Here is a 51,576-nt window from a genome sequence, read left to right as displayed (position 1 = left end):
CTTTTGTTTTCTTTTAAGCTTTGACAACTTTAATAACACAGCGGAAAGAAAGTTGTCAAAGCTGAAAACAAAAGATTGAGGCAGTAAGCCTGTCCAACATTGGTAAGTCTTTTTTATGAAATTTGCTGGGCGCTAAATAAATAGTGGCATAGAATATTGTTAGCTAAGCGGGATTGAAGCGCAAATACTTTTGTTTTCTTTTAAGCTTTGACAACTTTAATAACACAGCGGAAAGAAAGTTGTCAAAGCTGAAAACAAAAGATTGGAGCAAAAAGCCCGACTAACATTAATTGAAAAACTGTTTTTGCCTTTCTAAAAGCAAAACCAAAACCTATCAAAGCATTACGATGCCCAGTCAAGCTGAGCATGACGAAACTACCTACATCAATTTATCCAAAACTTCTTGCCAATTGTTTACGCGTTCGTAATCGGTAAGCAATAAATTATGTGGCGAGGTAAAAAGTAAGGTTCTGCCTTTAAAATCGATAAAGTTTTTAGCTCTATCATCTATCATGATATCGGTATTAACAATTTTTTCTCCGCAAAACATGATATTTTTCCAACTGATAAATGGAAAATGCTCAGCCAACCAATGGTACTTATCTTCTAAAGAATTAGGGAACTCCATGGCGGCAGAAACAATATACACTTCATATTTTTCTTGCAGTTTTTTAACCGCTTCAACGCTTCCTTCAATTAATTCTAAATCTCTAAAAAAGCCTTTCTCGTTAATGTAATCGAACCATTTATTGTTAATGTGTTCGGGAATGTGTTGGTAAATTTCGTTCCCCGGATCAATTTGCAAATCCAGAGGCACATCGTAATCGCGGTTATAAAGTTGTATAAATTTTTTTATAGGATCGGCTAGGACTTCGTCCATATCTATTGCTATCTTCATAATTGTAAATATCCTTAATTAAGATTAAAGTTGTGTTGTTTGAATATAAAATAATGTAGTTTGTTAGTTATTAGTATTTTACTTACTTTTGCATCCCCGCAAGCACGAAGCTCCGGGAACTATGTTGAATACATAAACTTAAAAGAAAATGGCAACTAAAATCAGATTGCAAAGATTCGGTAAAAAAGGGAAACCTTTTTTCCACGTGGTAGTAGCAGATTCTCGCTCACCAAGAGATGGTAAATTTATTGAGCGTTTAGGTTCTTATAACCCAAACACCAATCCTGCAACTATCGAAATTAACTTCGAAAAAACTTTAGACTGGGTAAACAAAGGCGCACAACCAACTGATACGGCTCGTGCTATTCTTTCTTACAAAGGTGTATTGTACAAAAAACACTTACAAGGTGGTGTTAAAAAGGGCGCTTTAACTGAAGAACAAGCAGATGCTAAATTTGCACAGTGGTTAGAAGCTAAAGGTGGCCAAATTGAAGGTAAAAAAGAAAGCTTAAACTCTACAAAAGAAACAGCTAGAAAAGCTGCTTTAGCTGCAGAAGCTAAGAAAAACAGTGACCGTGCTGCTGCAATTGCTGCAAAAAATGCACCGGTAGCTGAAGAAGTTGTTGAAGAAGAAGTAGTAGCTGAAGAGGCTCCTGCAACTGAAGAAGTAGCTGCTGAAACTCCAGCTGCTGAAGCAACTGAAGAAGAGAAAAAAGAAGAAGCATAATCATAGATTTGTTTTAACTTGTAATAGCGTTCCGATTTTCGGGACGCTATTTTTTTAACCCCACCCCAAACCCCTAAAGGGGCTTTTGTTATGATTAAGGAAGAAGCGTTTTATATTGGCTATTTTACAAAAACTAAAGGTTTAAAAGGCGAAATACAATTGTATTTTGAGTTTGATGCTTACGAAGATTTAGAATTGGATATTGTTTTTGCTGATTTAAATGGCAAAATGGTTCCATTTTTCGTGTCGAGTTTTAAGCTTTATCCTAACAATACTGGTTTGTTTTATTTTGATGATTTAGATCATATTGATAAAGCCCAAGCTTTGGTTAAAAAGAAGGTTTACATGCCTTTAGATAAAATGCCCGAACGCGATGAAGATGATTTTACTTACGATGATTTAAAAGGCTTTACCGTAACTGATGAAACCCAAGGCGAGTTAGGTGAAATTATTGAGGTGAATGAATATCCACAGCATTTTGTGGCCACTGTTTTATATAAGAATAAAGAAATTTTATTTCCTCTAAATGAAGATATGATTGTGGAGATTGATGAGGATGAAAAAACTTTATTGGTAGATTTACCAGAGGGATTGCTTGACCTTTACCTAAATTCGTAAAAATGAAACAATCGTTTTGTTATTTCGTTGAGTATAAATGAAGCGCTTAATTTTATTTTCATTTTTGATTGTTTTTATTGCCAGCTGTACCAGCGATAAAAAGGCCGATAAGACTGTAGACACAACTGTAACCACAACAGATACCGTTAAAACAGAGTTGCCAAAAGATGATGGGGATGGTTTATCTCAACAAGATTCTATAAAAGCCACTGCAAGACAAGTATTAACTTTTTTAAAACAGAATAACTACGCAGAACTGATTAAATATTTTTCTGCCGACGGTGTTAGGTTCGTTCCTTACGGATTTATAGATACCGCAAATTCAAAAAGACTTACTCCAGAAGATTTTTTAGAGTCTGTTAATAAAAAATGGACTTTAACTTGGGGTAACTATGATGGTACTGGAGATCCTATTAAACTTACTGTACCAGCTTATCTTAAAAAGTTTGCCTACAATGCTGATTATATAGCGGCCGAAGCGGTTGGTTATGATCAAATTATTAAACAAGGCAATTCGCTGAATAATCTGAAAAAGATTTATCCAAATCATCATTTTATCGAATATCATTTTAGTGGTTTCGACCAAAAGATGGATGGAATGGATTGGACAAGCCTGCGTTTAGTGTTTGAAAAAGTTGATGGGCAATATTTTTTGGTAGCCGTAATCCACGATCAGTGGACGGTTTAAGCATCTTTGTCATTCCGAGGGACAGCTTGTCCCGATTTTCGTGAAGCAATCTCTAGGATAAATCATTGTATTAATTTTTATGATTTTTTTGCGTTTCGGGAATACTTAGTGACAAAGTTCCTATAATTTGGTATGGGCGAAATTATGCGTAAAGTTTTTAATTTCTAAAAATTAACCGCCTCGGTTCGTGTCTTCACGAACCGAGGCGAAAAAATGGCCAAAGTATTTAACATTGCTGTTGAAGTAATTTTTGAATTAGAAGGAGACGATTAGTGAATCGCGGTTTAAATTCAGCGAACAGAAACTTATCGCCCTGCGCCAAACGCTAAACTATTCTTACCTTTGCACCATGCGTTTCGATATCATATCCGTTTTACCAGATTTATTAACCAGTCCTTTTGCTCACTCTATTTTACAGCGAGCGCAAAAAAAAGGAGTTGCAGAAATTGTAGTTCATAATTTAAGAGATTATGCAACAAATAAGCAAAAAAGTGTTGATGACTATCCTTATGGTGGCGGTAGCGGAATGATCATGTCTATAGAGCCATTTGCCCTTTGTATAGAAAAATTAAAAAGCGAACGTGATTATGATGAGGTAATTTTTATGAGCCCAGATGGCGAAACGTTAAATCAAACCATCGCAAATCAATTGTCTACTTTAAAAAATGTTATCATTTTATGTGGGCATTACAAAGGCATAGACCAACGCATACGCGATATTTTTGTAACACGTGAGATTTCTATTGGCGATTATGTGTTAAGCGGTGGAGAGTTGCCCGCTGCGGTTGTGGTTGATGCTGTGGTTCGATTGATACCGGGCGTATTAAATGATGAGACTTCTGCTTTGTCTGATAGTTTTCAAGGAGAACTGTTAGATGCGCCGAACTATACTCGGCCAGCAGATTGGCGTGGGCACAAAGTGCCAGATATTTTATTGAGTGGCCACCAAGCCAAAATTAATGAGTGGCGCCATGATGAGGCATTGAAACGTACGCAAGAGCGCAGACCAGATTTGCTTGAATAAATGGTGATTTGGTAAGTTGGGGATTTGGGAAGGTGTGCCGAACAACTTCCCAGCTTTAACATCTTACCAACTCACCACATCAAATACTCAACAACTTACCAACTCAACCCCTTCTTCGTTGTGGAAAAAACGCGATTTGTTAAAAAATAAAATAATTTTAAAATCTACTTTTTTTTGTAAAATAAAATCCCTAATATTGCAGTCCGATTTTAAACATAAAAAAATCGGCTTAATAGCTTAAAATCATGGATTTAGTAAAATTTGTAGAAGAGCAGGTAATCGCGAAAAATGAGTTTCCTTCTTTCAAATCAGGAGATACAATTAGTGTACACTATAAAATTCGCGAAGGTAATAAAGAACGTATTCAAATTTACCAAGGTGTAGTTATTCAACGTAATAGCGCAGGTGCAAACGAAACGTTTACTGTTCGTAAGATGAGTAATGGTGTTGGTGTAGAGCGTATCTTCCCAATCAATTCTCCAAATATCGATAAAGTAGAAGTTAACAGTCACGGTAAAGTGCGTAGAGCTAAATTGTTCTATTTACGTGAATTAACTGGTAAAGCTGCTCGTATCAAATCTTTAAGAAAATAGTATTCTTAATAAAGATATATAACCTTCACGATTAGTTTCGTGGGGGTTTTTTTGTTTCTATCTTTGCCCCACCAAATATTACTTGTTAAGAGATTACCCAAATATGCATTGTTAGGGTCTTTCTTGCTTTATAAAACTGAACATAATGAAAGATTTATTAAAAAAGTACGAAGAGAAGCAACCAGAGATTGTTTTTGAATGGAAAGACAAAGAATCTGAAGCTGAAGGTTGGGTTGTAATTAACTCATTACGTGGCGGTGCAGCTGGTGGCGGTACACGTATGCGTAAAGGATTAGACAAGCGTGAAGTAGAATCACTTGCTAAAACGATGGAGGTTAAATTCACAGTTTCGGGCCCACCAATTGGTGGCGCAAAATCTGGCATAAACTTCGATCCGGCAGATCCACGTAAAAAGGAAGTGTTAGAACGTTGGTATAAAGCAGTAATGCCTTTGTTAAAGAGTTATTACGGTACCGGTGGGGATTTAAATATTGACGAAATACATGAAGTTATCCCAATTACAGAAAGCTATGGCTTATGGCACCCGCAAGAAGGTGTAATTAGCGGACACTATCAAGCAAGAGAAAACGAGCGTATCCATCAAATTGGACAATTGCGTTATGGTGTTTCTAAAGTGTTAGAAGATTTGGACTATACGCCGGATATTAAAAGAAAATACAAAGTTGCCGATATGATTACCGGTTATGGAGTATCAGAATCTATAAGGCATTTTTATAATATTTGGGGTGGCGAACTTGCTGGTAAAAAGGCAATTATACAAGGTTGGGGCAATGTTGCAGCAGCAGCCGGATATTATTTAGCACAACATGGTGTAAAAATTGTTGGTATAATTGATCGTGTTGGTGGTTTGATTAATCCTGATGGATTTACCGAAAAAGAAATTAAAACACTTTTTAATAATAGAATAAATAATACGCTGGTAGCAGATAACTTAATCCCTTTTGCTGAGGCTAGCGAAAAAATTTGGAATGTTGGTGCTGAAATTTTTGTGCCTGCAGCGTCATCAAGGCTGGTACAACAAACAGAGGTAGATCAAATGATAAACGGAGGCTTAGAGGTTATCGCTTGCGGCGCAAACGTTCCTTTTGCAGATAAGGAAATATTTTTTGGCAGCATTATGGAGCATGCAGATAACCATGTTGCAGTAATTCCAGATTTTATTGCAAACTGCGGAATGGCAAGAGTTTTTGCTTATCTGATGCAGCGTAATGTTGAAATGAGCGATGACGCCATTTTTAGTGATGCTTCATCTGTAATTAAAGTTGCCCTGCAGTCCGTGTATCAAACATCAAACAAAAAGACAAATTTATCAAGCACAGCTTTTGAAATTGCATTAAAACAATTAGTATAAGCAATGAATAACGAATTTTTTGAACAGGTAATTTGGGGTAATTCGATAAGGCAATATATTATAATTGCTAGCATTCTTCTTATCGGACTACTTTTTAAAAGAATTATATCTCGAGGTTTAAGCAAGCTATTTTTTAGAGTTTTTAAAAAATTTGCAGACCAAGTTAATCCTGAAACTTTTATTTCGTTATTGATAAAACCCGTTGAATTTTTTCTCAGCGTATTTACGCTTTACATAGCTATAAAGCAATTAAGACACCCTTTAAACGTATCATTTTTTACTTATAAAAAAACAGTTGGTACAGCCAAGGTAAACGAAATCTTTACCATAGGTGAACTGGTAGATAAAGTTTTTCTATTCCTTATTTTACTCTCTATTTTTTGGATTGTATTAAGAATAATTGATTTTATAGCGCATGTTTTGCTGGTGCGTGCAGCTAGAACAAAAAACAGAGCCGATGATCAGTTAGTGCCTTTTATAAAAGAGTTATTAAAGTTTTTGATTTCTTTTATTGGCTTTTTTGTGTTGTTAGGTTATGTTTTTGAGGTAAATGCAGTGAGTTTAATTACCGGTTTAGGTATAGGTGGTATTGCCATTGCGATGGCAGCTAAAGAGAGTTTAGAAAACTTATTAGGTTCATTTTTAATATTTTTAGATAAGCCATTTACCGTAGGTGATGTTGTAAAGGTTGATGGTGTTGAAGGCACCATAGAGCGTGTAGGCTTTAGAAGTACCGTTTTAAGAAGTCCGGATAGAACTACCTACGTAATACCAAATAGAGCCATGATAGATGGTGTGCTTGAGAATTTAACACTAAGAAATGCTCGTAGGATTAAGTTTGATATTGGAATAACATATGAAACAAGCTCGGATGTGGTTAAACAGATTATCACAGAATTGGACACTTACCTTAAAAAGCACACGGGTACAACAGATAGTACCGTAGCTTTAGATTCGTTTGGTGATTTTGCCTTAAACATTCAGATTATTTATATGGTACCAATGCAAAATGATTTGTTAAAAATTAAGGAAGAGATCAACTTTAAAGCAATAGAAATTGTTCAGCAATATGGCTCTGAATTTGCTTACCCTACGCAAAGAACTGTTGGAGAAAGTGTAACTCATAAAGAAGAAAAATAATAGAATTTAAGATTTTAGCAAATCAAATACCTAAGCCCGATTAAATGTTAGTCGGGCTTTTTTGCTTTATCCCCGATGAAAAATCGGGGGATGCCGCAACAATCCCGTTTAGTCCACGTATTTTTATGCTGCTATGAGGGGTTGCAAACTGCCAAGAGCCACCAACTTTGTAATATAAACCCGATTGTAGTGTATGCCGATTCTTCATCGGCAGTAACAAAAAGCGGGACTTAAATTGCGAAGGAATGCTTGCGTTGTTTTTCGCAAAATAACAATATGAAATTTAGGTGTTGATATACAATCCTAATTTATAAAGCGTTATAAATCCGACTTAGGAGGAATAACTCAATAGCATATTCGAGATTCTTCGCTGCGCTCTGAATGATAAATCTTCTTATATGTTGCCGATTTGTGCTTACTTGATGTTTTTGCTAAACTAACTTAACTCTGCTAAAACAGTAATGCCGCCTTTTACAACTTGATCTAGTTGTAGGTTTACTTTTGTGCCAACAGGCAAGAAAATATCAACTCTCGAACCAAATTTAATAAAGCCGAATTGCTCTGCTTGTACAACTTGATCACCTTCTTTAACATACCAAACAATTCTGCGAGCTAAAGCTCCAGCAATTTGTCTGAATAAAACAGGAGTGCCACTTGCGTGCTCTACAACAGTAGTTGTACGCTCGTTTTCTGTGCTAGATTTTGGGTTCCAAGCAGCTAAATATTTGCCTGGGTGATATTTAAAAAACTTAACCACACCAGAAATTGGGTTACGATTTATGTGCACATTTACTGGCGACATAAATATAGAAACCTGTAGGCGTCTGTCTTTAAAATATTCGCCTTCTTCGGTTTCTTCAATTACAACAACTTTACCATCTGCTGGGCAAATTACCAAGTTATCGCCATTTGTAAATGTTCTTTTAGGGTTTCTAAAAAACTGTAAAACAATAAGGAATAAAGCTAATGATAGCACATAAACACTCCAACGTAACCAAGCTAAATCGGCAAATTTATAATCTATAAATGCGTTTAGTACCAGTATAAATAGTATGGTAAGTGCGATTGTGGTATATCCTTCTTTATGTATTGTCATTGTTTTTAGTTTTACTGCCGCAAAAATCGTAAAAATAAATTAGAATTCGATTAGTCATCGGATGATTATATGGATTAAGCTAATAATCATTTGATGACTATATTATTATACAGCTCGGTAAATATCTTTTAGATTTCTCCCTAAGCCATAGTAATCTAAGCCGTAACCAACAACAAATTCGTTGGGTATTTCAAAACCAACATAAGTTAATTCTTCTATTGGCTGTAAAAGCGCAGCAGGTTTAAAAAGCAGGCTACAAACCCTAACTGAAGCGGGTTTTTGTACGTTTACTTTTTCTAAAATATATTTAAGAGTTAGACCAGTATCAACTATATCTTCTACAATAATTACATCTCTTCCTTCTAAATCTTCTGGCAAACCGAAGGCTTCTTTGATTTGTCCGCTGCTCTCGGTGCCATGGTAAGAGGCTACTTTAATAAAACCAACTTCGCAGGCAATATCAATTTCTTTTAGCAAATCTGCCATAAACAAAAAGCTGCCGTTAAGCACGCCAATAAAAATAGGGCACTTTTCTTCGTAATCAACATTAAGCTGAATGCCAATTAATCGGGTTCTTTTGCTAATGGTTTCGTTCTCTAAAAATATCTCGAAACCTTTATTGTGTATTTCTATATTGTTCATTTAAGGAGTTTTAATCGCCACCACCTTCTCGCTCTCTTCTTCGCTCTTCTCTTCTTTCTTGTCTTAATTCTTTTTTTGTTTTGGCGCTATCGGGTTTTACGGGAGTTTTTATTACGGTGTCTTTTTTTGCTCCACCAAATAAACGATCAAACAAGCCTTTAGATTGATCTTGCATTCCGCCAGGAGGCATGGTTTCGTCATCATCCATATCTAAACTGTTGGTATCGATAACAACAGAATCTGGTAATAAATATTGGCGTAAACCTTCTCTTAATCTAACATTGTAATAGCCATAACCACTAGAATCTGATGGTGTTAAACCTCTACGTGCCATGGTATTGCCAATGTACCTAAACCATGGCAAAAGATAAGGCTTTAAACTACCATCACTCATAAATTTGAACATGGCAACTTTTGGTTTAGGAACAATGTTGGCTAAGAATAAACCTTCGCCAAGTGTTAAATCTGCTGGCATTTTGCCAAAATAATGACGGGCAGCCTCTCCAATGCCATAAACATTTGGGCCCATCTCTATAATGTTAAAATAAACCTCCAGCATACGCTGTTTGCTAATTAACTTGTTATTTTCGATAAGCCAAACAATTAAAATTTCTTCCGCTTTTCGTGCTAATGTTTTCTGGCGACTTAAGAACACGTTTTTTACCAATTGCATAGAAATGGTACTTCCTCCGCGTTTAAACTTTTTCTCTTTAAAATTAACGGCAATAGATTTTCTGATAGATTCTTCAACAAAACCATTGTGTCTAAAAAAAGAAGGATCTTCGGATGTTAGAAGTGCATTTTTGAAATTTGGAGAAATATTTTCTAGTCGCGTGAAGTTTGGGTTGGAAGGACCAATGGTGATATTTCTCATCGGCTTGCCGTACTCATAAGGCGTGTAAACAAAATCCGAATTTATTTTTTGCAAATCTGTTTTGCCCCATTTTACAATTTTAAAATCAGTTGGTGTAAGAGTAGATTCAAATTTAACGCTATCAGGTACGGAGGTATCTAAATGAAAATTTAAATTATATTTCAGTTTCCCCTGCACTTTTATGCCCTCTAAAGATTCGAAAAGCCCAACCGGAAAGGAATCGAAAATTGCTTGTGCATCCTGCTCCTCAGCATTAATTTTCATTTCGTAAATTTTGTTAGGAGATAAAGTATATTTTAAATATGGATGCACAGTAGCTTTATTTAAAAACACTGTTGAAGCACTATCTAACGCAATAAAATTCTCGCCAATTAACATAACAGCATCTACTTTTGCATCAGGTACAATAACATCGGCATTAGAAATTCTCTTTTGGTTTACCACCAAATTTTTGATAGACCAAGAGCCAGAAATTTTAAAATCATCACCGCTATAATCAGCATCTTCCATTTTAGTTCTAACCGTATCAAAACTAACTTTTGTGCTCAATTTGCGTTCTAAATACGGCAATTCTACTTTTTTGTTATTATCGGCATACAACATTACATCAAAGTTTTTACCTCCCGGATTTACCTCGCCATTAATATGCCAAGTTGCAGCGGTATCATTAACTATTATGGTTGATTTTAGATCGCCGCCATCTATTGTAGCGGTTTGGGTATAAAACTTTAGCGAGGCAGTATCATTATCGTTTAATTTTATTACAAAATCCTTAATCTGCATGTCATCAGGTACTTTGTAAAGCATTTCATTTAACAAATCATGTGCTAAATCGGCTAAGTTTACCTTACCTTTTGTAGTTGCGCTATCTTTCTTTTTTCTTTTAAGGATGAAATCTAAATTGGTAAGAGTGTCTTTTAAAACCACATTGAATGAGCCTTTATCGAGATTAATTTCTGATAGTTTTACATTGCCAAAAAGTAATGGGAAAAGCTTAACACCTACAGTAATATCATCAATTGTAGATAGCGTGTCTCTATCTTTAGGAACAACAGAAACATTTTGCATGTTTACGGAGCTTAAACCATTAAAGCCGAATGAACCTATTTTTACTTTTAATCCGTAATCTTTATCTGCCTTTGAGATGGCTTTAGCTACCATTTTTTTCAATAAAGCATCTCGTTTACTGTAAGCGTAAGTGCCAACAGACAGCAAAAGCACTAAAAAAACACCTAAAACCCAAGCGCCAATCTTTACATATTTTTTAGGGATTTTTATTTTCGGTAGCTGCATAAATCAAGTTAGAAATTATTGTTTAACAAACGCTTAGCGTAAATGTTTATTTCGTGTGAAAGTAGTAATTGTTTTTCATCTGTCACACGGAGTTCGATGAGGAATAAAAATAATGATAGGCCTCATCTCAGTTCGTGTGAAAGTAGTAATTGTTTTTCATCTGTCACAGTTTGTCTCGTTCGCGTTAAAATTACAACAAAAATAGGGATAGCAAATTTTTTGTGGCTATGTTTTGTTAATTTTGAAACATATGATTACTACAGAACAAGTTTTATCCGCTTTGCGTAATGTTGAAGACCCCGATTTGAAAAAAGATTTGGTAACACTTAACATGATAAAAGATGTTAAAATTGAAGATAATAATGTTGCCTTTACTTTAGAATTAACAACACCAGCATGCCCAATGAAGGAAATGCTTAAGAATGCTTGTACAAATGCGGTTAAACATTTTGTTGCTGCAGATGCTGAGGTAAACATCAATATCACTTCGAGAGTAACAAAGCCACTTGATACAACGCAATTAAAAGCCATTAAAAATATCATATTGGTTTCTTCGGGTAAAGGTGGCGTAGGTAAATCTACAGTGGCTAGTAATTTAGCAGTAACACTTGCTGCACAAGGGGCAAAAGTTGGCTTAATAGACGCTGATATTTACGGACCATCGGTGCCAATTATGTTTGGCTTAGTTGGTGCAAAACCTAGTGCAAGAGAAACTGAGGAAGGAAAAACTTTAATTTTGCCTATTGAAAAGTATGGCATTAAGTTATTGTCATTAGGCTTTTTTGCAGATCCAGATCAACCTGTGCCTTGGCGTGGGCCAATGGCTTCAAATGCCATCAAACAGTTATTTAATGATGCGGATTGGGGCGAGCTAGATTATCTTTTTGTAGATCTTCCTCCTGGAACTGGCGATATTCATATTACCATTACACAAAGTTTTCCAATTGCAGGGGCAGTAATTGTTACTACGCCACAACAAGTTGCTTTGGCTGATACAAGAAAAGGTTTGGCGATGTTTCAAATGTCAAGCATCAATATTCCGGTGTTAGGTGTAGTAGAAAACATGAGCTACTTTACCCCGGCAGAGCTGCCTGAAAATAAATATTATATTTTTGGAAAGGATGGCGGGAAGGAGTTGGCAGCCAAATATAATGTACCGTTTTTGGGAGAAATACCTTTGGTACAAAGCATTACAACTGCAGGAGATAGTGGAGAGCCAATCTCATTAGATAAAACAAGTGTGCTGGTTGAAGCGTTTAAGGATATAGCAGGTAAAATGGCACAACAAATTTCCATAAATAACGTACAGACAGCTAATTGCTAAAAAATTACTATTTTTATACTTTAAAAAATATAAGATGAGTTTAACGGAACAAGTGGAGCAGGCATTAGAAACAATTAGGCCTTATTTAATTGCTGACGGTGGAAATGTTGCGATAGAAGAAATAACACCAGATTATGTTGTAAAATTAAGGTTATTGGGTAACTGCAGCAGTTGTAAAATGAGTTTTATGACAATGAAAGCAGGCATTGAACAAGCCATAATGAAAGCTGTGCCCGAAGTTAAAGGCGTAGTTGCAGTAGATTTAGCGGAGCAAGTTTAAGTCTTTTAACACATTTTAACTAGCCACAATATCTATTAAAAGTATTTTTGTGTGATGAAATATTGTTTAACCATATTATTAATCTTTTTTGTTACAGGTGTTTTTGCGCAAAGCGAAGGCAAAAGCAACAAATTGGTGCAGCTTTCGGGTATAATTACCGATGCGGATAGTAATATTGTTGTGCCTTATGTAACCATCACTAATTTGAGTAATAAGAACCAAAAATACGCAGCAAACTATCAGGGGTATTATTCGTTTATAGCTAACCCTGGTGATACCATTGTTTACTCTGCTGTTGGCTTTACCAGTAAAACGTTGGTTTTACCTACAGAAATAGCTGAGCATAAATATACCGCAATGGTTAGGCTAAAATCAGAAATTGTGTATTTACAAACAGTGCGTGTGTACCCTTGGGCAACTGTTGAAGAATTTACTAAAGATTTTTTAACAATGAAAGTGGCCGATGATGACATGGCAATTGCCAAGAAAAACTTATCACCAAAAGCACTTAGAGGGGCAATGCTAACTGTACCAAGAGATGGGCAAGAAATTAGCAATAGCAATTACCGCTATAATTTTGATAGAATGATGAATGTAAACATGCGTCAAACTAATCCATTCTTAAACCCTTTTGCTTGGGGTAAATTAATACAAATGATTTCTAACGGCGATAAAAGCCGTGCTGAGGAAAGATAGGCACATTACGATCAATCGTAAATCGTATGTCTAAAACCTTAAATTATTTTATCTTTTCTTGCTTTGTCTAGGAAAACGCATTTTATAATCCGTTCTAACATTCCCTTTAGAAATGTTCTCTAATTTGCTTTTCAACAACTGTCTGCGTAATAAACTTAACTTGTCAGTAAATAGTTTGCCCTCTATGTGATCGTATTCGTGCTGAATTACACGTGCAGGAAAACCATCAACTTTTTCTTCATGTTTTACCCAATTTTCATCGTAATAGCTAATTAGAATGTTTGGTTTACGCATTACATCTTCACGCACCTCCGGTATACTCAAGCAACCTTCGTTAAAGGCCCAAGGCTCGCCTGTTTCTTCTAAAATTTGAGCGTTAATAAAAACCTTAACGTAAGCTTCTTCGTCCTCATCGCCCTTAGTATCAACAATAAATAAACGAATAGGCAAACCAACTTGCGGAGCAGCTAAACCCACACCACTGGCATGGTACATGGTATCAAACATGTTTTTGATCAGCTCTTGTAAATCAGGATAGCTTTCATCAATATCAACACAAACCTTCTTTAAAACTGGATCTCCGTAAGCTACTATTGGTAATTTCATCAGAATTTATTTCTTTTCAATTAGCAAAAGTACGAATTATTGGCTTAAAAGGAAACTAGAATTGGGTTAACAACATGCAAACGACAGCTTTTGTGATTAGTTTTGCTTATTTTGGTGAAAAACAGTGTAGGTAATTATTGGCTAAAACAGCCCTTCTTTTCGTTTCTCCCGAAGAAAAATCGGGATCCGCTTCAATAAGGTTTATATTACAAAGCCAGTGGTGCTTAGGCGTGAGCGCATATAAAATTTACCTGTAATTGTGGATGGTGGGCTTTTTAATCTCCAGTAGGATAAAAAGTTAATGAACTCAATTTGTCTTCATCTAAAATCTCATTGGCAATATTCGCCATATCACTTACCGTAACTGCTCTAATTTTATTAAAAACAGTTTCTAAATCATCAATTTTATTGTAATCTATTAAGCTTTTGGCCATCGAAATAATTAGGCCCATTCTATTTTCTTCGCCCAAAGCAATTTGCCCAATAAACTTATTTTTAGCTTTTTGAAGCTGAATTTCTGTTAATGGATTTGCCTTTATCTTTTTAAACTCTTTACTGATTAAACTAAATGCCTTATCCAATTTTTCTTGATCAGTGCCAAAATACAAAGCAAAAATACCCGTATCACTCAGCGGGCTATAATTTGATTCAATGGTATAAGCAATACCGTATTTTTCTCTAATTTGTAGATTTAAGATGGAACTCATTCCTGTGCCACCTAACATATTATTAAGTAATAATAAACCGGCTTTGTACGGATGGTGTAGCGAATAAGCTTGTGTGCCCATCATTACATGCGCTTGCGAAATTTGCTTATCAACAACCACGTTTTGGGCAATATTGGGCTTTGGCGCAATCCGTAGTTTGGGCGATAAATTAGCAGTTACGGGCTCAAAATGTTTGGCGCCAATATTTACAAATTTGTTTAAACTGTAGTTTCCAATTACGGCAACAACAATTTCATCGGTTTTGTAATTAGCGGCAATAAAATCTAAAATATCAGTTCTGGTTAAAGCATTTACCGTTTTTGGCGTGCCTAAAATATTTCTCCCAAAGGGATGTCCTGCAAACAGTTGATCTTCAAAATCATCGTTTATCGCTTCTTCGGGTTGATCTAAATAAGAGGTAATTTCATCCAAAATCACACTTTTCTCTTTCTCCATTTCATCTTCCGGGAAAACCGAATGGAAAACTATATCATTAAAAAGTTCTAATGTTCTATCTAAATAAGGGTTTAAAAAAGAAGCGTGAATGCAAGTGTATTCTTTGGTTGTATAAGCATTTAAATCGGCTCCAACACTTTCTAGCCTATTTAAAATCTGATTGGTATTTCGCTTTTCTGTGCGTTTAAAAATCAAGTGTTCAATAAAATGAGCCAAACCCATTTGCTGCTCTCCTTCATCGCGGCTACCGCTATTAATAATAATGCAAGCATGTGAAATAGGCGATGAAAAAGGCACATGTAAAAGTCTAATGCCATTGCTTAGGGTATGAACGTTATATTCCATTAGTTGGCAAAGGTAAGGATTTGTTTAAACTTTCGGCATACTCAGCTTCCTGAAGAAGTCGGGACTAGTCGAATGGGCATCGTTGCTTTAGTAGATTTGTAAAGATTAATTTTTATCGTATTAAGATCCCGTTTTCAAGGGAATGAGGTAACTACAAATAATCCCATCGACCCTGTCATTTTGACTTATAAAATCTTTTGGAACAAGCATTGATAACCTAAAGTATAATCAAAAAATTATACATTAATTATGACAACAGAAAAAGGAAGTATTTCCATACACACTGAAAACATTTTCCCAATCATCAAGAAATTCCTGTATTCGGATAATGAAATCTTTTTAAGGGAATTAGTTTCTAACGCAGTTGATGCGGTTCAAAAAATAAAACGTTTAGCAGCACTTGGTCAGTACAATGGTGAGCTTGGAGAACCATTGGTTGAGGTAAGTTTAGACACAGCAGCGAAAACCATTACCATTAGCGATAATGGATTAGGTATGACTGCCGAAGAAATTAAAAAATACATCAATCAGGTTGCTTTCTCTGGCGCTAGCGAGTTTGTAGAGAAGTTTAAAGATGCTAAAGATGCCAACGAAATCATCGGTAAATTTGGTTTAGGTTTCTACTCGGCTTTTATGGTTGCAGATTTAGTAGAAATTCAAACTTTATCTTATCAGGATGGCGCTGAGCCAGCAAAATGGACTTGTGATGGTTCTACGTCTTTCGAAATTAGCGAAGGTAGCAGAACTACTCGTGGTACAAGTATTATTTTACATGTTAACGCAGAATCTGAAGAGTTTTTAAGTGAAGGTAAACTGCAAGAAATTTTAGATAAATACGCTAAGTTTTTACCTGTTCCAATTAAATTTGGTACTAAAACTACCCAAGAAGAAGATGGTGTAGATGAGGAAGAAAAACCAAAATATAAATCAGTTGAGGTTGATAATATCGTTAACACAACTAATCCGATTTGGACCAAAGCGCCTGCAGATTTGTCAGATGCTGATTATTTAGATTTCTACAAACAACTGTATCCTTTCTCAGAAGATCCTTTGTTTTGGATTCACCTAAACGTTGATTATCCTTTTAACTTAACAGGAGTTTTATACTTCCCTAAAGTGAAAGATGATTTTGATATGCAACGCAACAAAATCAAATTGTTTAGTCGCCAAGTATTTATTACTGATGAAGTAAAAGACATCGTTCCAGAATTTTTGATGTTGTTACATGGTGTAATTGATTCACCAGATATTCCATTAAACGTATCTAGAAGTTTCTTGCAGGCTGATAGCAATGTTAAAAAAATCAATAGCTATATCACTAAAAAAGTAGCAGATAAATTAGCAGAGTTATTTAACAAAGACCGTAAAGCTTACGAAGAAAAATGGAGCAACATTGGCTTATTCGTTAAATATGGAATGATTAGCGAAGAGAAATTCTACGATAAAGGAAAAGATTTCGCATTACTAACCAATACCAAAGGTGAGAACTTCACTTTCGAAGAATATAAAGAAAAAGTAACTCCAGCACAAACCGATAAAAACGGGAACGTAGTTTATTTATATACCACAGATCCTGATAAGCAGGATGGTTTTATCCAATCTGCAGAGAAAAAAGGATATGATGTATTGGTAATGAATACACCAATTGACAATCACTTTGTGAGCAGCTTAGAGCAAAAATTAGAGAAAACACAATTAAAACGTGTTGATGCTAGTGTAACTAACCAATTGATTGAAAAAGATGAGGTTTTAGAATCTGTTTTAAGCGAAGATCAATCTACAAAAGTGAAAGAGATTTTCGAAAAAGCAATTACTAAACCAGGTTACACTGTAGAAGTTGTAGGCTTAAGTCCGGATGATGCTCCAGTAACTATTACCATGGATGAATTTATGCGACGCATGAAAGACATGGCTAAAATGGGTGGTGGTATGAGTTTTTATGGCAGCATGCCAGATAGTTACAAAGTGGCTATCAATGGCAATCACAAATTGGTGAGCAAAATTTTAGCTTCAGAAAGCGACGAAGATCAAAGCAAATTTGCAAAGCAAGCAGTTGATTTAGCTTTACTATCTCAAGGCATGTTAACAGGAGCAGAGTTAACTGCTTTTGTAAGCAGAAGTGTAGAATTGATATAGATCCCCTAAATCCTCCGATATAAAATCGGAGTAGGCTCCAAAAAGGGCTTGAGGAGGATATTTCTAACCACATAGATACATAGGAGATATAGTTTTTACAACAAGGGCTATATTTCTATGTGCCTATGTGGTTAATTATTTTTAAGACGAAATGAGAAGATTACCACTATTACCTATCGCCATTTTTTGCCTATTCTTTTTTTTAATGAATTGGTATATTTTGAGTGGCTTACAAGTAATTGCACCGCAAAATTATGTTGCAGCAATATTTTGGTTTATCAATGTCACTGGTGCATTTTCAGTTTTATATGCTTTGCAAGGCATACAGAGCAGAGGCATGGGCAATTTTTTTAAAATAGCTACCCATGCGTTTTTAACCTTGTTTGTTAGTGAATTAATTTTTGCCATCAACTTATTGCTGGCAGATGTTTTTAGGCTAATAGCTGGGTTTGTCAATCTCATCTTTAAAGGCAGTTTCGCGGTTTCTGGCCGACATGCTTTTTTAATAGAACTTGGTGTAGTCTTGTTTTTCGTTTCTATATTTTTATTTATTTATGGCATTTTAAAAGGAAAGTATGCTTACAGGGTAATTAAACATACTTTAGCGTTTAAAGATTTGCCAAAAGCGTTTGATGGTTTCACCATTACCCAAATTTCTGATGTACATGCAGGTAGTTTTACCAACCCAAAAGCAGTGCAAAAAGGTATAGATTTAATCAATAAACAAGAGTCTGATTTGTTCGTTTTTACTGGCGATTTGGTGAATAACAAAGCAGAAGAAATTAAACCTTATATCGGTCATTTCTCTCAAATCAAAGCGAAATATGGTCAGTTTTCTATTTTAGGAAATCATGATTATGGCGATTATGTAAAGTGGGAAAATGATTTGGTGAAAAGGGGAAACCTACAACAGCTTAAAAAATATCATGCAGAGTTAGGCTTTAAGTTATTGCTCGATGAACATGTTGAACTCCACAAAAATGGCGAAAAAATTATTTTGGCTGGAGTAGAAAACTGGGGTGTAGGCTTTGGTGAAAGAGGCGATTTGCAAAAGGCATTACTCGGCACCCAAATTAACGATTTCAAAATCCTGCTATCTCATGACCCTTCACATTGGGAGGCTCAGGTAAAAAATAATTCTTCGCATATTCATTTAACATTGGCCGGCCACACTCATGGTATGCAGTTCGGTATAGAGCTTTTTGGTATTAAATGGAGCCCTGTTAAACTACGTTATAAACATTGGGCAGGAATTAAACGGATCAATGAAAAAGTATTAAACGTAAATCGAGGTTTCGGTTTTATTGGCTTTTCTGGCAGGATAGGGATTTGGCCAGAAATTACAGTTATAGAGTTGAGGAGAGGATAGTTTTTTGGGCTTTGAACTACTTTTGCCTCATTGCCAGCTTGACTGGCAATCGTAATGCTGTTGTAGGTTGAAGAGATTTTTCAGTAAAACAATGTTAGCAATTCTTGGCTAATTAAGCCCTGCTTTTCGCTCCTGCCGATGAAAAATCGGCATCCACTTCAATCAGGTTTATATTACAAAGTTGCTGGTTCTTTGGGCAGTTTACAACCCCTCATAGCAGCATAAAACTGCATTTATTAAACCTGTCCGGCAGGCAGGCGGGATAGAAATGAAAATACTTTTGTCAATGCTGAGCTTGTCGAAGTAAAAAAGATTGCCTGCCTGCGTTAGTTAAGTAACGTATAGCCCGACGAACAATAATCATCCTTTTGATATTTGCTTTTCAAGAAAATTCATAATCTATATGGAAAATCCTTCAATATCCAATCATACTTAAAGTTTTAGTTAAATTTTGTAAAAAACATAAATAGCTGAAAACTAAAAATTAAGTTTGTAAAAGATAATCCCTATATCTTGAAAAATCGCTACTCATATTTGCTTGTCTTTTTGTTTTTGTGCAACTCATTTACTGTGCTCGCCCAAGGCAATAAAAGGGTAGTCGGCAAAGTAACCGATACCAGTAATGTTGCAATTAGCGATGTAAATATTAAACTTATTGCTGGCAAAGATACCTTACAGGCTAGTACAAATGCTGATGGCGAATTCAGCTTTACGAAAATCAAAGTAGAACAGTTCTTGTTAAAAGTAAGTATAACAGGATACATAGAATTTAGCAAAACATACACATTTGATAAAGAAAAGCAGCTAAACATAAATGATATTAGGCTAAGGTTTGCCGCTAATATGCTTAAAGAAGTGGTGATAAAAACCAAACCCAACCCCATACGGATCATGCAAGATACGGTTGAGTATAATGCAGCTGCTTACCAAGTTTTAGAAGGCGATAATGTGGCCGATTTAATGAAACAGTTTCCAGGTTTGGAAATTGACGATGAGTATAATGTTAAAACCATGGGCAAGGAAATGGTGAAGTTGCGTATAAACGGACAAGATTTTTTTACCAATAATGTAAAAGATTTTATTGGCAGGTTGCCAGCAGGTATTGTATCTAAAATACAAATTATTGATGATTTTGGCGATGAAGCAAATTTTACGGGAATAAAAGTTGGTGAGCCTGCTAAAATGCTAAACATTGTAACCAAACCGGGCATGAACAAAGGAAAGTTTGGCAACGCTGGTTTAAGCGGTGGTACAAATGATCAAGTTGGGAGCAACGCCAATATCAATTTTTGGAATGACAGCAAACAAAGCAGCGGAAATGTAAACTATGGCACATCAAATAATGGCGCAGGTAAAGCACAAAATGCGGCGGTAATGGTAAGTCATTCTCAAAAAATAGGTAAGGATTTAAGAATTGGCGGAAATTATGGATATATGGTTAATAATAATGCTTTTAGTAGTGAGCAAGCTATTGAAACTTTAAACCCTTTAGGTACTTTTTATAATAACATGTTGAGCAATGGTAATAGTAAAAGTAATAACCATAGCTTAAGTAGCAACATCAATTTTAACAACAAAAAGGTTTTTTTAAGCGGAAATATTAGTGCCGGTTATAGTGATAGAGGAAATATTAACTCCTCTTTTAGCAATCAAACGGGTATTATTAGGCAAGATTTAAGAAATATAAACGATACCAAAAGTACGGCACCAAGAGTAAACGCCAACTTTAACCTATCCAAGGTTCTAAAAAACAAAAGAAATAGTTTTTCTGCAAATTTTGGCTTTTCTTCATCTGCAAATAACGCCAACCAAAACATTATTACCAATACACTTTATTACAACAAAGCCACACAAGTAGTAGAGAAAGATTCGCTGCTTAACAGAAACTTACAAACCGAAAACAGTAATTATAATGTTAATGCTGGCTTTAATTACAGTTTGGGGCTTAAAAAACTTAAAGATACTTTAGCTCACCAAAGTTTTAACGTAAACTACAATATATCGGTTGGGCAAAGTGAAAGTAGAGTAGCAACCACCGTTTTTGATAATTTAAACAACACCCCTAGTTTTGTTGATTCTTTAAGTACACATTACTTGAGTACAACAATAAATCAATCGGCCGGTGTAAATTATAATTTTAGCAACAAAAAAATGAGATACAATTTGGGGTTAAATTTAAGGCCAACCTTGCTGCGCAATAATTACATCAATTTAAATCAAGTTATAGACAACAATACTTTTAACTACTCGCCAAATATTAATTTTAGCAGAACAATAAGTAAAGGAAAAACGATTGCTGTTAATTATAGCGGCAGTAATATTAATCCGTCGTTGTACCAACTTCAGCCAATTAGAAATGCACAAAATTTGCAAAATATTATTGTAGGTAACCCAAATTTAAAACCTGCATTTGCTCATAATATATCATCAAGCTATAATTATGTGAATACCAAAACTGGTATTTCTGTTCAATCTGGCTTAAGTTTTAGTGCTACCCAAAATGAAATTATCAATAACGTAATTTTGATACCGGATACTTTAAATAGTTTAAAGCAGGAAACCAGATTTGAGAATACGAATGGTAATTATAATTTAAGAAGTAATTACACCTTAAATATCCCTATTAAGAAGAATAAATATTCTATTTCTTATTCGGGATCTTTTGGCTTTTCTAACCGAGCTGTATTCATCAACAATGTTAAAGATTTTAATGAAGGAATAAATTTTACTCAGCAGATTAACACAACAATTGTGTTTAAAAAAATCACCATCAATAGCACAACCGCTTACACTTATAGCTCAAATAGCAATGCCTTTAACCAAAATTTAATTAGTGATGCTCAAATGCTCGGCTTAGGACAAATTACTGGAGTTAATTTCTTTAGTACCCATAATTACCGTGCTGATGTTAATGCTTCGATTAGGTTAAAAAACCTTAATGTTTCTAGTAATATCAATTACAATTATACAGCAAATAATGGCGATTTAGGCAATAATAATTTTGGTGATGTAGAAAGTGTAAATCTATCACTTTCTGCTCGTGCTACCGTCAAAAAAAGTTACCGAATTGGTGTAAACACATCTAAAAGGATAAATAATGGCTATGCTTTACAAAACACCGATCCATTTATAATTAATGCTAACCTGAGTAAAGGTTTCTTCAAAAATCAAGCTTTAAGTATTACGGTAAATGCAAATGATCTGCTTAATCAAGGTAATAATTTATCGCGTTATGTATCCGGTAACTCAATCATAGATAGTAGAATGAACCAAGTTACACGGGTTTTTACTTTTGGGTTAAGCTATAATTTATCAAAATTTGGCGGTAAAAACTTTTATGTAGATGCTGATTAATGAATTTTAAATCAAGCATTTAAAAATAAAGTTAAATTTTTGTAGCGTTTGCTAATGCTTTATCGTTCTCTATTAAACAAGTTAATGGCCGTTAACATTTTTTAATTTAAAATTTAATCATGAAAATTTCTTTAAAAACTAAAACTCTATTAACCGCTCTCGCAATTACCTTAGGTTTATCGTCTTGTATGAAAGATGATGTTGTAAATACTCCAATATCAATTTCTGGTTTAAGTTTGGTACAAGCATCACCAACAACTGAGAAACTTGATGTTTATATAGACAATACCAGAGCAAGTATAGATGATTTTGTTTTTGGCAACAAGATGGATTACTTAAGAGCATATTCTGGTGATAGAACAATTACAGTAACTAAAAAAGGTTTAACTACCAGATTAACTTCTGATGTTGTGAAATTAGTGCCAGATTCTGGCTATACAGTTTTTGTGGTTGATAAGTTTGATGCAATTGATCTTTTAACACTTAGAGATGATTTGGCAACACCAGCAGCAGGGAAAGCAAAAATTCGTTTTGTAAATTTAAGTCCGGATGGTGGGGCATTAAACCTAGCTGTTAATGGCGTTGCTACTGATTTGGTAGACAATAAAGCATTTAAAGAATTTAGCGTTTTTTTACCTGTTGATGCTGCAGAAGGCGTAACATTTAACATCAAAAACAAAGCAACAGGAGCTGTAGAAGCAACAATTTCTGGTGTTAAAATTGAAAATGGAAAAATCTATACAATTTATGCTAAAGGATTAAAGGCAAATGCTGATGAATTGAAATTTGGCGCAGCTATTTTTACACACAAATAGTAAAGCCGTAGCCATCGGCATAAGGTTGATGGCTATTTTTTAAAAATCTAAATTTTATAAATGATAAATGTTTATAGTCCTTAACGGTAGGAGATCAAATGCTCAAGTTTGAGGATGTAATTAGTGGATGCGCTAAAAATGACAATAAGAGTAAGGAAATGGTGTACAAATCATTTTACGGATACCTTATTGCCGTTATTTTACGATACACTAAAAACAAAACTGAGGCCGAAGAACTCGTTAATGATACGTTTATTAAAATCTTTAAATCCATTCATCAATTTATTCCGCCAAAAGAAATCACTACGATTGAGAGATCGTTTAAAGCTTGGAGCGCTAAAATAGCATCTCGAACTGCAATAGATTTTTTAAGAACCCGACGTAGTTTTTTATCAATTGATGATGTTGATGAACAAAATAAACCCATTACACACATCAACGTAATTACCGATTTAAATGTTAAAGACATTTTAAAATTATTAGATGGTTTGCCCGAACTACACCGGCTCATCTTTAACCTTTATGAAATTGAAGGTTTTTCTCATCAAGAAATTAGCAAACTCATACAAATACCAGAAAGCTCAAGTAGGGTTTATTTGGTAAGAGCCAAACAAAAACTAAGAGAATTGTATGCTAAAACACTAATTAGTAATTATGAAACCAACTGAACATAAAACGCCACTCGAAAAAGAGCTCATCGCTCATATTAGAGAAAGCCTTGTTGAGCATGAGGAATCATATCAATTAGGAGCTTGGGAGAGATTTAATGCGCCAGTAAAAAAGCGCAGACCATTTTTGCTGCCTTTTTTACAAGGTGCTGCCGCAATTTTAATTATTGGGCTAATCACATTTTTTACCGTTAACAAAAAACCTAAGGCATTAGATACAGCAAAAACAAACATAAAAACTGAGCAACCAAAGGCCGAGCAAAATCCTCAAGAAAATATAATAAAGATTGAGCAGAAACCATTTGTTGGCAATAAAGCTAATGAATACGAAGGCGAGGTAATTGCAGATGAATCTTTAGATGGTGAAGATTTGAATGTTTCATCCAAAAGCACATCAATAACAAATACACAAAACCAAACTATTTTAAGTGTTAATGAAACGGCTGTGGCTACTAATTTGCCCTTACAAAATCCAACTACCATAACAAACAAAACTGAGATTGTTGAGGTACAAAATCCTGTTGAAAAAAAGGCGGAAAATGTAATCTCTAAACCAAGCGAAGAGACGATAGTTGTTGCTAAAGTTGAAGATCCCAAACCAAACATAATTGATTTTTTAGCTAACGAAACTAAAAATGGTAACACGAAAAAAGCGGATGAAAAAGAGAATAAAAATAAGGATCGTTTTACCGTTGGTTTAGTTGTAGCTCCATCTTTTGGCAATGTTAAACGCTTAAATATGGGTTATGGCGTAAGTTTTGATTATAAACTATCTGATAAATTTGCCTTAAATTCTGGCTTTGCTTACAATCAAATGGCTGCATCAAAAGGTGTAGTAAATATTACACAATCTAATGTGGCAAGCGTTTCGGCTATCGCTAAAAGTAGCAGTACAAAAAGTTTAGAATCTGTAGAGGAAAGAGTAACGGGAATTGATATCCCATTGGAAATTAAGTACAACTTGAGCAAAAGTTTATATGCGAACTTTGGTGTATCAGCGTTTGCTGTAATTAATCAAAAACGCGACAATACTTTTTTAGAAGCAAAAATTGTGCAACCACAATCTGCAGGATTATCTAGTGCCAATTCGTTTAGTAGCGTATTGGTAACACAACGAGTAACAGAAAATCAAGAGGTAACCGAAGCTCAAAATTATTCCTATCTAGGATTTTATAACCTTTCTTTCGGTTATAGAAAGAAAATCTCTAAAAAGAACTCTTTTGCCGTTGAGCCATTTTTAAAACTACCAATGCGGGAAGTGAAAACTGAAAATTTAAGACTTATAGGTACTGGCGTAAAGTTAAAGTTTGACTTTTAAACTAAATTTCTGATGTTCGATTGGTTATCTTTGTAAAAGGAGATTAATTTGGATGAAAAGAGATTGGAAAAAACATATTGGAACTTTCGTATTTGCGGCTTTTTTGTTGGTTATTTTATTTGTGCCGGCAGCAAAAGCAAAGCTGATTGAAGGTTTAATGGAGATTGGTCTATTTAAGCCTAATGTAAGCGAAAAAAATAAGCCAGTTAACTCAGATTTATCAGCCATTAAATTTAAAGATGCTAAAGGTAATGTGCTAAGCCTTGCAGATTTAAAAGGTAAAATTATTTTCCTAAATTTTTGGGCAACCTGGTGTCCGCCGTGCCTAGCAGAAATGCCATCTATAAATAAGTTTTATGAGCAATATAAAAACGATGCAGAAGTTGTTTTTTTAATGATTGATGCTGATAGTGATTTTCAAAAAGCTCAAAACTATTTAAATCGAAAAAATTATAAGTTTAAGGTATATACTTTTGCGAGCGATGTTCCAAAAGATATATTTTCTGGTTCATTGCCTACAACAGTTGTTTTCGATAAAAAAGGCAGAATTGCAATGAACGGTGTGGGTGCAGCAAATTATGCAAGCAAAGAATTTTTAACATTTATACAAAAACTCAAAAATTTAAAAGAGTAATAAATAGAACTATGCAACTACCATTTGATATAGAAATTGGAGCTATAAATTATGCTATTTTTCCGGAAGGAAATGATACTTATGTTGTTTTTAAAGAAGGAAAAGAATATGCTCACATACAAAAAGACAACGCCGAACAATGGTTAAAATTAGATAGCGTAACTGGTATTCTGAAGTTTGATTTTGATGAAGAAATTAACCAAATTGGAAAATTAATTACCGAATACCATGAAAATCCTCCAATAGATGAGGATGATGAAGAATAGTTTTTGTTAAAACCACTTATTCTCAATTTAATGCGTAAACTTTTACAGAAATTATTAAGTGGTTTTGTAATTAGAATGGCGAATAAGTACTCATCTCACCCCAAAAAGAAAAGGGTACATGATGCTTTATCAAAACTATTTAATCAAATTCAAAAAAATCCAGGTAAGCGGGGATTGATGATTGATTTTAACGTTGCAGATCGTTTCATCATCTTTTCTGACCAACACAAAGGAGCAAGAAATTTTGCAGATGATTTTGGTTATGCGGCAAATAATTACCAAGCTGCATTAAGCTATTATAACCAAGAGCAATTCATTTTTATTAGCTTAGGTGATAGTGAAGAGCTGTGGGAAAATACTTTAGACGAAGTAAAAAAGCATAATGCAGGTTCCTTTCTTCTTGAAACCGAATTTTTGAAACGAAAAGCATTTGTTAAAATTTTTGGTAACCATGATTTGTATTGGGATAATGATCCGTTAGCAGCTTATCATTTAGAAAAAATTTATGGGGAGAAGCTAAAAGTTTTTGAGGGATTAATATTAAATACCACAATTGCCAGTCAGCCTTTGTCTATTTTTCTAACTCATGGTCACCAAGGGGATTTTGCCAGCGATGGAAATTGGTTTAGCAAATGGTTTGTATCTCGTGTATGGGCGCCATTGCAAGCTTATTTACGCATCAATCCCAACACACCAGCATTTAGCCACCAACTTAAGTCTGTACACAACCAATTGATGTATGAGTGGGCTGCAACACAGCAATCGGTTTTAATCACAGGGCATACACATCAACCTGTCTTTAATTCGTTAACCCATTTAGAGAGAATTTACATCAAACTTGATGCTGCCCAAAAAGCAAATGATACAGTTGAAGAAGAAAAGTTGTTAGCGCAATTAAAAAAGGAAAAAATAATGGGCGCTGAAATACCAGTTTTTACTGCCACTAAGCCAAATTATTTTAATACGGGCTGTTGTTGTTTTAACGATGGTGATATTACTGGAATAGAGATTAGCGCTGGTAAAATAAGATTGATTAAATGGGGCTATCGCGAAGATAAATCTTCTGAAAGAATTGTATTAGAAGAAACAGATTTAGCTAACTTACAACACAAAGTTTAATTATGGATGAATCGTTTTTTATAAAAGTAAATGGTATTGTTTACGAGATTATACCCGAAGAGGAAGGCACTTTTACCATCTTTAAATTTGATGCAGAATACATGCAAATTTTACGCAACCGCAACAAAAAATGGATGCGCATTGATTACAAAACTGATGAACCAATTTTAGAAGAAAATAAAGAAGTTGAAGATGTGGGTAGGTTGATAGATCGTTATTTGGAGAAGGAATAAGTATGTGCGCTAAAAAAATCTCAGATTATGATATATCATATGCAGAGGTAATGCTCTTGGCCCTTTCAAATAAAATTGACATTAGATTAAATAATTCAGATTTTAATTATTTGTTAGACAAGAATTATTTTTTGGATTATCTAGTTTATCCCAACGAAGAAACTATGAGTGATTTAATCTCAATGTTAAAGGAGATCACTCAAGATAAAGATAAAATATTCGCTTTTACCTTACCAAGATATTCTACAGAAATACGAATACTTGACAAAGATGAACAAGTGAATGAAATTCTCTCAGATTTAAATGTTGATGTCGCCATCGAACTTATCCAATCATCAAAAGATTTGTTGAATAATATAACAGATGTCCCAGACGCGGACTTTCCATACCTGTTTGAAAATGTCGAGGTTTTAGGTGATTTTCTCACTTCTGAAAATGACGATTTAGACTTAATACTCATAAGTACCGCTTTTTTTTCGACTCGATTTGACTGGATATTTATCTTTGACTATGAACTTGAGGCTATACATTTTATGTGTAAGGAAGATTTGAGAAAGATTTTGATAAGGAATGAATTTTTCCAGAAGAACAAATATACGTCTATCGAAGTTCGTGATATGATACAGCAAATAAAAAATGAAAATCTTCAGTAGTTTGATAATGTCACAGGCTCTCAACAGCATAAGATTAGTGTCTGTTTTTGGTACGAGTTAGAAACTCTTGGCTGGTGCTAGCCTGCAGCTCGTACCTTTTATACTATTTTCAATCGCTATATAACTCACAAGCTTGTGTCAACATTATTGAAAGTTTAGGTACGAGTTAGAAACTCGCACCAGCAAATTTTAACTAACGTTGCTATTCGAGATGTTAAGCGAAGCGCATCTCGAATGACAGATAATAGGGATTTGCAATCCCAAAAATAAATCTTCTTTCTACTATTTTTCCCTTCAAAAAATCACAAGTAAAAGAAACAATAAATCAAATCCCGTATTCCATAATCAAATCCAGTTTTCCTTTTCTAATGCCATAGTAATATCCACAACTGCTATATAAATATTCTTCTTCTTTTTCAACTATGCCTGCTTTAACCGGATTTTGATGCATGTAATTTAATTTTGTTTCAAAAAATTCTAAAGTAAATATTTCTTCTCCATGATAACCTTCTTGCCAGAAATTAATCTCATTATCGCCAATTTTTTCGACTTTCGGTAGCGTTATTAGCTATTGCATCTACGATTTTTGTAGCCGTGTATTTTTTAAAATCTCTAATGATATCGGTCAATTTATTCTTATTGCTGCTAATTATCATGTGGATGTGGTTAGTCATTAGTACCCAGCCATACACTTGAAGCCCTTTGTTTACTTGGCAATGCCTGATGCTGTCCAATAAAATTTCTTTATATACTTCTTTAGTAAAAACATCAATCCATTGATGCACTGTGCAGGTAATAAAATATTGTCCTTCTTGGTTTTTTATGGTATATGTTAATCCCATTGTTTTTGTGTTTTGGGATTACAAATCCCTGTTTATCGTGATGTTCGAGATGCGCTGCGCTTAACATCTCGAACAGCAAAAAAAGATTATAAAGTATAAACCTTCTCTGTAGTAAAACTTGTATTTTCTGCTCATAATAAAAAATATTTAATTACGAGCTACAAGCTCGCACCAGCATAAAGCAAATAGCTCTCACTACCATACACCATCAAAAGCCCACTTACCCTCCCCAGCTTTCTCTATCTAAACTTCTGTAATGTATCGCCTCAGCTAAATGTTCTGGTTTAATATTCTCGCTTTCAGCTAAATCTGCAATTGTTCTTGCAACTTTTAAAATGCGATCATAAGCTCTGGCAGATAAGCCCAATTTCTCCATTGCTCGCTTAATTAAAGTTTGTCCAGTTTCGTCTATTACACAAATTTGGCGAACCATATTAGGGCTCATTTGCGCATTAAAGTGCAAAATATCATTGTTTTCAAATCGTTTATCTTGCACAACTCTTGCTTTCATAACACGTTCTCTAATCAAGCTGCTTTTTTCCGCTTCGCGGGATGAGGCCAATTCTGTAAAATTTACTGGCGTAACTTCTACGTGTAAGTCAATTCGATCTAGCAATGGTCCCGAAATTTTGCTCAAATATTTTTGTACAATCCCTGGTCCGCAAAGGCATTCTTTTTCTGGGTGATTAAAAAAGCCACAAGGGCATGGGTTCATCGAAGCAATTAACATAAAACTCGATGGATATTCTACCGAAAAACGAGCTCTCGAAATGCTTACTTTTCTATCTTCCAAGGGCTGTCGCATTACCTCTAAAACGGTACGTTTAAATTCCGGCAGTTCATCCAAAAATAACACACCATTGTGTGCTAAAGAGATTTCTCCGGGCTGCGGATTTATGCCCCCACCTACCAAAGCAACATCAGAAATGGTATGGTGAGGAGATCGAAAAGGTCGCTCTGTCATCAATGCATTTGCCGTTGGCAATTTTCCTGCAACAGAATATATTTTGGTGCTTTCTAAAGCTTCGTGTAAGTTTAAAGGGGGTAAAATAGTTGGTAATCGTTTGGCCAGCATGGTTTTGCCAGCTCCCGGCGGACCAATCATTATCACATTGTGACCACCAGCTGCAGCAATCTCTAAAGCCCTTTTAATATTCTCCTGACCTTTAACATCCGAGAAGTCTTGTTCATAACTGTTTATTTGGTTAGAAAATTCGGCTCTTGTATCAACAACAACTGGCTCAGGCTTATTTTTGCCATTAAAAAAGTCGATCACTTCTTTTAAATTTTCCATGCCATAAACCAAAACATTGTTTACAATGCCCGCTTCACGAGAATTTACTTTTGGTAAAATAAAACCTTTAAAATGATCATTTCTGGCCTGTATAGAGGTTGGTAAAGCACCTTTAATACTCTGCAAACCCCCATCCATAGAAAGTTCTCCCATGAGAAAGTATTGATCTAATTCATCTACTTCAATTTGCCCAGAAGCGGCCAAAATACCAATGGCAATAGGCAAGTCGTAAGCCGAACCCTCTTTTCTAATATCAGCTGGGGCAAGGTTAACCACTATACGCTGCCTTGGCATACGATAACCAGATGTGGTAATGGCACTTTCTACCCGAAACATACTTTCTTTAACCGCATTATCAGGCAAGCCCACTACATAATATTTGGTGCCACTAACAATACTTACTTCAATGGTGATGGTTAAAGCATCAACACCATATACTGCACTTCCATAGGTTTTTACTAGCATAATCTTAAATGTATGCAAAGCAAAATGCATTTAAAGCATTGATTTTAAAATACAAACCAGCAGATAAATTCTTTAATTTTTAGGGAATTTTATTTCCATTTTGGAAACATATTTTGTGTTTACACCCTCCAATAAATCTAAGGTCATCTTATTCTTAAAAAAATAAACTACATTCCTAGGTCATCTCAGGTTCCTTAGTTGGTTAAAAAACGCTACCACCTAACAAACCTAAGGTCACTTAAGTGGTAGAAATACGAGCAATATACCTTAGGTTTTCTTAGGTGCCTTAGGTGGTTAAAAAATTCACCACCTAAGAAACCTAAGGTCACTTTAGACTTTAACGATGAGTTGTTACATGCTGAAAGTTTTTTCAAGTTCCTTAGTTGGTTAAAAAACGCTACCACCTAAGAAACCTAAGTTCACTTAAGTGGTAGAAATACGAGCAATATACCTTAGGTTTTCTTAGGTGCTTTAGGTGGTTAAAAATTGTTGTTTAAAAAAATCCCGAAGCATTTTGCAACGGGATTTATTATTCTTAAAAGCCTTTAATCTATAAGATTTAAATAAAAACTTACATTCTGCCTTGTGGCATTTTTGGCATATTTTTCATAATTTTAGCTGCTGCCGCAGGATTTGAGAATTGTTTCATCACCTTGCGCATATCCTCAAATTGTTTAATCAACTTAGTTACTTCTTCAACTTTGTTGCCAGAGCCTTTTGCAATTCTTAAACGGCGACTTTGCTGTATGCTATCAGGGTTTTCTTTTTCAAAAGGAGTCATCGATTGAATAATCGCTTCCACATTTTTAAAAGCATCATCATCAATATCAACGTTTTTCATCATCTTACCAACTCCAGGTATCATGCCCATCAAATCTTTCATGTTACCCATTTTTTTGATTTGCTGTATCTGATTGTAGAAATCGTTAAAATCAAATTTATTCTTGCGGATTTTCTTCTGTAATTCGGCTGCTTCCTTCTCATCAAACTGTTGTTGCGCTCTTTCTACTAACGAAACAACATCACCCATACCCAAAATACGCGAAGCCATTCTGTCTGGATAGAAAACATCCAAAGCTTCCATTTTCTCGCCAGTACCAATAAATTTAATCGGTTTGCTTACAACCGATTTAATTGATAAAGCTGCACCACCACGTGTATCACCATCTAATTTGGTTAAAACAACACCAGTAAAATCTAATCTATCGTTAAATACTTTAGCGGTATTTACCGCATCCTGACCAGTCATCGAATCTACTACGAATAAAATTTCGTGAGGTTTGGTTTGTGCCTTCACTTCAGAAATTTCATTCATCAAACTTTCGTCTATAGATAAACGACCAGCAGTATCAATAATAATTACGTTGTTGTTGTTCTTTTTACCTTCGGCAATACCTTCTAAAGCAATAGCAACTGGATCTTTAGAAACTGTATTGGCGTAAACGGGTACACCAATTTGCTCACCTAAAATCTGCAATTGATCTACTGCCGCTGGGCGGTAAACATCACCAGCAACCATAATAGGTTTTTTACCTTTACTTTTTAAATGTAAAGCCAATTTACCCGTAAAAGTAGTTTTACCAGCACCGTTTAAACCTGCAATTAATATAATGGTTGGGTTGTTCTTTAAATCAAGCTCCGTAACCTCTCCGCCCATCAAAGCTGCCAACTCATCATTCATGATTTTGGTTAGCAATTGCCCCGGAGAAACAGCCGTAAGTACATTTTGTCCTAATGCTTTTTCTTTTACTTCGTCGGTAAAGGTTTTAGCTGTTTTGTAATTTACGTCGGCATCTAACAAAGCTTTTCTAATCTCTTTCATGGTCTCAGCCACGTTAATTTCAGAAATACTTCCTTGTCCTTTTAAAACTTTAAATGCCCTGTCTAGCTTATCCTGTAAATTTTCAAACATCTTTTTACTGCTTTTTACGTAATTTTTTGTAGGCTACAAAGTTATCAAATTTGAGCGAAAGCAGATAATCATTTTGTAAATGAATAATTTATAGAAAGATAAGATAAAATTTGAAGCGCAATTGCAGTTCAATAAACACAATTTCTTCCCGTTTTGCGCTCTTACGCTTCGCTTCGTCGTGCCTCCTAGCTGCAGGGTAACCGCTGCAACCGGGGCTAAAAATTAAGGCATTGTTCATTGGGCAGGTTGCTATCGGGCTACCGAACATGTTCATAAACCCGGTGGCAGCGGCATCCCCCGATTTTTCATCGGGGATATAGCGAACAACGGGACTGCTGGCCGCCACCAAAACTGAACATTAATTTTCTAAAAATTAAAAAAGTAAATAACTGAACAAAAATATTTTTTCTTAATGATGCAACATTTTGAATGTAAACTTACTCTTATGGTTACAACCATAACAAATGAAACTTTTTTTACCTCTCATACTTTGTGCTTTTTTTTCGATAACTAGTTTTGCGCAAGCACCCATCAAGAAAAAAATACAAGCGCAAAGAACAACTACAAGCCCCAAAATTGATGGCAATTTAAATGATGCAGTTTGGAATGCAGCACCTATTGCAACAGATTTTATTGAGTTGCGACCAGTACCAGGGCGTGTAGAGCCTAGGGATGGCAGAACGGAGATTAAATTTTTATACGATGATTATGCGATCTACATTTCGGCAAGAATGTACGATAAGCCAGATAGTGTTGTGAAAGAATTGGTAGCCCGAGACAATATAGGTAATGCAGATTTTGTTGGAATTGTGTTTGATACTTTTTTAGATGGTGTTAACGGATATGGATTTTATGTTACGGCTGCAGGTGTACAATTCGACGCGAAATACTCTTTAATTGCTGGCGAAGATTCTAGCTGGAATGCCGTTTGGGATAGCGAAGTAATAGTTGACGATAAAGGGTGGACAGCAGAATTTAAAATTCCGTATTCAGCATTGCGATTTTCAAGTAAAGATATTCAGAATTGGGGCATGAATATAACGCGAAAACGCACAGGCACTAACCGACAAACATTTTGGAACTTTGTAGATCCAAAAATAAATGGATTTATTAATCAGAGTGGTGTTTTAGAGGGTTTAAAGAGTATAAAAGCACCATTACGTTTATCTTTTTCGCCATATCTATCGAGTTTAATTACGCACTATCCGCACAATACTGTTGGTGTAAAAAATGCTCAAGCTACTATAAATGGCGGTATGGATGTAAAGTATGGCATCAATCAGAGTTTTACGCTTGATATGACTTTAATACCAGATTTTGGCCAAGTACAAAGTGATTATAGAGTGTTGAACTTAACTCCTTTTGAGGTTAAATTTAACGAGAATAGACAGTTTTTTACAGAGGGAACCGAGCTTTTTAACAAAGGTGATTTATTTTATTCTAAAAGGATTGGATCAATTCCATCCTACTTTGATAAGAGTGGGTTAAAAGCAACTGATAAAGTAATTAAAGATCCGCAAGAAGGAAAAGTGCTAAATGCCACTAAGATATCTGGACGAACAGCCAAAGGTTTAGGAATTGGTATTTTTAATGCCATTACCAATACCATGTATACTGAAGTTGAAGATCAGAATGGCAATAGAAGTAAATTTGTTAGTCAGCCATTAACTAATTACAATATTTTTGTATTAGACCAAACCTTAAAAAATAACAGCTCTGTAAGTATAATTAATACCAATGTACTTAGGCAAGGCAGTGCTTACGATGCCAATGTAAGTGCGACACTATTTAATTTTAACGATAAGAAAAACACTTATTTTATTGATGGAGCAGGCAAAATGAGCTATTTAACAGCTGATCCTGTTAAGGAAAACAGAAATGGTTATAGTTATGATTTGAGCTTAGGAAAGAAAAGTGGTTCGTTTACTTTTAGATATGGTCAAGAATTTGCCGATACAAAGTTTGACCCATCTGACATGGGTTTTTACACCAATAACAACTTTTTTGATCAGTCTTTAAACTTTGGTTATACTGTTTTTAAACCTGGTAAATGGTACAACTCTATTGAAACATGGACAGAAGTTGAATATTCAAGAAGATTTAACCCAGGTGATTACCAAAGCTTAGGGGTTTTTCCAGGGGTGTGGGTTCAGTTTAAAAATCTATGGTCTGCAGAGTTAAATGCAAATTATTTAGCCCCAGCAAATGATTTTTATGAAGCTAGAAATGGGCAGGTTTTTAAAGCGCCAGAAAGCTATAGAATTGGTGTTTTTGTTAATCCCAACAGAGCAAAGGCCTACAATTTTGGAGGAAATATAACTAGAACTAAGCGAGCATTGTTTAATGGGGAAAATTACAACTTTTACTTTTTTCAGAATTTGAGGTTAAGTGATAGGTTAGCTTTTGGATTAGATTTAAATTATAGTCCGAGTTATAACTACGTTAACTGGGTTGGATTTAATGGATCACAATCTGTTTTCTCGAGGTATGATAGAAACACAGTAGAAAACACCATGGATGCAAAATACAGTTTTAGCAATAGAATGGGAATTCAGCTTGGTGTAAGACACTACTGGTCTGATAGAAGAAACAAAGAGTTTTTCGGATTAAACAATTCTGGCGGGTTAGATGCCTACACTGGTCCTGCTTTGCAAAATGCCGATAGAAACTACAATGTTTTTAATATTGATTTGGTTTATTCATGGGTGTTTTCTCCGGGTAGTGAGTTAAGCATAACTTACAAAAATGCAGCAGAAAATAACGAGCAATTTTTAACCAAACGTTACAATAGAAATTTTAGCAACATTGTTTCTGGTCCACAGAACAATAGCTTATCTGTTAAGGTATTGTATTTTATAGATTACTTAAATTTGATTAAAAAGAAGGCATAAAAGATTTACCTCGGAAACGCAAAAACCAAACCAAGCGCTAAGGTTTGTGCGCCCTGTATTTTCGAATCTGTATCTCTATCATATAAACCAACACCGGTAACAGAAACGTTCATGTAGCGGTTAATTTTCGCAATAACGCCAACGTCTAGTCTGTGGTCAATATGTCCAAAATTATCATAAGGGATAAACATATTATATTTGGTTTTTAGCGTAACGTTTGTAAAAATCTCTTTTTCAAAGTTGGTAACAACCTGAAAAGCCAATTCATTTCTAACTTTTTTACCAATGTCTACACCGAAATTTTTCGGATTTGTTCTGTACAATGCGGTATCTAAAACAAAAGTTTGGCGGGCAGTACCTGTACCAATTCGGGTAGAGAAAAACTTAGAAGGTTTGTATTCAAAACCGAATGATTCAGTTAAATAACCTGGCGACATAAATTTAGACAACAAATTTTCTCTTTCATTGCCTTGAGCATCTCTACTGTAAGAAAAACCATCATCAAACTGCGATTCGAAGTTAATAGATGCGAAAAAATACCAGTTTTTAGAAAGTTGTACCGCAGCTTTATTATCCCAATAAATACGGTCGGTAGTTTTTTTCTGCAGCTGTCCTTTGTTTTTTACCTTGCCATATTGCAATATCACCTCACTGGCATAACTATAGCTTTCTTTACTGTACTCGGCTTTGTAATTTACCAAACCACCAATAGCCAAAGAGTTTACACCACCGCCATTCCAGTTATCACTAAACGAGGCTTGGTTAACATTTATGCCTACAGAAGTTTTTGTTTTCCAGTAGTTAATTTTGGCATCAACTAAAGCTGGTTTTAAAGGCACTGGTTTAAATTGTAAAACACCCATTCGTGAGGGTAAGGGACTGCGTTTTAACTTAATATCTAAATCTTTAGTGGGTATCGGAATGGTATCAACTTCTTGAGCAAAGATATTCGCAGAAAAGATAATTGATATTAAAAAAGGGAATAATAGGTTTTTCATTTGTATTACAAATAAAAACAAAAATTACGCGGAATAAAAATTTATCCAGTTATACCATTTTCGTTTCGACAAATAATATTGGTCATTTTCAAAGCGATATGCTTCTTTTTCAAAGCTAATATTTAGATACGCTTGGTAATGGTTTTTGTATTTTAAACGGTTAAACAAGTAGTTAATTACATATAAAAAATAAAAAGGAATTATAAGCAATTCTAACTGCTGTCTAAGATGTATTCTTTCGTGATTAATTAATACTTTGTCGTTTTGTTGGGATTTATCTCTCAATAAAATAAACGGAAAAATTGCCATTGCATTGGCAGATAATTTTGGTATGATGATAACCCAAAACTGCATTAATTTTCTAAACTTAAGTTAGGCACATTAACCGTTGGTAATTTTGGCAACCTAAACATTGCAGGGTTTCTTTTGTAAGAAGCATAACTATTTCTTACAAATTGTACAAAAGCATAATCTGAAGCGGTTAATACCAATTGATAAGTTGGCCTATACTGAAACATAAAATCACTAAGTTCTGGCTCGCCAACGCCAATTATTCCTTTAACATAATCTGGTCTAAAGCGATAATCAATAATCGACTCGCGATAGTCTTTCTCTAAAATCGCTTTTAAATGCCTTGCATTTTTACCCGATCTACTTAACAAATTGTAAATAGCATCTATGCCTAAACCAGCGCCACGTGGCCCAATGTTTAGTAAATCTTTTGAACTGCCTTTATCTAATGCATATTTATATTCTTGCAGTTTTTTAGAATATTGTTCAGCAGGTGTGGGTTGTTTACCAAAAATTTTAACTTCTTTAAGTTTAATAACCAATGCTCTTAACTGAAAAATAATGGCACTTTGTCCTTTGTAAATCACGGTATCCATGCCGTAACCACTTAGTGCAGCAAATAAAGTGTCACCAACTTTTGCATTTGTAGTAAACTCACCTTTGGTATTGTTGTATAATCCTTCATCAGTTGCCGGATTATAGATATAAACTTTAGCTAATCTTAACTTACTTTCCTTGTCAATAACAAAGCCTTGCACAGCTTTATTTTGCGCAAACAGCGGTGCAATACACAAGGTGGAAAAAAGAAAGATCAACAAAAATTTCATTTGCAAAGCAAAACTACAATTTAACAAATTAAACGTAAGCTATCTTAACATTATTTAACTACCAATAGTTTTTGTCCAATTTTGATATTATTATCGGTCATTTTATTGAGTTCTTTGAGCTCATCAACGGTAATTTTATACAATTGCGAGATTTTAAATAAAGTATCACCTTGTTTAACAGTGTAATATTTATCTGTAGATAAAACAGCATTACCATTACTTGGCGGATCTTTCGGTGCAACTGCAACAGGAGTAAATTTCTTTTTTTCTATAGGAATATTAGCATTGATTTCTGTAAAAACCCTATCTTCTCTTGCTATTTTTTCATTTTCAGATTCTGGAGAATCATATTGGTTAAGTTGATACCTTTCAATAATACCAATCAGCAGATCTGGATATTTCGGGTTGGTTGCATAACCAGCAGTTTTTAAGCCGATTGCCCAGTTTTTATAGTCGTTTTTATCAAGCTCAAATAAAAAACTGTAACGCTTGCGTTTTAAAAATTCAGAATGATCTTTATATGATTCTCTGGCATCTTTATACACTCTAAAACAATCGTTGTTCTTGTCGTCGTCTTTATAATATGCTCTGCCTTTCCAATCTGAGGTACATTTAATCCCAAAGTGATTATTGGCGTATTTAGCTAAGCTGCTATTTCCTTTATCAGATTCCAAAATACCTTGCGCCAAAGTAATACTTGCCGGAATCCCATATTTATTCATTTCTTCTATTGCTACAGCCTTAAAAGCATCAATATAAGTGATGGTAGTGTAAGTATTAAAATTAGGATTTTCTTTAGTCGCCGCTTTCTCAATTTGCTTGTTGTTGCGACTATACTGTCTCGATTTACAAGCGCTTAAAAAAAGCAAAGCTACGGCAGTAAAAAGTATCGTTTTCTTCATTATAATCTTAATTGTCAATCAGGTTATATTGTTTATCATTTGTATTGATGATTTCACAATTTCAGTTTTTGTCCGGGTTGTAGCAAAGCTGATCTTAAATTATTCTTTTTCATAAGCAAAGCTGATGTTGTCCGGTTTCTTTCAGCAATTTTATTCAGGTTATCTCCCTTTTTTACAATATAAATCTTTTTGCTGGCAGATGATTTTTTCTTAAGCGCAGTGCTTCTTTTGGTTTCAACTTCTACGGCGGGAATTACCTCTTCTAAATAATCATCTGGCCTTTCGTCATATTCATAAAGCTCATATTTATTAATTAAAGCAATTACTTGCGATGCCCAACTTCTACTTGCTGCATAACCACCCCGCTGTATTCCTCTTGCCCAATTTTTATAATCGTATTGGTCATATTTGTCAAACAAAACATCAAAATAAGTTCTACTCTGTAAAAAAGAAATGAAGTGATTGTAGGATGAATCTGCATCTGGATAATCACGATAAGCAGAGCGAATTTCGGTATTGCTATTTGGACCTTTAATGCCAAAATGGTTGTTTAAATGTTGTGCAATTTTGCTTTTGCCAGCTGCAGATTCATGGATAGCTACAGCCAGAATAATACTTGCCGGAATATCATGTTCACGCATCAATTTTTGAGCATGATCTGAGTGATCAGCAATATAGTCTTCTGTGCTTTGCGCTTTAACTTTCGAAAGCATTAAAAGAAGTAAGCAAAAAGTAAATATTTTTTTCATTGTTAAATTGTTTTATTGTCCAATTGTTGGTTATAAGCTGAATAAAACTGTCAACTGACAATTGCTAACTGAATTATTTTTTCCTGATCACAAAAAGCCCATCTCTTACCGGCAAAATCAATTTTTCAACTCTGTTATCTGCTGCAATTTGATCATTAAAAGAGCTAATGTTTTTGGTGTCTTTGTCTTGCGCTTTACTTAATACTTTGCCGCTCCAAAGCACGTTGTCTACAATAATTATTCCACCAGGTTTTACCTGTTCGAAAATCAAATCGTAATAGGTGCCATTGTTTTTTTTATCTGCATCAATAAACACCAGATCAAAAACTTCATCTTTTAAAGATTTAATACCCTCCTGTGCATCGCCAATAATGTATTTTATTTTATCGTTTAATTCAGATTTTGCAAAATTGGTGCGAACCATATCTTCTAGCTCTGCATTACTATCTAACGTATAAATAATACCATCATTCGTTAAACCTTCTGCCAAACACAAGGTTGCATAACCCGTAAAAGTGCCAATTTCTAATATCCTTTTAGGATTATTCATTTTACTGAGCATACTCAACACTCTACCTTGGTAGTGGCCACTTAACATACGCGGCAACAATACTTTAAGGTTGGTTTCTCTATCAATATGTTTTAGCAAATCAGTTTCTGGTTCGCAATATTGTAACAATAAATCTTGTAGTTCGTCGCTAATCATTGTGCTTATAAACGGTGTTGTTCCATAAAATATTGCAAAATTATAGTGGCTGCAATAGTGTCAACCCTTCCTTTGTCTTTCCTATCATTCTTTTTTAAACCGCTTTGCATAATGGTTCGCTCAGCCAATTTAGAGGTATATCTTTCATCAATCCAATGGATAGGAATGCCAGGGAAATTCTTTTTTAAAGTTGTTGCAAAGCCTTTTGCATGCTGTTTAGATTCTGATGGCGTGCCGTCCATTTGTATGGGGTCGCCAATTACAAATGCCTCTACCTGCTCTGTAGCCAAGTATTTTTTCAAAAAATCTAAAGCATCTTTTGGGTGAATTGTATCTAATCCGGTTGCTATAATTTGCAAAGGATCGGTTACGGCAATGCCGATACGTTTAGTACCATAATCAAAAGCAAGGATACGAGCCATTTGGCAAAGATAAGATTTTTAAAATAGTGAGTTTTGATAGTTAGCCGATACTGAGTAAAGTTAAAAATGCAATTATTATTTGAAGAGCAAAATCAGTGCTTTTGGTTTACAGCAGTCCCGCCATCGCTTCAACTCCTTACCCAATTAAAATTGGGTTGCGGGCTTTCTCGCTTTTGTCGGGTCTAGTTTATTTAGGTTTACCCAAGTAACCCAAACCTGATTGGAGTGAGCACGTAGTCCCGACCTTTAGGTTGGGACGAAGTAAAACGCAAAGCAGGACTTTCGCAACCGATGAAAAACCGAACCCTGCTTTTCAAAAAATACTTCTTTACACAACGCTCATATCTACATAACCTATTTTCTTAAATCTCCTATCTAACATCTCGCATCTATTTCTTATTTTGCACCAATGCAGTTTAAAGAGATTATCGGACAGGAGAATTTAAAAAAACACTTGATACAAACCGTTGTAGAAAACAGGGTTAGTCATGCACAATTATTTTTGTCTGCAGAAGGAAGTGGCGCATTACCGCTGGCTATTGCCTATGCCCAATACATTAATTGCCAAAATAAAACCACAACAGATAGTTGTGGCGAATGTTCTTCATGCCGCAAGTATGAAAGATACATACACCCAGATTTACATTTTTCTTATCCATTTTTTGCATCAAAAGATGCTAAAATTGCGGTTGATGTTTTAGAGGAGTGGCGAAGTTTGCTATTGGAAGATCCATATTTTGATCTAGATATTTGGCGCTCTAAACTAAATGCAGAAAATAAGCAAGCTAACATCCCCATTGCTGAATGCCATGATATTATTAAAAAATTAAGCTACAAAGCCTTTGAGGCAGCAACCAAGGTGCTGATTATGTGGCTGCCAGAGTTTTTGGATAAGGAAGGAAACGCTTTGCTAAAAATTATTGAAGAACCACCTGCAAATACATTGTTTATTTTAGTGGCTCAAAATCAAGATCAAATTTTAAATACCATCTTATCGCGTACGCAAATTGTTAAAATACCAAAATTAGCAGATAGTGATATTGAAAGTTATTTGATTGATCGATCGCAGCTATCAGAAAATCAGGCAACAGAATATAGCTTTTTGGCCGATGGAAATTTGATTACTGCCAAAGCACTTTTACAAGATACACCAAACAATAATGCTAGTCATTTTGCAGAATGGTTGCGTATGGGTTTTGGCAATAAAGTGCCGGCAATGATTGATTTTACAGACGATGTTGCCAAATGGGGAAGAGAAAATCAGAAAAACTTCTTAAAATACGGCATCAACTTTTTACGCGAATGCAGTTTGCTTTTAAGCGGAGCTGATGATTTGGTAAAATTGCCACATCAAACTTTAGAGGTGGCTAAAAAATTATCAACCCATGTGTTAAATTTAGCCATGGTTGAAGCATTAATTAACGAACTGGAGCAAGCGCATTATCACATTGAAAGGAATGCGAATCCGAAAATTCTGTTTTTAGATGTATCTTTACAATTAGTTAAAATAATTAAGTTTAAAACGCTCCCCAAGGGGACTCAATATATATACAATTAATATGGGATGTGGAAGTTGTTCAACAGGAGGCGGTTGTGCCCCCTCTGGCTGCAAAAGTAATGGCTCATGTCTTACTGGCGGATGCCAAAAAATGGAAGTTCATGATTGGCTATCGAATTTGGATATGCCATCTAATTATATACCTTTTCAAGTAGTTGAAGTAAAATTTAAAGGCGCTAGAAAAGAATTTTTTTTAAATAACGATAACATTTACCTCGAAATAGGTGAATTGGTGGCCGTTGAAGGTGCAACTGGTGGTTATGATATTGGCCACATATCTTTAACAGGCGAGTTGGTGCGTATGCAAATGAAGCGCCGCAAAACACCACTAGATCAAGTTACGCGTAAAATTTACCGTAAGGCTACAGAAGCTGATGTTGATAAATGGAAATTGGCTAAAGATATGGAATGGGAAACCATGCATAAAGCCCGTACTTTAGCATTAGATTTACGTTTATCGATGAAAATTAGTGATGTAGATTACCAAGGCGATAAAACAAAAGCGACATTTTTTTATACAGCAGAAGGTAGGGTTGATTTTAGGGAGCTGATTAAAAAAATGGCTGAAACTTTCCGTATCAGAATTGAGATGCGCCAAATCGGGATGCGTCAAGAAGCTGGTCGTTTAGGTGGTATTGGTTCATGTGGTAGAGAGTTGTGCTGCTCTACATGGTTAACTAATTTTAAAACAGTTTCTACAGCTGCGGCTCGTTACCAAAACCTTTCCTTAAATACATTAAAACTCGCCGGACAATGTGGTAAGTTAAAATGTTGTTTAAATTATGAGTTAGATACCTATTTAGACGCGTTGAAAGATATTCCAGATCGTATCGAATCTTTGCAAACAGAAGTTGGGGTTGCTCGTCATCAAAAAACCGATATTTTCAAAAAATTAATGTGGTTTAGTTATGCCAATCAAGAAGATTGGATCCCGCTAAAGGTTGATCGCGTAAAAGAAATTATGGCGATGAACAAAAAAGGCGAAAAACCTGTAAATCTTAAAGATGAAGCAGTTGAGCTAAAAACCACTGCTATAGTAGAAAAAGTACATGATTACGAAAATGTTGTTGGTCAGGATAGTTTAACAAGATTAGATGAAAGATCAAGAAGCCGTAACAACAACAATAACCGAAATAAAGGTAATAATCCGAACAACAAAACTGCTAATCCGAACCAGAGGAACGATCGCAATCAAAACCGTGGTCCAAAGCCTACAAACCCAAATCAGCAGCCGCAACAAGCCAAACCAAACAGCCAGGCTAAACCAGCTGTAGCAAAGCAACAAGGTCAAAAACCTAATCAGCCAAATGTAGTACAAGCGAAGCCGAATGTTAATCCAAATCAGCAGCCAAAACCTAACCCTAATGCTCAAAAACCGGCTTTAGAAGGTGGCGAAAAACCACAGGGTTCGGCACCAAAGCAAGGCAACAGAAACAATAGGAACCGGAATAAAAATCGGAATAAAAATAAAAATACTGACTCGTCAGCTCCAAAGCCAAATGAATAAATTAAAGTGCTTTTTAACAGTTTTAGCGATGATGTTAACATTAGCCAGTTGTAATAATAACAGCCTTATTGATACCAATGAAGCTGTTGCCGATAACAATTGGACTTATGCTAAAACTGCGAAGGCTGTTGTAGAGATTAAAGATATCAATCAATCTTACAACATCTATTTTAAGCTTCGCCACACGGCAGATTATCGCTATGCGAACTTATTTGTATTAGCTCATGTTAAAGGCAATGGTTTAAAAAAAAGCACTCGATACCAATTTAAAATAGCAAAACCCAATGGAGAATGGTTCGGGAAAGGATCTGGGGATATCTACAGCAATAATTTTACATTATTAACTAACTATCGCTTTGCGAAACCTGGTAAATATGAAATTGAAATTGAGCAAAATATGCGTGATAACCCGCTAGTTGGTGTTAGTGATGTTGGAATAAATGTAGAAACTGCCGAAGCGCAAACCCCTTAAAACATGAAAAAATTTGCTTTTATAATTTGTATTTTATTATTCGCAGTTACAGCAAATGCCGAAATTAACTTTTTAGATAATCCGGCTTGGAGTACTGTTTTGGAGAAAGCAAAAAAGGAAAATAAAATCATTTTTTTAGATGCTTATGCCACGTGGTGCGGGCCTTGCAAGCAAATGGATAGCGAAGTTTATACAGATAAAGCTGCCGCAGATTATTACAACGCAAATTTCATAAACGTTAAATACGATATGGAAAAAGGCGAAGGGCCGATGTTAGCAACAAAATATGCTGTAACTGCATATCCTTATTTACTTTTTATTAATGCCGATGGCGCAATGCTACATAAAGGTATCGGTTACAAACCCGCAGCAGATTTTGTTAAATTAGGGCAAACAGCTAAAGAAGCTACATCTCAGTATTATACCTTAAAAAAAGATGCTTTAAGTTTAAATAGCGAACAGTTTTTAAAATTTGCGGCAATGGCTGGAGATTTTGAAGATGAAGAGGCGGATCAAATCATTAGCGACTACCTAGCTAAGCAGCCAAATATCTTAGCCAATAATGATTTGATCGAATTGGTAATGTTGCATGTATCTGGCTTGCAAAATATAAAGGAGCTTAGGTATTTTAAAGCAAATAAAGAGCTAATCCTTAAATCTGGTAAGTTTAGCGAGGCAGAATTTGACGAGCGATTGGTGAGTTTAACTATGGCCTATGCTTTATCAGAAGAAGTACAAGATCCAGAAGCAGACCAAGTTGATTATGATAAAATGAATGTGGTTTTGAAGGAATTTATACCAGAGAAAGCATTTTTTATTACTCAATATTTTAAAACACAATTTGCTTTAGACAATGCTAAAACAGACGAAGCACTGGTTGAATTTAATGTAATGATAGACCATACACCTACCAAAGTTAATTTTGATCAATTGTGTAATGCGTTTATGAATATGGGCCCAAGGTTTGCCGAATTGGGTAAAATAGAGCCCTTATTTGCAAAGCTAGATGCCATAAAACTATCTGGAGACGATTTGTCCAAAGCCTTTATGAAAGATTTGGTTAAAGCAATTTTATATATTAAAACTAAAGACTTTGCTAAGTTTAAGCTAAAGGCAAACGAAATGATCGCAGATAAAAACGTTCCTGAAAACGTTAAATCTGATTTAAAAATGGCTTTAGAAAGAGTGCAATAATAGCAAGCTAACAATTTCTATTTACAGAATTGGTAACAACTGTTCTAAGGCCATGCCTCTACTCCCTTTTAACAATACTAAACTATTTTTAATAGGATGTGTAAGTAAATATTCTTTTGCCTCACTTGGATTTTCGAAAAACTCAGCTCCTATTTGCCCCTTTAATTGGTAAAAGTTTTTTCCGATGAAAATTACAGTATCAATCTGATTTTCTGAAGCTAATTTAGCTACTAACAAATGTTGCTCAGCAGCTTCCGGCCCTAGCTCAAACATATCGCCAATAATGGCAGTTTTATGTGCTCCATTTAAAGCCTTTAGGTTATTTAAAGCAGCCGTCATGCTACTAGGATTAGCATTGTAAAAATCGCAAATTACAGTATTGCTTTCGGTTTTGGTTAGCTGAGACCTGTTGTTGGTTGGGTAATAATTGGCTAATCCTGCATTTATCTTTTCTGCACTAATTTCAAAGAAATCGCCAATACAAATCGCTGCTAAAATATTTTCGAAATTATATGTTCCAGTTAAATTGGCTTTAGCATCGTAAGTAGCAGCATGATTTGCCCACTCAAATTCTATAAACGGATCGCTGTGTTTAAGCTGGCCACTTATTGCATTTTCTTTTTCCGAACCATAATAAATTACTTTGTTTAAATCAGCTTTGCTGCTCATTTCTAACAAATAAGGGTTGTTTCTGTTGATAAAAGCACAGCCACTATGCGCTTTAAGATAAGCATACAATTCTGCCTTACCTTTTTTTACGCCTTCGAAACCACCAAATCCATCTAAATGCGCCATACCCACATTGGTAATTAAACCATGCGTAGGCTGTGCAATTTCGCACAAAAGCTCAATTTCTTTTTGGTGATTAGCCCCCATTTCTATAACCGCAATTTCTACATCGCCCTGCATAGAAAGAATAGACAATGGCACACCAATATGGTTATTTAAATTTCCTTTGGTAGCAAAAGTATTAAATTGCTCTGCAAGCACAGCTCTAATCAATTCTTTAGTAGTGGTTTTTCCATTACTTCCCGTTAGGCCAATTACTGGGATATTTATTTGCTTTCTGTGATGTTTTGCTAAATTTTGCAATGCGATTAAAACATCATCAACCAATAGATAGCGATCGCTTTTTGCAAACTTTGGATTATCTATAATGGCAAAAGCCGCTCCATCTATCAATGCTTGCTCTGCAAAAGTGTTGGCATCAAAATTTTCTCCTTTTAGGGCGAAAAACAAACAATCAGTAGTAATTGACCTTGTATCGGTACAAATTATAGGATGTTTCTTGTAGATTTCGTAAAGTTGTTCGGTATTTGCCATTTGCGCAAAGCGGATAAATTGAATCGTAAAATTACAAATGCAAAGATAAATACAAAATCCTTTTTAGTATCATTGAAAAATATTCTAGTAAAATGAAGAAATACATACTTTCCTTAATCTTTGCAGGTTTTTTAGCAACAACTGTTTTAGCACAAATTCCATCGCCTGATGAATTTTTAGGATATCCTTTAGGCAGTAAGTTTACTCCACATTATAAAGTTGTAGAATATTTTAAGAAGGTTACTGCTAGTGCAAAAAACATCCAGTTACAAACTTATGGAAAAACCTACGAGGGAAGAGAGCTTTTGTTAGCGGTAATTTCTGATGAAGCTAACATGAATAGATTAGAGCAAATAAGAAATAATAATCTTGCTTTGGCAAATGCCGATAAAAATGCTTCGAAATTGGCTAATCAACCTGCTATTCTATGGTTAAGTTATAATGTACACGGAAACGAAGCAAACTCTACAGAAACCTCAATGAAGGTTTTATATACTTTGGCAAAAGCCGAAGATAGCAATACAAAAGCATGGTTAAAAAATACAATTGTAATTGTAGACCCCTGTTTAAACCCCGATGGAAGAGATAGGTATGTTGTGAATTACAATCAGGTAAGCGGAAAAATTCCAAATCCAGATCCTAGTGCTAGAGAACATACTGAACCTTGGCCAGGCGGTAGACCAAATCACTATTATTACGATTTAAATAGAGATTGGGCATGGCAAACTCAAATAGAGACTCAGCAAAGAATTATTGCCTACCATAAATGGATGCCACAGGTGCATGTAGATTTTCATGAGCAAAGTTACAATGAGCCTTATTATTTTGCGCCTGCAGCAGAACCTGTTCATCAAGATATTACGACTTGGCAAAGAGAATTTCAAGTAACAGTAGGTAAAAATAATGCAAAATATTTTGATCAGAATGGATGGCAATATTTTACTAAAGAGCGCTTCGATTTATTGTATCCATCTTATGGTGATACCTATCCGCTTTACAATGGGGCAATTGGGATGACTTATGAACAAGGTGGTATCCGTGCAGGCTTGGCTGTAATTACAAATGATGGCGATACGCTAACTTTAAAAGATAGAATTGAGCATCATTTTACCACTTCAATGGCTACTTTGGAAACGGTTGCAACTCACTCAGATAAATTGGTGAGCGAGTTTAAAAAATACTTCGAGCAAAGTGTGGCTAATCCTCCAGGCAATTATAAAACATATGTAGTAAAAGCTCAAAATATTTCTCGTTTGCGCAAACTAGCAGAGCTTTTAAAGAAAAATAATATTGCTTTTAGTTTTGGAGCAGATAAAACATTAATTGGCTATAACTTTGAAACCCAAAAAACAGAAAGTTTTAAATTGGAGCGAAATGATTTAGTGCTAAACTTACAGCAGCCAAAAGCAGTTTTGGCAAGTGTATTATTTGAACCGCAAACTGTAGTTACTGATTCTAATACTTATGACATAACAGCTTGGGCTTTACCATATGCCTATGGTTTAAATGCCTATGCCCTTAAAGAATCAATTACAGGTAGCTTTAATAATATTGAAGATTTGAAAACTAATGTTCTCTTAATTGATAAACCTTATGCTTGGGTTTTACCATGGAGTTCTGTTACAGATGCTAAAACATTAATTGCATTACAAAATGAAAAAGTTAAAGTTCGCATTGCTGAAGAAGGTTTTACAGTTGGATCAAAAGCTTTTCCTGCTGGATCTTTACTCGTTTATAGAGCCGAAAACGAGCGTGTAGTTAAAAATATTAATCAATTGTTAACTAAGGTAGCAGCAGATTTTAGTACAACCTTTTATCCAATTGCTAGTGGCTTTGTAGATAAGGGAAAAGATTTTGGTTCTTCTGTTTACATGATGTTGACTATGCCTAAAATTGGGATGGTTACAGGGCAAGAAACTTCATCCCAAAGTGTAGGCGAAATATGGTATTTTTTTGAGCAGGAGCTTAATTATCCAGTAAATATGCTAACTACTCAAAGTTTAGCTTACTTAGATATCAATAAGATAAATACCTTGATTTTACCCGATGGATCATATACAGATAAAGTAGCTGAGCAACTTACTAGTTGGGTTAATTTAGGAGGAAAATTGATTTTAATTGAAGATGCAATTGGTGCCATGATAGGTAAAAAACCATTTGATATTAAGAGAAAAGTATTTCCTAAGGTGGAAGAGAAAGAATTGAATGAACGTAAATATTCTGAGAAAGATAAAGACGATTTACAAAACTCTATTCCCGGAGCTATTTACAAAGTATCATTAGATCAAACTCATCCTTTAGCTGCGGGTTTAGGTAAATTTTATTATACTTTAAAAACAGATGAAAAATTATACGAGCCATTAGAGAACGGATGGAATGTTGGTTCTTTAACTGCCAACAGTTACATGTCTGGTGTTGCTGGTGATAATGTGAAGAAAAAGCTGAACTCAGGTTTGCTATACGGAGTACAACAAGCAGGAAGAGGAACAATTATTTATCTTGGTACCGATGTTTTGTTTCGTTCGTTTTGGGAAAACGGTAAACAAATGTTTGCCAATGCGCTGTTTTTGGTTAGATAATAGGGAATTTAAAAATTATTAGTTAGCTATCTTCATAGAAAATAAAGTTTTTTACAGCGTAATATCCGAAGCGATTATTTTGTTTAATAACCTAATTAAATAGGAGCTTTTGATGAGCTCTTGGTATTCTTCTGCGCCATAGAATATGGCAATTGATGTAAATAAACAAGACACTCTGTGTTAGATAAAGTTAAATTTAGGGGTTTTAAGAACTAATTGCTCTACTATCCTCAATCATTTCCTCAAATGCTTAGGCTTACCAGATAGAGAAGATGTGCTTTTTCATTTGATCTAATAAGCAGACAAATAACGTATAGATTACCAAAATTTTGAGCAAGGATAAATCTCTTATCGCTCTACCAGTCATACTCTACCTTAAAAATTTTTAAAAGATTAAAATTATTAGGAAGAAAAGAACAAAAATTTAATTTTAAGTTATCAAAATTCATTAATGATTATTTCTTTAATCATTGATTATAAAAATTTCGTTATAATTTAAATTAAGGTAGATTTCAGTGTGTTTATGACGTTTTAATGACATTAAATTTTGCTTCATAATTTAATTCTTTAACAACAAATTAAATTCTATAAAGTTTCAAGAAAATTTTCAAATGCATTTGTATTTCAGTGTGTTATGAAATTTGTGAGCCATTTCATTAGTTATTAAGTTTGAAATCTTTAATTAAACAATAACTAACTTAAAACTTAAAAATTTATGAAAAAACTTCTACAAAGTTTGTTCGTTTTGATCTTCGTAGCCTCCTCGGCTATGGCGCAAAATAGAACAATTACTGGTACGGTTACCTCAAAAGATGACGGACTTCCATTGCCAGGTGTGAGTGTAAAAGTGAAAGGGTCTACATTGGGTGTTTCTACGTCAAGTAATGGCCAGTATTCCTTAGTTGTTCCTGAAAACGCTTCCCAAATAGAGTTCAGCTCATTGGGATTTATCCAAAAAACAATAAATATTAATGGGTTAGTAATAAATGTAAGTTTGGTGGCAGATCCAAAATCTTTAGCTGAAGTTATTGTTACTGGTTACGGTGTTCAAAAGAAAAAAGAAGTAACTGGTGCAATTGCACAAATTAAAGGTTCTGCATTCCAAGATCAACCTATTCAATCATTTGACAAGGCTTTGCAAGGTAGAGCAGCAGGGGTTCAAGTAAATTCAACAAGTGGACAACCAGGAGGAGGAATTTCTGTAAATATTAGAGGTGTGGCAACAATTAATGGCTCTACACAACCATTATATATTGTAGATGGTGTTCAAATGAATTCAGGAGGCGTATCTGGACAAACATCTGTAAACTCATTAGCATCAATTAATCCTAATGACATTGAGTCTATTGAGATACTTAAAGATGCTGCGTCAGCTGCAATTTATGGTTCATTAGCTGGTAATGGTGTAGTTTTAATTACAACAAAAAAAGGTAAAGCTGGCAAGTCGGTAATCAGAGCATCTGCACAATTTGGCGTTGCTAAACAGTACAATCCATATGAATTGATGGATGCAGCCACTTGGTATGCTTTACGTGTAGAGGCTTATCAGAATACTGCGCGAAGACAAGGTAGTTCTGCCGCAGCTGGAGCTGCTGCTGCTGCTGCGGCAACTTTCCCATCAGGCGTACCAGCAGTAATTGATAATTACAATTGGATTGATGCTGTTTCTCAAACAGGTAAAAATAGCCAATATGATTTATCTGTTTCTGGTGGTGATGCTAAAACTAAATTTTTTGTTTCTGGTTCATACAACAACAATGATGGAACTATTTTATCATCTAACTTTAAAAGAGGTACATTAAGAGCTAATATAGATCATGCGATATCTGAAAAATTCTCGATAGCTGCTTCATTAAGTTTAGCAGGTAATAAAGCAACTGGCCCATCAACAAGTGCTGGTTTCTTTACAAATACCCCTTTTACAGGAGTATTGTTAACTGCTCCAATCAATAAAGTTTATAACGAAGATGGCACTTTTAATAGAGTTTTTGTTGGTGCCAACAATCAAAATTCAGTACAAAACTTAACGCAAGAAATAAGAAAGGCTGGTACTTTCCAAACAGTAAGTAACTTATCACTAACCTATAAAATTATACCAGGCTTAACAGCTAAAGTATTTGGTGGTATTGATTTCTCAGATGTAAGTGACTTGAACTACAGACCAGCAACATTATCAGCTGCAGCAGGGGCGGTTGGAACGGGTAACGAGGCTTTCAGACGTAATATAAACTATACAACAACCGGTACGCTTAGCTATGGAAAAACAATTGAAGACCATAATTTTAGCGTATTAGGAGGTTTTGAGTTTAGAGAGGTTACTGGAACAGTATTATCTGCATCAGCTCAAGGTTTTGCAAGTCCTTTACTTTCATTGGTAAGTAATGCATCAACACCTACTGGTTCAGCATCTTCATTCACTGGCTACAGAACTGCAGGTTTATTGGCTAATGTAAAATACGATTATAAAGGTAAATACTTATTCTCCACCAATTTAAGATATGATGGTTCATCTAGATTTGGTGCAGATAATAAATTTGGTTTATTTTATGGCGTATCGGCAGGCTGGAGAGTTATTGATGAAGATTTCATGAAAAGCCTTAAATTTGTTAGTGATTTAAAACTTAGGGCTAGTTATGGGGAAACTGGTGTGCAACCAACTGATAATTTTGGTGTTTTAGCACTTTATGGCAATGGCGGACA

General features: G+C 34.9%; 44 protein-coding genes (1 of these 44 only partly in view). 28 read left to right on the top strand and 16 right to left on the bottom strand.

What is annotated here, in order from left to right:
- Positions 1–379: 379 nt before the first annotated feature.
- Complete coding sequence (locus tag AC07XU_RS04855; RefSeq protein ID WP_494942492.1) at positions 380–898, bottom strand: 5' nucleotidase, NT5C type; 519 nt, start codon at positions 896–898, stop codon at positions 380–382.
- Between the two features lie 148 nt (positions 899–1,046).
- On the opposite strand from AC07XU_RS04855, the gene AC07XU_RS04850 reads away from it, so the two are divergent.
- The 7 genes from AC07XU_RS04850 to AC07XU_RS04820 all read left to right on the top strand — a co-directional run bounded on the left by AC07XU_RS04850 (position 1,047) and on the right by AC07XU_RS04820 (position 7,060).
- The gene (locus AC07XU_RS04850) at positions 1,047–1,625 is read left to right on the top strand and encodes a 30S ribosomal protein S16 (protein WP_494942491.1); all 579 of its coding nucleotides are present in this window, start codon (positions 1,047–1,049) and stop codon (positions 1,623–1,625) included.
- 90 nt (positions 1,626–1,715) lie between these two features.
- Positions 1,716–2,243, top strand: coding sequence for a ribosome maturation factor RimM (rimM, locus tag AC07XU_RS04845; protein ID WP_494942490.1), 528 nt, complete (start codon positions 1,716–1,718; stop codon positions 2,241–2,243).
- A gap of 37 nt (positions 2,244–2,280) precedes the next feature.
- On the top strand, positions 2,281–2,931 hold the full coding sequence (locus AC07XU_RS04840) for a hypothetical protein (RefSeq protein ID WP_494942489.1): 651 nt from the start codon (positions 2,281–2,283) through the stop codon (positions 2,929–2,931).
- A 349-nt stretch (positions 2,932–3,280) separates the two neighbouring features.
- Positions 3,281–3,955, top strand: coding sequence for a tRNA (guanosine(37)-N1)-methyltransferase TrmD (trmD, locus tag AC07XU_RS04835; RefSeq protein ID WP_494942488.1), 675 nt, complete (start codon positions 3,281–3,283; stop codon positions 3,953–3,955).
- A gap of 245 nt (positions 3,956–4,200) precedes the next feature.
- Positions 4,201–4,548: a 50S ribosomal protein L19 gene (rplS, locus tag AC07XU_RS04830; protein WP_131551598.1), complete on the top strand. Its 348-nt coding sequence runs from the start codon at positions 4,201–4,203 to the stop codon at positions 4,546–4,548.
- Between the two features lie 145 nt (positions 4,549–4,693).
- On the top strand, positions 4,694–5,920 hold the full coding sequence (locus tag AC07XU_RS04825; RefSeq protein ID WP_494942487.1) for a Glu/Leu/Phe/Val dehydrogenase dimerization domain-containing protein: 1,227 nt from the start codon (positions 4,694–4,696) through the stop codon (positions 5,918–5,920).
- Positions 5,921–5,923: 3 nt separating this feature from the next.
- Positions 5,924–7,060, top strand: coding sequence for a mechanosensitive ion channel family protein (locus AC07XU_RS04820; protein ID WP_494942486.1), 1,137 nt, complete (start codon positions 5,924–5,926; stop codon positions 7,058–7,060).
- Positions 7,061–7,496: 436 nt separating this feature from the next.
- Here AC07XU_RS04820 and AC07XU_RS04815 read toward each other — a convergent pair whose 3' ends face one another.
- From AC07XU_RS04815 to AC07XU_RS04805, 3 genes are all read right to left on the bottom strand, one after another.
- On the bottom strand, positions 7,497–8,156 hold the full coding sequence (locus AC07XU_RS04815) for a phosphatidylserine decarboxylase family protein (protein ID WP_494942485.1): 660 nt from the start codon (positions 8,154–8,156) through the stop codon (positions 7,497–7,499).
- A gap of 105 nt (positions 8,157–8,261) precedes the next feature.
- Positions 8,262–8,798 carry a hypoxanthine phosphoribosyltransferase gene (hpt, locus tag AC07XU_RS04810; RefSeq protein ID WP_494942484.1) on the bottom strand — a complete coding sequence of 179 codons (537 nt, stop codon included), beginning with the start codon at positions 8,796–8,798 and terminating at the stop codon, positions 8,262–8,264.
- Between the two features lie 10 nt (positions 8,799–8,808).
- Complete coding sequence (locus AC07XU_RS04805) at positions 8,809–10,965, bottom strand: biosynthetic peptidoglycan transglycosylase (RefSeq protein ID WP_494942483.1); 2,157 nt, start codon at positions 10,963–10,965, stop codon at positions 8,809–8,811.
- Between the two features lie 250 nt (positions 10,966–11,215).
- Between AC07XU_RS04805 and AC07XU_RS04800 the strand changes: the two genes are divergently transcribed.
- Genes AC07XU_RS04800 through AC07XU_RS04790 form a run of 3 tightly spaced genes read left to right on the top strand, consistent with a single transcriptional unit; the run spans position 11,216 to position 13,265 of the window.
- The gene (locus AC07XU_RS04800) at positions 11,216–12,289 is read left to right on the top strand and encodes an Mrp/NBP35 family ATP-binding protein (protein WP_494942482.1); all 1,074 of its coding nucleotides are present in this window, start codon (positions 11,216–11,218) and stop codon (positions 12,287–12,289) included.
- Positions 12,290–12,323: 34 nt separating this feature from the next.
- The gene (locus tag AC07XU_RS04795) at positions 12,324–12,569 is read left to right on the top strand and encodes a NifU family protein (protein WP_494942481.1); all 246 of its coding nucleotides are present in this window, start codon (positions 12,324–12,326) and stop codon (positions 12,567–12,569) included.
- A 54-nt stretch (positions 12,570–12,623) separates the two neighbouring features.
- Positions 12,624–13,265, top strand: a complete 642-nt coding sequence (locus AC07XU_RS04790; RefSeq protein ID WP_494942480.1) for a peptidase associated/transthyretin-like domain-containing protein — start codon at positions 12,624–12,626, stop codon at positions 13,263–13,265.
- A gap of 48 nt (positions 13,266–13,313) precedes the next feature.
- On the opposite strand, the gene def is transcribed toward AC07XU_RS04790, so the two are convergent.
- Together def and AC07XU_RS04780 are read right to left on the bottom strand one after the other, a co-directional pair.
- Entirely contained in the window at positions 13,314–13,871 is a 558-nt protein-coding gene (def, locus tag AC07XU_RS04785) for a peptide deformylase (RefSeq protein ID WP_494942479.1), read from the bottom strand.
- A gap of 275 nt (positions 13,872–14,146) precedes the next feature.
- Positions 14,147–15,379 (bottom strand): M16 family metallopeptidase, encoded by a 1,233-nt coding sequence (locus AC07XU_RS04780; protein WP_494942478.1) that lies wholly within the window; start codon positions 15,377–15,379, stop codon positions 14,147–14,149.
- A gap of 249 nt (positions 15,380–15,628) precedes the next feature.
- On the opposite strand from AC07XU_RS04780, the gene htpG reads away from it, so the two are divergent.
- From htpG to AC07XU_RS04725, 11 genes are all read left to right on the top strand, one after another.
- Positions 15,629–17,515 (top strand): molecular chaperone HtpG, encoded by a 1,887-nt coding sequence (htpG, locus tag AC07XU_RS04775; protein ID WP_494942477.1) that lies wholly within the window; start codon positions 15,629–15,631, stop codon positions 17,513–17,515.
- Positions 17,516–17,666: 151 nt separating this feature from the next.
- A complete protein-coding gene (locus tag AC07XU_RS04770) occupies positions 17,667–18,884 on the top strand; it encodes a metallophosphoesterase (protein WP_494942476.1) in 1,218 nt (405 codons plus the stop codon).
- A gap of 570 nt (positions 18,885–19,454) precedes the next feature.
- Complete coding sequence (locus tag AC07XU_RS04765; RefSeq protein ID WP_494942475.1) at positions 19,455–22,238, top strand: outer membrane beta-barrel protein; 2,784 nt, start codon at positions 19,455–19,457, stop codon at positions 22,236–22,238.
- Between the two features lie 119 nt (positions 22,239–22,357).
- A complete protein-coding gene (locus AC07XU_RS04760) occupies positions 22,358–23,053 on the top strand; it encodes a DUF4397 domain-containing protein (RefSeq protein ID WP_494942474.1) in 696 nt (231 codons plus the stop codon).
- A gap of 98 nt (positions 23,054–23,151) precedes the next feature.
- The gene (locus tag AC07XU_RS04755; protein ID WP_494942473.1) at positions 23,152–23,721 is read left to right on the top strand and encodes an RNA polymerase sigma factor; all 570 of its coding nucleotides are present in this window, start codon (positions 23,152–23,154) and stop codon (positions 23,719–23,721) included.
- Positions 23,708–25,039, top strand: coding sequence for a porin family protein (locus tag AC07XU_RS04750; protein WP_494942472.1), 1,332 nt, complete (start codon positions 23,708–23,710; stop codon positions 25,037–25,039). The genes AC07XU_RS04755 and AC07XU_RS04750 overlap by 14 nt, the downstream gene beginning before the upstream one ends.
- Before the next feature lie 52 nt (positions 25,040–25,091).
- Entirely contained in the window at positions 25,092–25,673 is a 582-nt protein-coding gene (locus tag AC07XU_RS04745; RefSeq protein ID WP_494942471.1) for a TlpA family protein disulfide reductase, read from the top strand.
- A gap of 11 nt (positions 25,674–25,684) precedes the next feature.
- Positions 25,685–25,939: a hypothetical protein gene (locus AC07XU_RS04740; RefSeq protein WP_494942470.1), complete on the top strand. Its 255-nt coding sequence runs from the start codon at positions 25,685–25,687 to the stop codon at positions 25,937–25,939.
- Positions 25,940–25,969: 30 nt separating this feature from the next.
- Positions 25,970–27,058: a metallophosphoesterase gene (locus tag AC07XU_RS04735; RefSeq protein WP_494942469.1), complete on the top strand. Its 1,089-nt coding sequence runs from the start codon at positions 25,970–25,972 to the stop codon at positions 27,056–27,058.
- A 2-nt stretch (positions 27,059–27,060) separates the two neighbouring features.
- Positions 27,061–27,291 (top strand): hypothetical protein, encoded by a 231-nt coding sequence (locus AC07XU_RS04730; protein ID WP_494942468.1) that lies wholly within the window; start codon positions 27,061–27,063, stop codon positions 27,289–27,291.
- 2 nt (positions 27,292–27,293) lie between these two features.
- Positions 27,294–27,944, top strand: coding sequence for a hypothetical protein (locus AC07XU_RS04725; protein ID WP_494942467.1), 651 nt, complete (start codon positions 27,294–27,296; stop codon positions 27,942–27,944).
- 530 nt (positions 27,945–28,474) lie between these two features.
- Here the strand turns inward: AC07XU_RS04725 and AC07XU_RS04720 are convergent.
- The 3 genes from AC07XU_RS04720 to ffh form a co-directional block, all read right to left on the bottom strand.
- Positions 28,475–28,786, bottom strand: coding sequence for a transposase (locus AC07XU_RS04720; protein ID WP_494942466.1), 312 nt, complete (start codon positions 28,784–28,786; stop codon positions 28,475–28,477).
- 220 nt (positions 28,787–29,006) lie between these two features.
- On the bottom strand, positions 29,007–30,545 hold the full coding sequence (locus tag AC07XU_RS04715; RefSeq protein WP_494942465.1) for a YifB family Mg chelatase-like AAA ATPase: 1,539 nt from the start codon (positions 30,543–30,545) through the stop codon (positions 29,007–29,009).
- Between the two features lie 571 nt (positions 30,546–31,116).
- Positions 31,117–32,457 (bottom strand): signal recognition particle protein, encoded by a 1,341-nt coding sequence (gene ffh, locus AC07XU_RS04710; RefSeq protein ID WP_494942464.1) that lies wholly within the window; start codon positions 32,455–32,457, stop codon positions 31,117–31,119.
- A gap of 464 nt (positions 32,458–32,921) precedes the next feature.
- Between ffh and AC07XU_RS04705 the strand changes: the two genes are divergently transcribed.
- A complete protein-coding gene (locus AC07XU_RS04705; RefSeq protein ID WP_494942463.1) occupies positions 32,922–35,348 on the top strand; it encodes a DUF5916 domain-containing protein in 2,427 nt (808 codons plus the stop codon).
- A gap of 5 nt (positions 35,349–35,353) precedes the next feature.
- Here AC07XU_RS04705 and AC07XU_RS04700 read toward each other — a convergent pair whose 3' ends face one another.
- From AC07XU_RS04700 to ruvX, 6 genes are all read right to left on the bottom strand, one after another.
- Positions 35,354–36,346 (bottom strand): DUF3078 domain-containing protein, encoded by a 993-nt coding sequence (locus AC07XU_RS04700; protein WP_494942462.1) that lies wholly within the window; start codon positions 36,344–36,346, stop codon positions 35,354–35,356.
- Positions 36,347–36,699: 353 nt separating this feature from the next.
- Positions 36,700–37,452: a hypothetical protein gene (locus AC07XU_RS04695; RefSeq protein WP_494942461.1), complete on the bottom strand. Its 753-nt coding sequence runs from the start codon at positions 37,450–37,452 to the stop codon at positions 36,700–36,702.
- 62 nt (positions 37,453–37,514) lie between these two features.
- The gene (locus AC07XU_RS04690) at positions 37,515–38,366 is read right to left on the bottom strand and encodes a glucosaminidase domain-containing protein (RefSeq protein WP_494942460.1); all 852 of its coding nucleotides are present in this window, start codon (positions 38,364–38,366) and stop codon (positions 37,515–37,517) included.
- 53 nt (positions 38,367–38,419) lie between these two features.
- Complete coding sequence (locus AC07XU_RS04685) at positions 38,420–39,115, bottom strand: glucosaminidase domain and LysM peptidoglycan-binding domain-containing protein (protein WP_494942459.1); 696 nt, start codon at positions 39,113–39,115, stop codon at positions 38,420–38,422.
- A 73-nt stretch (positions 39,116–39,188) separates the two neighbouring features.
- Positions 39,189–39,821, bottom strand: coding sequence for an O-methyltransferase (locus AC07XU_RS04680; protein ID WP_494942458.1), 633 nt, complete (start codon positions 39,819–39,821; stop codon positions 39,189–39,191).
- A 5-nt stretch (positions 39,822–39,826) separates the two neighbouring features.
- The gene (gene ruvX, locus AC07XU_RS04675) at positions 39,827–40,243 is read right to left on the bottom strand and encodes a Holliday junction resolvase RuvX (RefSeq protein ID WP_494942457.1); all 417 of its coding nucleotides are present in this window, start codon (positions 40,241–40,243) and stop codon (positions 39,827–39,829) included.
- A gap of 409 nt (positions 40,244–40,652) precedes the next feature.
- Here ruvX and AC07XU_RS04670 point away from each other — a divergent pair, with 409 nt between their 5' ends.
- Genes AC07XU_RS04670 through AC07XU_RS04655 form a run of 4 tightly spaced genes read left to right on the top strand, consistent with a single transcriptional unit; the run spans position 40,653 to position 44,974 of the window.
- Complete coding sequence (locus AC07XU_RS04670; protein ID WP_494942456.1) at positions 40,653–41,801, top strand: DNA polymerase III subunit; 1,149 nt, start codon at positions 40,653–40,655, stop codon at positions 41,799–41,801.
- Position 41,802: 1 nt separating this feature from the next.
- Complete coding sequence (ricT, locus tag AC07XU_RS04665; protein ID WP_494942455.1) at positions 41,803–43,308, top strand: regulatory iron-sulfur-containing complex subunit RicT; 1,506 nt, start codon at positions 41,803–41,805, stop codon at positions 43,306–43,308.
- On the top strand, positions 43,301–43,780 hold the full coding sequence (locus tag AC07XU_RS04660; protein WP_494942454.1) for a gliding motility lipoprotein GldH: 480 nt from the start codon (positions 43,301–43,303) through the stop codon (positions 43,778–43,780). Before ricT ends, AC07XU_RS04660 begins: the two co-directional genes overlap by 8 nt.
- A 3-nt stretch (positions 43,781–43,783) precedes the next feature.
- Complete coding sequence (locus AC07XU_RS04655; RefSeq protein WP_494942453.1) at positions 43,784–44,974, top strand: thioredoxin family protein; 1,191 nt, start codon at positions 43,784–43,786, stop codon at positions 44,972–44,974.
- 21 nt (positions 44,975–44,995) lie between these two features.
- On the opposite strand, the gene AC07XU_RS04650 is transcribed toward AC07XU_RS04655, so the two are convergent.
- Positions 44,996–46,297, bottom strand: a complete 1,302-nt coding sequence (locus AC07XU_RS04650) for a UDP-N-acetylmuramoyl-tripeptide--D-alanyl-D-alanine ligase (protein WP_494942452.1) — start codon at positions 46,295–46,297, stop codon at positions 44,996–44,998.
- 92 nt (positions 46,298–46,389) lie between these two features.
- Here AC07XU_RS04650 and AC07XU_RS04645 point away from each other — a divergent pair, with 92 nt between their 5' ends.
- Both AC07XU_RS04645 and AC07XU_RS04640 read left to right on the top strand, forming a co-directional pair.
- Entirely contained in the window at positions 46,390–48,876 is a 2,487-nt protein-coding gene (locus AC07XU_RS04645) for a M14 family metallopeptidase (RefSeq protein WP_494942451.1), read from the top strand.
- Positions 48,877–49,591: 715 nt separating this feature from the next.
- Positions 49,592–51,576, top strand: partial view of a SusC/RagA family TonB-linked outer membrane protein gene (locus tag AC07XU_RS04640; RefSeq protein WP_494942450.1) — the 5' portion only. It continues 1,015 nt past the right edge of the window; only the first 1,985 of its 3,000 coding nucleotides appear in the window; its start codon is at positions 49,592–49,594; its stop codon lies off the right edge, out of view.

The sequence above is a fragment of the Pedobacter sp. GW456-11-11-14-TSB4 genome, assembly GCF_059424425.1.
The sequence above is the reverse complement of the archived record's forward strand: the minus strand, read 5'-3'. Positions and strand labels throughout refer to the sequence as shown.

Coding starts and splice junctions, on each gene's coding strand:
- AC07XU_RS04855 (WP_494942492.1), bottom strand. CDS start 898: ATGAAGATAGCAATAGATATGGACGAAGTCCTAGCCGATCCTATAAAA.
- AC07XU_RS04850 (WP_494942491.1), top strand. CDS start 1,047: ATGGCAACTAAAATCAGATTGCAAAGATTCGGTAAAAAAGGGAAACCT.
- rimM (WP_494942490.1), top strand. CDS start 1,716: ATGATTAAGGAAGAAGCGTTTTATATTGGCTATTTTACAAAAACTAAA.
- AC07XU_RS04840 (WP_494942489.1), top strand. CDS start 2,281: ATGAAGCGCTTAATTTTATTTTCATTTTTGATTGTTTTTATTGCCAGC.
- trmD (WP_494942488.1), top strand. CDS start 3,281: ATGCGTTTCGATATCATATCCGTTTTACCAGATTTATTAACCAGTCCT.
- rplS (WP_131551598.1), top strand. CDS start 4,201: ATGGATTTAGTAAAATTTGTAGAAGAGCAGGTAATCGCGAAAAATGAG.
- AC07XU_RS04825 (WP_494942487.1), top strand. CDS start 4,694: ATGAAAGATTTATTAAAAAAGTACGAAGAGAAGCAACCAGAGATTGTT.
- AC07XU_RS04820 (WP_494942486.1), top strand. CDS start 5,924: ATGAATAACGAATTTTTTGAACAGGTAATTTGGGGTAATTCGATAAGG.
- AC07XU_RS04815 (WP_494942485.1), bottom strand. CDS start 8,156: ATGACAATACATAAAGAAGGATATACCACAATCGCACTTACCATACTA.
- hpt (WP_494942484.1), bottom strand. CDS start 8,798: ATGAACAATATAGAAATACACAATAAAGGTTTCGAGATATTTTTAGAG.
- AC07XU_RS04805 (WP_494942483.1), bottom strand. CDS start 10,965: ATGCAGCTACCGAAAATAAAAATCCCTAAAAAATATGTAAAGATTGGC.
- AC07XU_RS04800 (WP_494942482.1), top strand. CDS start 11,216: ATGATTACTACAGAACAAGTTTTATCCGCTTTGCGTAATGTTGAAGAC.
- AC07XU_RS04795 (WP_494942481.1), top strand. CDS start 12,324: ATGAGTTTAACGGAACAAGTGGAGCAGGCATTAGAAACAATTAGGCCT.
- AC07XU_RS04790 (WP_494942480.1), top strand. CDS start 12,624: ATGAAATATTGTTTAACCATATTATTAATCTTTTTTGTTACAGGTGTT.
- def (WP_494942479.1), bottom strand. CDS start 13,871: ATGAAATTACCAATAGTAGCTTACGGAGATCCAGTTTTAAAGAAGGTT.
- AC07XU_RS04780 (WP_494942478.1), bottom strand. CDS start 15,379: ATGGAATATAACGTTCATACCCTAAGCAATGGCATTAGACTTTTACAT.
- htpG (WP_494942477.1), top strand. CDS start 15,629: ATGACAACAGAAAAAGGAAGTATTTCCATACACACTGAAAACATTTTC.
- AC07XU_RS04770 (WP_494942476.1), top strand. CDS start 17,667: ATGAGAAGATTACCACTATTACCTATCGCCATTTTTTGCCTATTCTTT.
- AC07XU_RS04760 (WP_494942474.1), top strand. CDS start 22,358: ATGAAAATTTCTTTAAAAACTAAAACTCTATTAACCGCTCTCGCAATT.
- AC07XU_RS04755 (WP_494942473.1), top strand. CDS start 23,152: ATGCTCAAGTTTGAGGATGTAATTAGTGGATGCGCTAAAAATGACAAT.
- AC07XU_RS04750 (WP_494942472.1), top strand. CDS start 23,708: ATGAAACCAACTGAACATAAAACGCCACTCGAAAAAGAGCTCATCGCT.
- AC07XU_RS04745 (WP_494942471.1), top strand. CDS start 25,092: ATGAAAAGAGATTGGAAAAAACATATTGGAACTTTCGTATTTGCGGCT.
- AC07XU_RS04740 (WP_494942470.1), top strand. CDS start 25,685: ATGCAACTACCATTTGATATAGAAATTGGAGCTATAAATTATGCTATT.
- AC07XU_RS04735 (WP_494942469.1), top strand. CDS start 25,970: ATGCGTAAACTTTTACAGAAATTATTAAGTGGTTTTGTAATTAGAATG.
- AC07XU_RS04730 (WP_494942468.1), top strand. CDS start 27,061: ATGGATGAATCGTTTTTTATAAAAGTAAATGGTATTGTTTACGAGATT.
- AC07XU_RS04725 (WP_494942467.1), top strand. CDS start 27,294: ATGTGCGCTAAAAAAATCTCAGATTATGATATATCATATGCAGAGGTA.
- AC07XU_RS04720 (WP_494942466.1), bottom strand. CDS start 28,786: ATGGGATTAACATATACCATAAAAAACCAAGAAGGACAATATTTTATT.
- AC07XU_RS04715 (WP_494942465.1), bottom strand. CDS start 30,545: ATGCTAGTAAAAACCTATGGAAGTGCAGTATATGGTGTTGATGCTTTA.
- ffh (WP_494942464.1), bottom strand. CDS start 32,457: ATGTTTGAAAATTTACAGGATAAGCTAGACAGGGCATTTAAAGTTTTA.
- AC07XU_RS04705 (WP_494942463.1), top strand. CDS start 32,922: ATGAAACTTTTTTTACCTCTCATACTTTGTGCTTTTTTTTCGATAACT.
- AC07XU_RS04700 (WP_494942462.1), bottom strand. CDS start 36,346: ATGAAAAACCTATTATTCCCTTTTTTAATATCAATTATCTTTTCTGCG.
- AC07XU_RS04690 (WP_494942460.1), bottom strand. CDS start 38,366: ATGAAGAAAACGATACTTTTTACTGCCGTAGCTTTGCTTTTTTTAAGC.
- AC07XU_RS04685 (WP_494942459.1), bottom strand. CDS start 39,115: ATGAAAAAAATATTTACTTTTTGCTTACTTCTTTTAATGCTTTCGAAA.
- AC07XU_RS04680 (WP_494942458.1), bottom strand. CDS start 39,821: ATGATTAGCGACGAACTACAAGATTTATTGTTACAATATTGCGAACCA.
- ruvX (WP_494942457.1), bottom strand. CDS start 40,243: ATGGCTCGTATCCTTGCTTTTGATTATGGTACTAAACGTATCGGCATT.
- AC07XU_RS04670 (WP_494942456.1), top strand. CDS start 40,653: ATGCAGTTTAAAGAGATTATCGGACAGGAGAATTTAAAAAAACACTTG.
- ricT (WP_494942455.1), top strand. CDS start 41,803: ATGGGATGTGGAAGTTGTTCAACAGGAGGCGGTTGTGCCCCCTCTGGC.
- AC07XU_RS04660 (WP_494942454.1), top strand. CDS start 43,301: ATGAATAAATTAAAGTGCTTTTTAACAGTTTTAGCGATGATGTTAACA.
- AC07XU_RS04655 (WP_494942453.1), top strand. CDS start 43,784: ATGAAAAAATTTGCTTTTATAATTTGTATTTTATTATTCGCAGTTACA.
- AC07XU_RS04650 (WP_494942452.1), bottom strand. CDS start 46,297: ATGGCAAATACCGAACAACTTTACGAAATCTACAAGAAACATCCTATA.
- AC07XU_RS04645 (WP_494942451.1), top strand. CDS start 46,390: ATGAAGAAATACATACTTTCCTTAATCTTTGCAGGTTTTTTAGCAACA.